At 68.0% G+C, this 53,612-nt stretch carries 60 protein-coding genes (1 of these 60 cut by a window edge); 29 read left to right on the plus strand and 31 right to left on the minus strand.

From position 1 onward, the window contains the following. Positions 1-482: 482 nt before the first annotated feature. Genes dnaQ through ASC70_RS23350 form a run of 5 tightly spaced genes read right to left on the minus strand, consistent with a single transcriptional unit; the run spans position 483 to position 4,188 of the window. Positions 483-1,196, minus strand: a complete 714-nt coding sequence (gene dnaQ, locus ASC70_RS23330; protein WP_047413890.1) for a DNA polymerase III subunit epsilon — start codon at positions 1,194-1,196, stop codon at positions 483-485. 30 nt (positions 1,197-1,226) lie between these two features. Next, positions 1,227-1,826, minus strand: coding sequence for a dephospho-CoA kinase (coaE, locus tag ASC70_RS23335; RefSeq protein ID WP_056055346.1), 600 nt, complete (start codon positions 1,824-1,826; stop codon positions 1,227-1,229). 3 nt (positions 1,827-1,829) lie between these two features. Further along, positions 1,830-2,687: a shikimate dehydrogenase gene (gene aroE / locus ASC70_RS23340; RefSeq protein WP_056055349.1), complete on the minus strand. Its 858-nt coding sequence runs from the start codon at positions 2,685-2,687 to the stop codon at positions 1,830-1,832. After that, positions 2,684-3,286 carry a Maf family protein gene (locus ASC70_RS23345; protein ID WP_056055352.1) on the minus strand — a complete coding sequence of 201 codons (603 nt, stop codon included), beginning with the start codon at positions 3,284-3,286 and terminating at the stop codon, positions 2,684-2,686. Before ASC70_RS23345 ends, aroE begins: the two co-directional genes overlap by 4 nt. Beyond that, on the minus strand, positions 3,283-4,188 hold the full coding sequence (locus ASC70_RS23350; RefSeq protein ID WP_047413858.1) for a pyruvate, water dikinase regulatory protein: 906 nt from the start codon (positions 4,186-4,188) through the stop codon (positions 3,283-3,285). The genes ASC70_RS23345 and ASC70_RS23350 overlap by 4 nt, the downstream gene beginning before the upstream one ends. Before the next feature lie 436 nt (positions 4,189-4,624). On the opposite strand from ASC70_RS23350, the gene hemE reads away from it, so the two are divergent. From hemE to rho, 4 genes are all read left to right on the plus strand, one after another. Continuing rightward, positions 4,625-5,671, plus strand: coding sequence for a uroporphyrinogen decarboxylase (gene hemE / locus ASC70_RS23355; RefSeq protein WP_056055355.1), 1,047 nt, complete (start codon positions 4,625-4,627; stop codon positions 5,669-5,671). Then, entirely contained in the window at positions 5,668-6,708 is a 1,041-nt protein-coding gene (gene hemH / locus ASC70_RS23360; RefSeq protein WP_056055358.1) for a ferrochelatase, read from the plus strand. The genes hemE and hemH overlap by 4 nt, the downstream gene beginning before the upstream one ends. After that, on the plus strand, positions 6,705-7,172 hold the full coding sequence (locus ASC70_RS23365) for a CopD family protein (RefSeq protein ID WP_056055361.1): 468 nt from the start codon (positions 6,705-6,707) through the stop codon (positions 7,170-7,172). Before hemH ends, ASC70_RS23365 begins: the two co-directional genes overlap by 4 nt. Positions 7,173-7,438: 266 nt before the next feature. Continuing rightward, on the plus strand, positions 7,439-8,872 hold the full coding sequence (gene rho / locus ASC70_RS23370; RefSeq protein WP_047413855.1) for a transcription termination factor Rho: 1,434 nt from the start codon (positions 7,439-7,441) through the stop codon (positions 8,870-8,872). A gap of 80 nt (positions 8,873-8,952) precedes the next feature. On the opposite strand, the gene ASC70_RS23375 is transcribed toward rho, so the two are convergent. After that, positions 8,953-9,918 (minus strand): quinone oxidoreductase, encoded by a 966-nt coding sequence (locus tag ASC70_RS23375; RefSeq protein WP_056055364.1) that lies wholly within the window; start codon positions 9,916-9,918, stop codon positions 8,953-8,955. After that, on the minus strand, positions 9,918-10,628 hold the full coding sequence (locus ASC70_RS23380; RefSeq protein ID WP_056055367.1) for a dienelactone hydrolase family protein: 711 nt from the start codon (positions 10,626-10,628) through the stop codon (positions 9,918-9,920). The genes ASC70_RS23375 and ASC70_RS23380 overlap by 1 nt, the downstream gene beginning before the upstream one ends. Positions 10,629-10,754: 126 nt before the next feature. Here ASC70_RS23380 and ASC70_RS23385 point away from each other — a divergent pair, with 126 nt between their 5' ends. The 6 genes from ASC70_RS23385 (at position 10,755) to ASC70_RS23410 (ending at position 16,779) form a co-directional block, all read left to right on the plus strand. Next, positions 10,755-11,000 (plus strand): DUF6489 family protein, encoded by a 246-nt coding sequence (locus ASC70_RS23385; protein ID WP_047413852.1) that lies wholly within the window; start codon positions 10,755-10,757, stop codon positions 10,998-11,000. 4 nt (positions 11,001-11,004) lie between these two features. Next, on the plus strand, positions 11,005-12,345 hold the full coding sequence (mnmE, locus tag ASC70_RS23390; protein WP_056055370.1) for a tRNA uridine-5-carboxymethylaminomethyl(34) synthesis GTPase MnmE: 1,341 nt from the start codon (positions 11,005-11,007) through the stop codon (positions 12,343-12,345). 171 nt (positions 12,346-12,516) lie between these two features. Then, positions 12,517-14,373: a tRNA uridine-5-carboxymethylaminomethyl(34) synthesis enzyme MnmG gene (gene mnmG, locus ASC70_RS23395; RefSeq protein ID WP_082539529.1), complete on the plus strand. Its 1,857-nt coding sequence runs from the start codon at positions 12,517-12,519 to the stop codon at positions 14,371-14,373. Further along, complete coding sequence (gene rsmG / locus ASC70_RS23400; RefSeq protein ID WP_056055373.1) at positions 14,363-15,028, plus strand: 16S rRNA (guanine(527)-N(7))-methyltransferase RsmG; 666 nt, start codon at positions 14,363-14,365, stop codon at positions 15,026-15,028. The genes mnmG and rsmG overlap by 11 nt, the downstream gene beginning before the upstream one ends. Beyond that, a complete protein-coding gene (locus ASC70_RS23405; protein ID WP_047413849.1) occupies positions 15,018-15,821 on the plus strand; it encodes a ParA family protein in 804 nt (267 codons plus the stop codon). Before rsmG ends, ASC70_RS23405 begins: the two co-directional genes overlap by 11 nt. Before the next feature lie 43 nt (positions 15,822-15,864). Then, entirely contained in the window at positions 15,865-16,779 is a 915-nt protein-coding gene (locus ASC70_RS23410) for a ParB/RepB/Spo0J family partition protein (RefSeq protein WP_047413848.1), read from the plus strand. A 226-nt stretch (positions 16,780-17,005) separates the two neighbouring features. On the opposite strand, the gene holA is transcribed toward ASC70_RS23410, so the two are convergent. From holA to ASC70_RS23430, 4 genes are all read right to left on the minus strand, one after another. After that, a complete protein-coding gene (holA, locus tag ASC70_RS23415) occupies positions 17,006-18,058 on the minus strand; it encodes a DNA polymerase III subunit delta (protein WP_056055376.1) in 1,053 nt (350 codons plus the stop codon). Between the two features lie 3 nt (positions 18,059-18,061). Continuing rightward, the gene (lptE, locus tag ASC70_RS23420) at positions 18,062-18,523 is read right to left on the minus strand and encodes an LPS assembly lipoprotein LptE (protein WP_156396304.1); all 462 of its coding nucleotides are present in this window, start codon (positions 18,521-18,523) and stop codon (positions 18,062-18,064) included. A 59-nt stretch (positions 18,524-18,582) separates the two neighbouring features. Continuing rightward, entirely contained in the window at positions 18,583-21,168 is a 2,586-nt protein-coding gene (leuS, locus tag ASC70_RS23425; protein WP_056055381.1) for a leucine--tRNA ligase, read from the minus strand. A gap of 136 nt (positions 21,169-21,304) precedes the next feature. Then, a complete protein-coding gene (locus ASC70_RS23430) occupies positions 21,305-21,832 on the minus strand; it encodes a DUF3576 domain-containing protein (RefSeq protein WP_082009465.1) in 528 nt (175 codons plus the stop codon). Positions 21,833-22,085: 253 nt separating this feature from the next. On the opposite strand from ASC70_RS23430, the gene ASC70_RS23435 reads away from it, so the two are divergent. Further along, the gene (locus ASC70_RS23435; protein WP_162247261.1) at positions 22,086-22,496 is read left to right on the plus strand and encodes an NtrZ family periplasmic regulatory protein; all 411 of its coding nucleotides are present in this window, start codon (positions 22,086-22,088) and stop codon (positions 22,494-22,496) included. A gap of 6 nt (positions 22,497-22,502) precedes the next feature. Here the strand turns inward: ASC70_RS23435 and ASC70_RS23440 are convergent, their stop codons facing one another. Next, a complete protein-coding gene (locus ASC70_RS23440) occupies positions 22,503-23,123 on the minus strand; it encodes a thiamine phosphate synthase (RefSeq protein WP_200939194.1) in 621 nt (206 codons plus the stop codon). A gap of 12 nt (positions 23,124-23,135) precedes the next feature. Between ASC70_RS23440 and ASC70_RS23445 the strand changes: the two genes are divergently transcribed. Further along, the gene (locus ASC70_RS23445; protein ID WP_056055387.1) at positions 23,136-23,801 is read left to right on the plus strand and encodes a YggS family pyridoxal phosphate-dependent enzyme; all 666 of its coding nucleotides are present in this window, start codon (positions 23,136-23,138) and stop codon (positions 23,799-23,801) included. On the opposite strand, the gene ASC70_RS23450 is transcribed toward ASC70_RS23445, so the two are convergent. After that, complete coding sequence (locus tag ASC70_RS23450) at positions 23,798-24,307, minus strand: L,D-transpeptidase (RefSeq protein ID WP_056055390.1); 510 nt, start codon at positions 24,305-24,307, stop codon at positions 23,798-23,800. The two genes, ASC70_RS23445 and ASC70_RS23450, sit on opposite strands and share 4 nt — an antisense overlap. 75 nt (positions 24,308-24,382) lie before the next feature. Here ASC70_RS23450 and ASC70_RS23455 point away from each other — a divergent pair, with 75 nt between their 5' ends. After that, positions 24,383-25,069: a response regulator transcription factor gene (locus ASC70_RS23455; protein ID WP_047413838.1), complete on the plus strand. Its 687-nt coding sequence runs from the start codon at positions 24,383-24,385 to the stop codon at positions 25,067-25,069. Between the two features lie 57 nt (positions 25,070-25,126). Here the strand turns inward: ASC70_RS23455 and secB are convergent, their stop codons facing one another. Further along, entirely contained in the window at positions 25,127-25,615 is a 489-nt protein-coding gene (gene secB, locus ASC70_RS23460) for a protein-export chaperone SecB (protein ID WP_047413837.1), read from the minus strand. Positions 25,616-25,761: 146 nt separating this feature from the next. Between secB and timA the strand changes: the two genes are divergently transcribed. From timA to ASC70_RS23480, 4 genes are read left to right on the plus strand one after another with little or no spacing between them, the layout of a single operon-like run. Then, complete coding sequence (gene timA, locus ASC70_RS23465; protein ID WP_082539530.1) at positions 25,762-26,370, plus strand: TIM44-related membrane protein TimA; 609 nt, start codon at positions 25,762-25,764, stop codon at positions 26,368-26,370. Then, positions 26,370-27,545, plus strand: coding sequence for a murein transglycosylase A (locus ASC70_RS23470; protein ID WP_056055397.1), 1,176 nt, complete (start codon positions 26,370-26,372; stop codon positions 27,543-27,545). Before timA ends, ASC70_RS23470 begins: the two co-directional genes overlap by 1 nt. Before the next feature lies 1 nt (position 27,546). Then, positions 27,547-28,125, plus strand: coding sequence for a Smr/MutS family protein (locus ASC70_RS23475; RefSeq protein WP_056055400.1), 579 nt, complete (start codon positions 27,547-27,549; stop codon positions 28,123-28,125). A 58-nt stretch (positions 28,126-28,183) separates the two neighbouring features. Then, entirely contained in the window at positions 28,184-28,756 is a 573-nt protein-coding gene (locus ASC70_RS23480) for a DUF4337 domain-containing protein (RefSeq protein ID WP_056055404.1), read from the plus strand. Here the strand turns inward: ASC70_RS23480 and ASC70_RS23485 are convergent. Genes ASC70_RS23485 through ASC70_RS23510 form a run of 6 tightly spaced genes read right to left on the minus strand, consistent with a single transcriptional unit; the run spans position 28,753 to position 32,853 of the window. Continuing rightward, positions 28,753-29,094, minus strand: a complete 342-nt coding sequence (locus ASC70_RS23485) for a phosphoribosyl-ATP diphosphatase (RefSeq protein WP_056055407.1) — start codon at positions 29,092-29,094, stop codon at positions 28,753-28,755. The two genes, ASC70_RS23480 and ASC70_RS23485, sit on opposite strands and share 4 nt — an antisense overlap. Continuing rightward, complete coding sequence (gene hisF, locus ASC70_RS23490; RefSeq protein WP_056055409.1) at positions 29,091-29,873, minus strand: imidazole glycerol phosphate synthase subunit HisF; 783 nt, start codon at positions 29,871-29,873, stop codon at positions 29,091-29,093. Before hisF ends, ASC70_RS23485 begins: the two co-directional genes overlap by 4 nt. Then, a complete protein-coding gene (gene hisA, locus ASC70_RS23495; protein WP_162247262.1) occupies positions 29,873-30,607 on the minus strand; it encodes a 1-(5-phosphoribosyl)-5-[(5-phosphoribosylamino)methylideneamino]imidazole-4-carboxamide isomerase in 735 nt (244 codons plus the stop codon). The genes hisF and hisA overlap by 1 nt, the downstream gene beginning before the upstream one ends. Continuing rightward, positions 30,595-31,236, minus strand: a complete 642-nt coding sequence (hisH, locus tag ASC70_RS23500; RefSeq protein WP_056055412.1) for an imidazole glycerol phosphate synthase subunit HisH — start codon at positions 31,234-31,236, stop codon at positions 30,595-30,597. The genes hisA and hisH overlap by 13 nt, the downstream gene beginning before the upstream one ends. 12 nt (positions 31,237-31,248) lie before the next feature. After that, complete coding sequence (hisB, locus tag ASC70_RS23505; protein ID WP_047413828.1) at positions 31,249-31,839, minus strand: imidazoleglycerol-phosphate dehydratase HisB; 591 nt, start codon at positions 31,837-31,839, stop codon at positions 31,249-31,251. A gap of 24 nt (positions 31,840-31,863) precedes the next feature. Continuing rightward, entirely contained in the window at positions 31,864-32,853 is a 990-nt protein-coding gene (locus ASC70_RS23510; protein WP_056055415.1) for an adenosine kinase, read from the minus strand. A 147-nt stretch (positions 32,854-33,000) separates the two neighbouring features. Here ASC70_RS23510 and ASC70_RS23515 point away from each other — a divergent pair, with 147 nt between their 5' ends. After that, positions 33,001-33,858: a RimK family alpha-L-glutamate ligase gene (locus ASC70_RS23515; RefSeq protein WP_056055418.1), complete on the plus strand. Its 858-nt coding sequence runs from the start codon at positions 33,001-33,003 to the stop codon at positions 33,856-33,858. On the opposite strand, the gene nth is transcribed toward ASC70_RS23515, so the two are convergent. Further along, on the minus strand, positions 33,855-34,562 hold the full coding sequence (gene nth / locus ASC70_RS23520) for an endonuclease III (protein ID WP_056055421.1): 708 nt from the start codon (positions 34,560-34,562) through the stop codon (positions 33,855-33,857). The genes ASC70_RS23515 and nth overlap by 4 nt on opposite strands. 70 nt (positions 34,563-34,632) lie before the next feature. Here nth and ASC70_RS23525 point away from each other — a divergent pair, with 70 nt between their 5' ends. Continuing rightward, a complete protein-coding gene (locus tag ASC70_RS23525) occupies positions 34,633-35,109 on the plus strand; it encodes a DUF2244 domain-containing protein (RefSeq protein WP_056055424.1) in 477 nt (158 codons plus the stop codon). Positions 35,110-35,152: 43 nt separating this feature from the next. Next, positions 35,153-36,067 (plus strand): methylated-DNA--[protein]-cysteine S-methyltransferase, encoded by a 915-nt coding sequence (locus ASC70_RS23530; RefSeq protein ID WP_056055428.1) that lies wholly within the window; start codon positions 35,153-35,155, stop codon positions 36,065-36,067. Positions 36,068-36,179: 112 nt separating this feature from the next. Here the strand turns inward: ASC70_RS23530 and hslU are convergent, their stop codons facing one another. The 3 genes from hslU to hslV form a co-directional block, all read right to left on the minus strand. Beyond that, on the minus strand, positions 36,180-37,472 hold the full coding sequence (gene hslU / locus ASC70_RS23535) for an ATP-dependent protease ATPase subunit HslU (RefSeq protein ID WP_056055431.1): 1,293 nt from the start codon (positions 37,470-37,472) through the stop codon (positions 36,180-36,182). Continuing rightward, on the minus strand, positions 37,469-38,323 hold the full coding sequence (locus tag ASC70_RS23540; protein WP_235519608.1) for a DUF4440 domain-containing protein: 855 nt from the start codon (positions 38,321-38,323) through the stop codon (positions 37,469-37,471). The genes hslU and ASC70_RS23540 overlap by 4 nt, the downstream gene beginning before the upstream one ends. A gap of 67 nt (positions 38,324-38,390) precedes the next feature. After that, positions 38,391-38,990, minus strand: a complete 600-nt coding sequence (gene hslV, locus ASC70_RS23545) for an ATP-dependent protease subunit HslV (RefSeq protein WP_162247263.1) — start codon at positions 38,988-38,990, stop codon at positions 38,391-38,393. A 19-nt stretch (positions 38,991-39,009) separates the two neighbouring features. On the opposite strand from hslV, the gene ASC70_RS23550 reads away from it, so the two are divergent. Together ASC70_RS23550 and ASC70_RS23555 are read left to right on the plus strand one after the other, a co-directional pair. Then, positions 39,010-39,747 carry a molybdopterin-synthase adenylyltransferase MoeB gene (locus ASC70_RS23550; RefSeq protein ID WP_056055434.1) on the plus strand — a complete coding sequence of 246 codons (738 nt, stop codon included), beginning with the start codon at positions 39,010-39,012 and terminating at the stop codon, positions 39,745-39,747. A 64-nt stretch (positions 39,748-39,811) separates the two neighbouring features. Beyond that, positions 39,812-40,774, plus strand: coding sequence for an alpha/beta fold hydrolase (locus tag ASC70_RS23555; protein WP_056055437.1), 963 nt, complete (start codon positions 39,812-39,814; stop codon positions 40,772-40,774). Here the strand turns inward: ASC70_RS23555 and ASC70_RS23560 are convergent. Further along, on the minus strand, positions 40,771-41,757 hold the full coding sequence (locus ASC70_RS23560; protein WP_047413816.1) for a D-glycerate dehydrogenase: 987 nt from the start codon (positions 41,755-41,757) through the stop codon (positions 40,771-40,773). The genes ASC70_RS23555 and ASC70_RS23560 overlap by 4 nt on opposite strands. Positions 41,758-41,829: 72 nt before the next feature. Between ASC70_RS23560 and ASC70_RS23565 the strand changes: the two genes are divergently transcribed. From ASC70_RS23565 to ASC70_RS23585, 5 genes are all read left to right on the plus strand, one after another. After that, positions 41,830-42,378, plus strand: a complete 549-nt coding sequence (locus ASC70_RS23565; RefSeq protein ID WP_056055440.1) for an SH3 domain-containing protein — start codon at positions 41,830-41,832, stop codon at positions 42,376-42,378. Between the two features lie 59 nt (positions 42,379-42,437). Further along, positions 42,438-42,953 carry a 3-hydroxyacyl-[acyl-carrier-protein] dehydratase FabA gene (gene fabA / locus ASC70_RS23570; RefSeq protein WP_047413814.1) on the plus strand — a complete coding sequence of 172 codons (516 nt, stop codon included), beginning with the start codon at positions 42,438-42,440 and terminating at the stop codon, positions 42,951-42,953. Between the two features lie 87 nt (positions 42,954-43,040). Further along, positions 43,041-44,255 carry a beta-ketoacyl-ACP synthase I gene (gene fabB, locus ASC70_RS23575; RefSeq protein ID WP_056055443.1) on the plus strand — a complete coding sequence of 405 codons (1,215 nt, stop codon included), beginning with the start codon at positions 43,041-43,043 and terminating at the stop codon, positions 44,253-44,255. Between the two features lie 7 nt (positions 44,256-44,262). After that, positions 44,263-46,167 carry a tetratricopeptide repeat protein gene (locus ASC70_RS23580; RefSeq protein WP_056055445.1) on the plus strand — a complete coding sequence of 635 codons (1,905 nt, stop codon included), beginning with the start codon at positions 44,263-44,265 and terminating at the stop codon, positions 46,165-46,167. A 76-nt stretch (positions 46,168-46,243) separates the two neighbouring features. Then, positions 46,244-47,059, plus strand: a complete 816-nt coding sequence (locus ASC70_RS23585) for an enoyl-ACP reductase (protein ID WP_047413811.1) — start codon at positions 46,244-46,246, stop codon at positions 47,057-47,059. A gap of 2 nt (positions 47,060-47,061) precedes the next feature. Here ASC70_RS23585 and ASC70_RS23590 read toward each other — a convergent pair whose 3' ends face one another. Genes ASC70_RS23590 through ASC70_RS23600 form a run of 3 tightly spaced genes read right to left on the minus strand, consistent with a single transcriptional unit; the run spans position 47,062 to position 50,402 of the window. Continuing rightward, complete coding sequence (locus ASC70_RS23590) at positions 47,062-47,670, minus strand: TetR/AcrR family transcriptional regulator (protein WP_056055450.1); 609 nt, start codon at positions 47,668-47,670, stop codon at positions 47,062-47,064. 1 nt (position 47,671) lies between these two features. Beyond that, a complete protein-coding gene (locus ASC70_RS23595) occupies positions 47,672-49,258 on the minus strand; it encodes a DHA2 family efflux MFS transporter permease subunit (RefSeq protein ID WP_056055453.1) in 1,587 nt (528 codons plus the stop codon). Between the two features lie 13 nt (positions 49,259-49,271). Continuing rightward, positions 49,272-50,402, minus strand: coding sequence for an HlyD family secretion protein (locus tag ASC70_RS23600; RefSeq protein WP_056055456.1), 1,131 nt, complete (start codon positions 50,400-50,402; stop codon positions 49,272-49,274). A 357-nt stretch (positions 50,403-50,759) separates the two neighbouring features. Here ASC70_RS23600 and ASC70_RS25145 point away from each other — a divergent pair, with 357 nt between their 5' ends. Continuing rightward, positions 50,760-50,897, plus strand: a complete 138-nt coding sequence (locus ASC70_RS25145) for a hypothetical protein (protein WP_156136896.1) — start codon at positions 50,760-50,762, stop codon at positions 50,895-50,897. Here ASC70_RS25145 and dut read toward each other — a convergent pair. Then, positions 50,894-51,361 carry a dUTP diphosphatase gene (dut, locus tag ASC70_RS23605; protein ID WP_056055459.1) on the minus strand — a complete coding sequence of 156 codons (468 nt, stop codon included), beginning with the start codon at positions 51,359-51,361 and terminating at the stop codon, positions 50,894-50,896. The two genes, ASC70_RS25145 and dut, sit on opposite strands and share 4 nt — an antisense overlap. Positions 51,362-51,428: 67 nt before the next feature. Continuing rightward, on the minus strand, positions 51,429-52,640 hold the full coding sequence (gene coaBC / locus ASC70_RS23610; protein WP_056055462.1) for a bifunctional phosphopantothenoylcysteine decarboxylase/phosphopantothenate--cysteine ligase CoaBC: 1,212 nt from the start codon (positions 52,638-52,640) through the stop codon (positions 51,429-51,431). Between the two features lie 190 nt (positions 52,641-52,830). Between coaBC and ASC70_RS23615 the strand changes: the two genes are divergently transcribed. Then, complete coding sequence (locus ASC70_RS23615; protein ID WP_082539531.1) at positions 52,831-53,364, plus strand: hypothetical protein; 534 nt, start codon at positions 52,831-52,833, stop codon at positions 53,362-53,364. Between the two features lie 2 nt (positions 53,365-53,366). On the opposite strand, the gene ubiB is transcribed toward ASC70_RS23615, so the two are convergent. Further along, positions 53,367-53,612: the 3' portion of a 2-polyprenylphenol 6-hydroxylase gene (gene ubiB / locus ASC70_RS23620; protein WP_056055468.1), read on the minus strand. 1,263 nt of this gene lie beyond the right edge of the window; the window shows 246 of its 1,509 coding nt (coding positions 1,264-1,509); the start codon falls outside the window, past its right edge; it ends in the stop codon at positions 53,367-53,369.

Consider the following 53,612-nt stretch of genomic DNA (forward strand, 5'->3'; position numbering starts at 1 on the left):
TCTGAATGATCCGCGTTCAAAACCCCYGCACAATCATCGCTGTCCCCGTCGCAAGGGGAGGGCGCTTGGATCCGGCCCGAAGCGGCGATGGGGATAGGCTGAGCGGGGGCGCCGTTGGGTCCCCGGCTGGCTCGTCAGGTCGCGTGGCTTACTCTTTAGGAGCGCACGTGGGTGGCGGACTTGTCGGGACAAGGCCGAGCGGCGAAACGACAGGGCGGTGATCGTACAAGCCGCCTATCGTGGATCGCCGAGCTGGAGACGTAGCCGATCCAGTTGGTCCACGCCCGTCCGGGGGTAGCGGAGGCCCGAGCAGACAACGCTCACGCCCGCCGTCCTCACGGCAGAGAACAGCCTGGCGGAGCGGTCGTCCGAGCCGAAACACACAAACCATCACGGTCTCCGGGTTCGCCCGGCCGCTCCGTCGCCTCCCCACCAACTTCAGCGGCGAGCCGCGTGAAGCCGAGCGCGCATGGCGAAAACCCTTAGCCCTCGGCCGCGACGACCCCGAACTCGAACCACAGCGCCTTGTCCTTGAAGTTCTTGCGGATCCAGGCGGCGTGAACCTCGCGCTCGCTGTCGGTCGAGCGGGGCGCGAGCGGTCGGGGGCGAGACCCATACGAGCCCTGCACCGCGGCCGAGATCGCCATGGCGGAAACGGCGTGGGTCAGTTCCAGGGCGCGTTCCTTGCCGCCCTGCAGTTCCAGATAGACCTCGGCCAGCAGGTGGGCGTCGATCAGGGCCCCGTGCTTGTCGCGGCTTTCCAGGCTGATCTTGAACCGCTTACACAGCGCGTCGAGCGAGTTGTACATGCCCGGAAAGCGCTTCTTGGCCATGGCCAGGGTGTCGATCCAGCGCTCTTCGGCGATCGGGGCGCGGCCGCATTTCTCCAGCTCGAAATTGACGAACGAACGGTCGAAGGCGGCGTTGTGGGCGACGACGACGCTGTCGCCGACGAAGTCGATGAACTTGTCGGCGATCTCGTGGAATTTCGGCTTGCCGGCCAGGAAGGCGCCGGACAGGCCGTGGACCTTCTCGGCCTCGGCCGGCATGTCGCGCAGCGGGTCGCAATATTCGTGGAACGAGCGGCCGGTCGGCATGAAGTCGACCACCTCGATGCAGCCGATCTCGACCAGGCGGTCGCCCGTCTTAGGATCGAAGCCGGTGGTTTCGGTGTCGAGGATGATTTCCCGGGCCATGCCCTTCAATGGCCCGCTTCGAGGGCCGCTTCAAGCGGAGCGGGAAGTTCTCAACAGAGTCAGAAGGTCGCGGACCTGGTCCCGCGCATGGTCCAGCCCTTGGCCCGTATCGATGACGAAGTCGGCGCGGGCGCGCTTTTCGGCATCGGGCGTCTGGCGGGCCAGGATGGCCTCGAACTTCGCCGGCGTCATGTCGGGCCGGGCCAGAACCCGCTGGCGCTGGACGTCGGCCGGGGCCGAGACCACCACCACCTTGTCGACCTTCTTCTCGCCGCCGGTCTCGTAAAGCAAGGGGATGTCGAGCACGACGATGTCACGGCCTTCGGCCTCGGCCTTTTCGAAAAAACCGATCCGGTGGGCGCCGACCAGCGGGTGGACGATCGCCTCCAGCTGGGCCAGGGCCTCGGAATTGCCGACCACCGCCGCGCTGAGCCTGGCCCGGTCGATCGCGCCGTCGACCACCACGCCGCGAAACGCCGCCTCGACCGGGGCCACGGCCGCGCCGCCGCTGGCGTAGAGCGCGTGGACGGCGGCGTCGGAATCGTAGACCGGCACGCCTTCGGCCTGGAACATCGCCGAGGTCGTCGACTTGCCCATGCCGATCGAGCCGGTCAGGCCGAGAACCAGCATGGTTCAGGCCTCGCCGAGAATGCGCAGCAACAGGCCCCGCGCGTCGACCTCGGCCGGCGGGGCCACGCCAAACATTCGTTGGAACGTGGGGACCGCCTGACGCAGCAGCATCTCCAGACCGTCCACCGTGCGGCGGCCGGCGGTTTCGGCCCGGCGCAGAAATTCGGTGCGCAGCGGCTTGTAGACCATGTCCATGACCACGGCCGTCTCCGGCGTCAGGGCCAGGTCGGCCGCCGGACCCTCGCCGCCGCCGAGGCCAAGCGAGGTGGCGTTGATCACCAGGCCGGCGTCGGCCAGCAGGCGGGGCAGATCCGCCTCGCCGGCCGCCACGACCTTGTCGCCGAACGCGTCGGCCAGTTCCTGAGCGCGGGCGACGGTGCGGTTGACGATCCTCACCTGGGGCGCGCCGGCCAGCAGCAGGGCGGCGGTGGCGCCCCGCGCCGCGCCGCCGGCCCCGAGGATAACGACCGGGGCGGCCGACACCGAAAAGCCCGGCGCCTGCTCGGCGATCGCGCCCAGCAGGCCGGGGCCGTCGGTGTTGTCGGCATGGATCGAGCCGTCGGCCTCGAAGATCAGCAGGTTGGCCGCGCCCGCCATCCTGGCCAGGTCGCTGGCGTGGTCGGCGGCCGCCAACGCTCTTTCCTTGAAGGGGATCGTGACGTTGAGGCCGCGAATGGCCGCGCCCCGGAAACCACCCACGAAGGTCTCGAAGTCCTCGAGACGCGGGGCGAACGGCACATAGGCGGCGTCGAGCCCGGCGACCTGGATCCAGGCGTTGTGGATCAGCGGGCTCATCGAGTGGCGGATCGGCGCGCCGCAGACACCGCCGACGATGGCGGCGCCCGAAATATTCGAACTCATGCCGCGAGGGCTCCGTGAAGACGCAGGAAATCCAGCAGGCCGATCAGCGGCAGGCCCAGGATGGTGAAATAGTCGCCGTCGACTTGGCTGAACAGCTGCACGCCTTCGCTCTCCAGCTCGTAGCAGCCGACCGACCACAGCAGGGCCTCGCCGCGACGCTCTATATAGGCGTCGAGCCAGGCGTCGCTGAATGGGCGCACCGTCAGCTTGGCGCTCTCGACGATCCGCCAGATCGGCTGGCCGTCGCGGGCCACGACCACGGCCGAGTGCAGCTTGTGGACCTGACTGCGCAGCTCCAGCAGGCGTTCGCGGGCTTCCGTCAGGCTTTCGGCCTTGTCGATCAGCCGGCCTTTAAGGTCCAGCGTCTGGTCGGCGCCGATCACCAGGCCGGGCCGCCGGGCCGAGACCTTGACCGCCTTCATCTCGGCCAGGGCGTCGGCGACGTCGCGCGGCGTCACGTCCTCGGCCAGCAACGACGCCTTGGCGGCGTCCTCGTCGACGCCAGGGCTAACCGCCTCGAAGGCGACGCCGGCGTTCTTCAGGATCATCTGACGGGCCGCGCTCTTCGACGCCAGGGTGACCGGAACCGATGAACTCATCCGAGGACCTCGACCTTGCCGCGGCCGCCCGACAGCAGGTTGATGATCGCCGCCGCCGTCTCCTCGACCGAGCGGCGGGTGATGTCGATGACCGGCCAGTTCATCCGCTCGAACAGCCGGCGGGCGGCGATGATCTCCTGGCGCACGGCGTCGCCGTCGACATAGTCGCTCTCGCGGTTCTCCTTCAGGGAGAGCAGGCGGTTGCGGCGGATCTGGATCAGCCGGTCGGGCGAAGTGATCAGGCCGACGATCAGGGTGTTCTTCAGCTCGAACAGCTCTGGCGGCGGCGGCCGGCCCGGGACCAGCGGCACATTGGCGGCGCGCACGCCCCGATGGGCCAGATAGATGCAGGTCGGGGTCTTGGACGTCCGCGACACGCCCACCAGGATCACGTCGGCCTGGGTCAGGTCCTGGCCGCCTTGGCCGTCGTCATGGGCGATGGCGTAGTCCAGGGCCTCGATCCGGTCGAAATAGTCGTTGGTCAGGGCGTGCTGGGCCCCGACCCGGGTCGAGATCCGCGCGCCCAGATAGCGCGACATGGCGCTGATCACCGGATCGAGGGCGGCGATGCAGGGCATTTCCAGCCGCCGGCAGCCTTCCTCGAGCGCGGCGCGCAGGCCCGGATCGACGATCGTATGCATGACCACGCCCGGCGCGCCGGAGATCTCTTCCAGCGCCCGGTCCAGCTGCCGGGTGGAACGGACCAGGGCGTAGATGTGTTCGATGGGTAGGATGTCGGTGAACCGGGCGCAGACCGCGCGCGCCATGGCGTTGAGCGTCTCGCCCGTGGAATCCGAAACCAGGTGGATATGGAAGTACGTGGCGAAGCGCGGCGGCAGCCGTTCGGCTTCCCCCTGCCCCAGACTCTCCTGTGGATCATCCGTTAACGGTTGCTTAACCACTTGCCCTGCCTCTGGGGACGCCCGGGCGCCAAAGGGCCTCGGCGGCGTCGTGACATGGCGCCGCTGTGATCAACGGTCGCATTGCTCGCGTATCATCCCCAGGCGCGCCCCGCATCCCCCGAAGTCTGAATCCCGGCTGTCCAAAGACCGGGGACGAGTCTCGCGACGACACTTTCGCGCGCCGTTTCGCATTAAGATTTCATTAAGGTCTTCAACGGCCTGCCAAGGCGTCCACATGATTAACAAAGCCTTAACCACATGTGGGAAAGGCTTGGGAGCAAAGGCGGATCGGGTGTGGGAGTCACTCGCCTGTCAGGGGTTTTCCCCACTATGCAGTTGCCCTCCAACAGCCTCCTTCAATCTTAATTTCTTATTAAGAAATGATAGGAGTCTTACGGACTTGAGCCGAAGCTCGGGCCGGGCTTTAACCCGAGCCATGACGTCTCCCGCCCAGACCCCAAAGTTTCTCTCCGCGCTTTCCGGCGAGCGGCACACGAACCCTCCGATCTGGTTCATGCGTCAGGCGGGACGGTATCTGCCCGAGTACCGGGCGGTGCGGGCCACGGCCCCGGATTTCATCAGCTTCTGCTTCGATCCGGAGAAGGCGGCCGAGGTCACCTTGCAGCCGATGCGGCGGTTTCCCTACGACGCCGCCATCGTCTTCGCCGACATCCTGCTGATCCCCGGAGCTCTGGGCCAGAAGGTCTGGTTCGAGGCCGGCGAAGGCCCGAAGCTGGGCGAAATGCCGTCGATCGAGTCCATGGCCGAAAAGGCCGGGGAGGCGGGTAAGGCCCTTTCGCTCGTCGGGGAGACGCTGACCCGGGTTCGTTCGGCGCTCGATCCTGAAAAGGCCCTGATCGGGTTCGCCGGCGCGCCCTGGACCGTGGCGACCTACATGATCGAGGGCGGCTCCAGCGATCGCAGCGGCGCGCGGACCTACGCCTACCAGAACGCCGCCAAGCTGGACGCTCTGATCCAGGTTCTGGTCGAGTCGACGATTGATTATCTGGCCATGCAGGTCGACGCCGGAGCCCAGGCCCTGAAGCTGTTCGAGAGCTGGGCCGAGGGACTGTCCGAGCCGCTGTTCGATCGCCTCGTGACCAAGCCGCATACGAAGATCGTCGAAGGGCTGCGGGCGCGCGGCGTCACCGTGCCGATCATCGGCTTCCCGCGCGGGGCCGGGACTCTGGTCGAGACCTACGCCGCGCAGACCCCGGTCCAGGGCGTCGCGCTCGACACCCAGGCCAGCGCCAAGCTCGGCCAATCGGTCCAGAAAACCAAGACCATCCAAGGCGCACTGGATCCGCTGCTGCTGAGGGCCGGCGGCGACGCCCTGCTGAAGCGCGTCGACGAGCTGCTGGAACAGTGGAACCAAGGTCCCTACATCTTCAACCTGGGCCACGGCATCCTGCCCGACACCCCGATCGCCCACGTCGAGGCGGTGCTGGAGCGGGTGACCGGTCAAAAGGTCGTTTCGCGGTGAGCAGGAAGCTCGCCGTCGTCCTGTTCAATCTCGGCGGGCCCGATGGTCCGCGCGCGGTGCGGCCGTTCTTGTTCAACCTGTTCCGCGATCCCGCCATCATCGGCCTGCCGGCGATCGCCCGCTACCCGGTCGCGGCCCTGATCGCCACCACGCGAGAGAAGACCGCCAAGGCCAACTACGCGATCATGGGCGGCGGCTCGCCGCTGCTGCCGGAGACGGAAAAACAGGCGAGGACGCTGGAAACGGAGCTGGCGCGGACCCTGCCTGGTGTCGAAGCCAAATGCTTCATCGCCATGCGCTACTGGAACCCGCTGACCGGTGAGACAGCCAAGGCGGTCAAAGCGTTTGGTCCGGACGAGGTCGTCCTGCTGCCGCTCTATCCGCAGTATTCGGCGACCACGACGGGCTCGTCCCTGAAAGCTTGGCGCGAGACCTATTCGGGCGGCGGCCGCCAGACGACGGTCTGCTGCTATCCAACGGAAGACGGTCTGATCGCGGCCCACGTCCGGCTGATCCGCGAGACCTGGGAGAAGGCCGGATCGCCGGCCAACGTCCGTCTGCTGTTCTCGGCCCACGGCCTGCCGGAGAAGGTCATTCTGGCCGGCGACCCTTACCAGAAGCAGATCGAGGCCACGGCCGCGGCGGTCGCCGCCCGGCTGCCGGCCGACTTGGATTGGACGGTCTGCTATCAGAGCCGGGTCGGGCCGATGAAGTGGATCGGACCCTCGACCGACGACGAGATCCGCCGGGCCGGCGCGGACGGGAAGGGCGTGATCGTCACGCCGATCGCCTTCGTCTCCGAGCACGTCGAGACCCTGGTCGAGCTGGATCACGAATACGCCGAGCTGGCTCGAGAGGTTGGGGTCGCGCCCTATCTCCGCGTGCCCGCCCTGGGCGCCGCGCCGGAATTCATCGGCGGCCTGGCCAAGTCCGTGGCCGAGGCGATCGCGAAGACAGGGTCTGTGGCGCCCGCCTGCGGCTGGCGTTGCGGGCCGGAATTGTCCAACTGCCCGTGCGGAGAAGGAGCTAGCGCGTGATCGATTTCCTGGTGGCGCACTTCAACCTGGTGCGCGGGCTGCACATCCTCTCGGTCATCGCCTTCATGGCCGGGATGCTCTATCTGCCGCGGCTGTTCGTCTATCACGTGCGCGCCACGCCCGGCTCGGAGATGGACGAGACCTTCAAGGTCATGGAGCGCAAGCTCCTGAAGCTGATCATCAACCCGGCCTCGATCGCGACCGCGCTGTTCGGCCTGTTGCTGATCCTGGCCGACAGCGCCATCCGCGGTTGGAGCTTCCTGGCTCAGCCCTGGATGATCACCAAGCTGGTCGCCCTGGTCGGCCTCTATGGCTGGCACGGCTTCTTGTCGGCCTCGCGCCGCAAGTTCGAAAATGGCCAGAACACCCGCTCGGAAAAGTTCTGGCGGGCGACCAACGAGATCCCGTTCGTGCTGGCGATCATCATCGTCATCTCGGTGACGACGAAGTTCCTTAATCACTAGGTGTGGCTGGCGGCGCTTGACCCGCCGGTCCCCGCGTGGTTTGCATCCAAGAGGTTCGGAAATTCCGTACCTCTCTTCACGGACCGGCGCCCGTCCTGGCGCGCCCCGCGAGCGGTTCCGCTCCAAGGTCCGTCCCCCGAACGATCCGCGTCATCGTCAACCGACGCGCTCGCCTGGTCCGCTCCGATGGGGTGGCCGGGCGTGATCCTTGAAATTCTACCGGCCGGACTCCGTCGTGGGGTCCGCGCCCTGACTTGAGTCTTGTCATGACCGAAGAAACCGAAAACGACATCCCGGCCGCCGAAGAAGCGACCATCGAAGAGAGCGCGGAGGACGTCGTCGATACGACCGCCGACGCGAGTTCCGATAACACGACTGAAGCCGAAGGCGACGACGAGGGCTCCGACATCGCCGCGGCCGTCGCGGCCCTGGGCCTGAAGTCCATGTCCCTGCAGGAGCTGAAGGAGAAATCCCCGGCCGACCTGCTGGCGTTCGCCGAGACCTTCGAGGTCGAGAACGCCAACTCCATGCGCAAGCAGGACATGATGTTCGCGATCCTGAAGACCCTCGCTGAGGAAGGCGTGGAGATCTCGGGGTCGGGCACCATGGAAGTGCTGCAGGACGGCTTCGGCTTCCTGCGCTCGCCGGAAGCCAACTACCTGCCGGGCCCGGACGACATCTACGTCTCGCCGTCGCAGATCCGGAAGTATGGCCTGCGCACCGGCGACAGCGTCGACGGCGCCATCCGTTCGCCGCGCGAAGGTGAGCGCTACTTCGCCCTGACCAGCGTGGCCAAGATCAATTTCGAAGCGCCTGACAACGTCAAGCACAAGATCCACTTCGACAACCTGACCCCGCTCTATCCCGAAGAGCGTTTGAACATGGAGCTGCCCGATCCGACCATCAAGGATCGCTCGGGCCGCGTCATCGACATCGTCGCCCCGCTCGGCAAGGGCCAGCGCTGCCTGATCGTCGCCCCGCCGCGGGTGGGTAAGACGGTCATGCTGCAGAACATCGCCAAGTCGATCGAGACCAACCACCCCGAGTGCTACCTGATCGTCCTGCTGATCGACGAGCGCCCGGAAGAAGTCACCGACATGCAGCGCACGGTGAAGGGCGAGGTCATCGCCTCGACCTTCGACGAGCCGGCGACGCGCCACGTGCAAGTCGCCGAGATGGTCATCGAAAAGGCCAAGCGCCTGGTCGAGCACAAGCGCGACGTCGTCATCCTGCTGGACTCGGTCACCCGTCTGGGCCGCGCCTACAACACCACCGTCCCGTCGTCGGGCAAGGTGCTGACCGGCGGCGTCGACGCCAACGCCCTGCAGCGCCCGAAGCGCTTCTTCGGCGCGGCGCGGAACGTGGAAGAGGGCGGTTCGCTGTCGATCATCGCCACGGCCCTGATCGATACCGGCAGCCGCATGGACGAAGTGATCTTCGAAGAGTTCAAGGGCACCGGTAACTCGGAAATCGTCCTTGATCGTAAGGTGGCTGACAAGCGCATCTTCCCGGCCATCGACGTGCTGAAGTCGGGCACCCGCAAGGAAGAGCTCATTACGCCGCGCGACCAGCTGCAGAAGACCTACGTCTTGCGCCGCATCCTCAACCCGATGGGCGCCTCGGACGCGATCGAGTTCCTGCTGGACAAGCTGCGCCAGTCGAAGACGAACGGCGACTTCTTCCAGTCGATGAACACCTGAGTCCAGACGGACTCAACCGGATACGAGAAAGGCGCCGGTGCTACCCGGCGCCTTTTTTTGTTGGCCGTACCGCGTTGGCCCTACGGGATCAGCAGGGTCGCGCCAGTCGTACGCCGACCCTCCAGCGCCTCATGGGCGGCGCGGGTTTCGGCGAGCGGGAAGGTCTGGCCGATGTCGATCTTTACCGCGCCCGAGCCGATCATCGCGAACAGGGCCTCGGCGCTCTCATCCAATTCCTGCGTCGTGGCGATGTAGTCGAACAGGCGAGGGCGGGTGACGTAGGCCGACTTGGCCCCCAGCTCCAGAGGCGCGAACGGCGGGACGGGTCCCGAAGCGTTGCCGAAGGTGACCAGCGTGGCGCGTTTGGCCAGGCTCTTCATGCTGGCGTCCCAGGTGTCCTTGCCGACGCCGTCATAGACCACGGCCACGCCCTGGCCGCCGGTGATTTCGGCGATCCGGGACGGCACATCCTCCTGGCTGTAGTCGATGACATGGTCGGCCCCGAGGTCGCGGGCGATCGCCGCCTTGGCGTCGGATCCCACGGTGGCGATGACGGTCGCGCCCAAGGCCTTGCACCACTGGACCAGGATCTGGCCGACCCCGCCGGCGGCGGCGTGGATCAGAACGGTATGGCCATGTTTCACGTGGAAACACCGACGGACCAGGAACTCGGCGGTCATGCCCTTGAGTAGGGCCGCCGCCGCGATCTCCAGCGGGACGTCTGCAGGAACCTTCACAGCCCGGTCCGCGGGAACGACGGCGGCCTCGGCATAAGCGCCCATGGTTCCGTTATAGGCGACGCGGTCGCCGACTTGGAATCGATTGACCCCGTCGCCGACCGCCTCGACGGTTCCCGCTGCTTCCAGACCGATGACGGCTGGCATCTTCAGCGGGTAGAGGCCCGACCGGTGATAGGTGTCGATGTAGTTCAACCCGACGGCCTGATGCCGAACCAGGATCTGGCCGGCGGCGGGCGAGGGAAGCGGCAGGTCGACAGCCTCGAGCACTTCGGGGCCGCCGGCGCGAACGGCTTGGATCGCCAGCATCAGGCTTGCTCTCCTTGGCCGAGCACCTTTCGGAAGAAGGTCAGGCTGCGGCCGTTGGCCTTGGCCGCATCAGTCGCGTCGTAGTGCGCGCCGCCCTCCCGTGCGAACGCGTGGTCGCGGCCGGCATAGGTATGGATCTCGATCTGCGGATGATCCTTCAGCGCGTTGAGGATGACCTGCTGAGCCTCCGGCGGAACGAACTGGTCCTTCTCCGCGATGTGCATCAGCAGCGGCTTGTTCAGCTTCTCGGCCTCGCCGACCCGCTTCTCGAGGCCGACGCCGTAATAGGAGACGCTGGCGTCGACGTCGGTGCGGGTCGCGGTCAGGAAGGCCAGCAGGCCGCCGAGGCAGTAGCCGACCGCGCCGACCTTGCCGTCGACGCCGTCAAGCTTGCGGGCCGCGGTGATCGTCGCGGCGATGTCGCTGATCCCGGCGTCCACGTCGAACGCATTGAACAGCTCGAAAGCGCGCTTCCATTCCGCGTCGCTCTGGTCGGTGATGTCGATACCGGGCTCGATGCGCCAGAAGAGGTCGGGACAGATGGCGACGAAGCCCTGGGAAGCCAGGCCGTCGCAGATGTCGCGCATCACCTTGTTGACGCCGAAGATCTCCTGGATCACCACGATGGCCGGAGCCTTGTCTGCTTGCGGCCGCGCCACATAGGCCGCGAACGCGCCGTCGGGCGTTGTGATCGTGAGGGTCTCGCTCATCGGGGCTCTCCGTCTGTCCAGGCCCCCAGATGCGGGACCAATGTGACTTTCGACCAAAGCGCTCTAACCTGCGCCGACGGGCCACGCCCATAACAATATCGTGCCCTGACCGAAGGGAACTTCCTGATGAAGATGACGATCGAGATCGACTGCACGCCCGTCGAAGCGCGGAGCTTTTTAGGCCTGCCGGATGTCAGCGCTTTGAACGAGCACCTGGTCAAGGAGATGCAGGCGCGGATGGACGCCAACATGGCCATGCTGGCGCCGGAAGAGCTGATGAAGAACTGGATGGCGTTCGGCACGGGCGCTCAGGAGCAGTTCCGCAAGCTGATGACGGCGGCGGCCGGCGCGGCGGTCGGCAAGCGCGACTGACACGATGACGGATACGATCTTCGCCCTGGCCACGGCGGCCGGGCGAGCGGCGGTGGCCGTGGTGCGCGTCTCGGGTCCGGCGACCCTGTCGGTCGTCGAGGCTCTGGTAGGCAGGGCGCCCGCGCCGAGGATGGCGGCGCTGCGCAGACTCCGCCACCAGGGGGTCGAGCTGGATGAGGCCCTGATCCTGCGCTTCGAGGGCCCCGCCAGCTATACCGGCGAGGATAGCGCCGAGTTTCACGTGCACGGCGGTCGGGCCGTGGTCGAGGCGCTGCTATCAGCGCTGTCGGCCTTAGGGGCGCGCCTAGCCGAGCCGGGGGAGTTCACGCGCCGAGCCTTCGAGAACGGCAAGCTGGATCTGGCCCAGGCCGAGGGAGTCGCCGACTTGATCGACGCCGAGACCGAGGCGCAGCGCAGCCAGGCGCTGGGCCAGGTGGGCGGCGCGCTGAGCCAGCGATACGCGCGCTGGCGCGATCTGCTGGTCCAGTCCCTAGCCATGCTGGAAGCGGCGGTCGATTTCCCCGACGAGGATCTGCCGGAAGAAGTGGCCGAGCGCGCCCGGCCCGGCCTGCGGATCCTCGGGGCCGAACTCGACGCGGCGCTCGATGACGTCGCGCGCGGCCGCCGCGTGCGGGACGGCTATCGGATCGCGCTGGTCGGCGCGCCGAACGCGGGGAAGAGCACCTTACTGAACGGCCTGGTCGAGCGCGACGCGGCCATCGTCACCGACACGCCGGGTACGACCCGGGATGTCATCGAGGTTCCGCTGGTGCTCGGCGGCTACAAGGTGCTGGTCGCGGACACGGCGGGGCTCCGCGAAACCGCGGACGTGATCGAGGCGGAGGGCGTTCGTCGGGCTCGGGCCTGGGCTGAGGATGCTGACCTAAGGCTTTGGGTGATCGATGGGTTTCACGTGAAACATACAGTGAAGCTTGAAGAGGCTATTCGGCCGGGCGACTGGCTGATCCTGAACAAGGCCGACATCGCTGAGCCCGCCGAACTGGAAACCTCCGAGGTTTTCTGGCGCGGAAAGGGGCTCTCTGTAACCCGTCTTTCAGCGCGCTCCGAAGATGGCGTCGGCCTTCTTCGCACCGCCCTGGCCGCTCATATCGCGGACGCCTTGTCCGGGGCGGAGTTTCCGGCCGCTACCCGCCTTAGACACGCTGAACGACTAAGCGAGGCTCGGGGCTATCTCGCCCGCGCGCTGTCCGATGTCGGCTTGGAGGTGGAACTGGCCGCCGAGGACGTTCGCTTGGCCGCCCGCGCCCTGGAAAAGATTACCGGGCGGGTCGACCCGGAGGATGTGTTGGGCCGGGTTTTCTCGACCTTCTGCATCGGCAAGTGATGTCCCACGTAAAATGGTCCCCATGTTGTCCACAGAGCGCTCACAGCTGTGGCGGGGGTGTTTCACGTGAAACGCCGAGGAGTCGCATCGACCCGCTCGCGTGATTGGCGTATAGATCGAGTCCAGCGCCCCCGCTCCAAATCCGGGGGCGTTCGCATTGAGGCGAGTTCGTTGTCCAACACCTGGGATGTCATTGTCATCGGCGGCGGTCACGCCGGCTGCGAGGCGGCGGCCGCCTCGGCGCGTGCCGGCGCCCGCACCCTGCTGCTGACCCACAAGCTGGAAACCATCGGCGAAATGTCCTGCAACCCGGCCATTGGCGGCCTGGGCAAGGGCCACTTGGTCCGCGAGATCGACGCTCTAGACGGCCTCATGGGCCGTATGGCCGACAAGGCCGGCATCCAGTTCAGGATGCTGAACCGCTCGAAGGGCCCGGCCGTTCGCGGGCCACGCGCTCAGATCGATCGCAAGCTCTATCGCGAAGCGATGCAGGCCGAGCTGGCCGCCACGGAAAACCTCGACATCATCGCCGCCGCCGCCGAGGACCTCATTGTCGAAGATGGCAAGGTCGCCGGCGCGATCGACGGGGAAGGGCGGTCGTACCGCGCTTCACGTGTAATCCTGACGACCGGCACCTTCCTGAAGGGCCTGATCCATCTGGGCGAGACCCGCACCCCCGCCGGCCGTGTCGGTGACCAGCCGTCGATCGGCCTGTCGGACCGTCTTTATGGCCTGGATTTCCACATGGGCCGGCTGAAGACCGGTACGCCCGCGCGTCTCGACGGCGCGACCATCGCCTGGGACCGGCTGGAGATGCAGCCGGGTGACGACCAGCCCGTGCCGTTCTCGTTCCTGAACGACCGTATCGAGACGCCGCAGATCGCCTGCGGCATCACCTTCACGACCGCCGAGACCCACCAGATCATCGCCGATCGTCTGGGCGAGTCCGCTGTCTATGGCGGCCGCGCCACGGGCATCGGGCCACGCTATTGCCCGTCGATTGAGGACAAGGTTGTCCGCTTCGCCGACAAGGCCAGCCATCAGGTGTTCCTGGAGCCCGAGGGCCTGGACGACACCACAGTCTATCCGAACGGGATCTCGACCTCCGTCTCGGAAGAGACCCAGCTGCTGTTCCTGCGCACCATCCCCGGCCTCGAGGCCGTGGAGGTCAAGCGCTATGGCTATGCGATCGAATATGACTATGTCGATCCGCGCGAGCTCTACGCCACGCTGGAAACCAAGCGCCTGCCGGGCCTGTACCTGGCCGGCCAAATCAACGGCACGACGGGCTACGAAGAAGCAGGGGCCCAAGGCCTGGTCGCTGGTCTGAACGCGGCCCTGGCCGTGCAGGGCAGGGAGCCGGCTGTGTTCGCGCGGGATGAAGCCTATATCGGCGTGATGATCGACGACCTGGTCACCCGGGGCGTCACGGAACCCTATCGGATGTTTACCAGTCGGGCAGAGTTCCGCCTGACCCTGCGCGCCGACAACGCCGATCAGCGCCTGACCGACCGCGGGATCGAACTCGGTGTCGTGGGCGAGGTTCGCGCCAAGGCCTGGGCCGAGAAGCGGGCGCGCCTGGAAGCGGCGCGCACCTTCGCGCGGTCCGTCAGCCTGACGCCGAACGAGGCAGTGAAGGCGGGGTTCAAGGTCAACAGCGATGGCGTCCGCCGTGACCTGTTCGCCATGCTGGCCTATCCGGACGTCTCGCTGGACGACCTCGGCCGTGTCTGGCCCGAAGTTTTCACGTGGAACACCGATGTCCGCGAGCAGATCGAGATCGAGGCGGCCTATGCCGGCTACCTCGACCGTCAGCGCGCTGACGCCGAGTCGCTCCGCAAGGACGAGGATCTGCGCCTGCCGGCCGACCTCGACTATGCCAATGTCGGCAGCCTGTCGAACGAGGTCCGCGAGAAGCTGAAGCGCGTGCGGCCGCTGACCCTGGGCCAGGCGGCTCGTATCGAGGGCGTGACACCTGGCGCGCTGACCGCGCTGCTGGCCCACGTGCGACGCAGCCGTGCAGCCTGACGTCTCCGAGGGTGAAGTCGGACTCGCCCCCGAACCTGTCCTGGACGCGGTGGGCTATCAGGCCCTGACCGGGGTCAGCGACGCCCAGCTCGCCGATCTGGCCCGCTACCAGGAGCTGCTGGCCGAATGGAACGCGGTCATGAACCTGGTCGGGCCGCTGACCATCGCCACCTACTGGACTCGCCACGCCCTGGACAGCTCCCAGCTTCTCGACCTGGCGCCGGAGGCCCTGACCTGGGCCGACCTCGGCGCGGGTGCGGGTCTGCCCGGAGTCGTGCTGGCCATACTGCTGAAGGGCAGGGAGGGCGCCAAGGTTCATCTGGTGGAGAGCATGGCCAAGCGCTGCCGCTTCCTCGAGGTGGCCGCCACCGCGCTGGATCTGCCGGTCGAGATCCACAATGTCCGCGCCGAGTCGCTGAAGCTGAAGGTCGATGTCGTCACCGCGCGGGCCTGCGCGCCGATGACCAAGCTTCTCGGCTTCGCCGAACCCTATCTGTACCGTGGCGCGATCGGCCTGTTCCTGAAGGGACAGGATGTCGCGGCCGAGCTTTCCGAAGCCTCTCGCGCTTGGAAGTTCGCCAGTGAGCTACGACCTAGCCAAAGCGACCCTCGCGGCCGCATCGTTCAAGTGAAGAGGCTTTCCCGTGTCCGCTAATCCTCTCCGCGTGCTCGCCATCGCCAACCAGAAGGGTGGGGTGGGCAAGACCACGACCGCGATCAATCTGGGCACCGCCCTCGCGGCTTGCGGGGAACGTGTGCTGCTGATCGACGCCGACCCGCAAGGCAACTGTTCGACGGGCCTCGGCATCGGCCGCACGGCGCGCCGCACCACCCTTTATGACGTGCTGATGGGCGAGTCCCCCGTGGTCGACGCCGCCGTCAAGACCGAGCTCCCGGGCCTGGAGGTCATACCGGCCGACGCCGACCTGTCGGGCATCGAGATCGAACTGGGTCAGACCGCACGCCGGTCCTACCGCTTGCGCGACGCCCTGGAGCCTCTGCGCGCCAACGGGCCCTACACCTATGTGCTGATCGACTGCCCGCCGTCGCTGAACGTGCTGACCGTCAACGCCATGACCGCCGCCGACGCGGTGTTCGTGCCCCTGCAGTGCGAGTTCTTTGCCCTGGAGGGCCTGACCCAGCTGATGCGGACCATCGAGCGGGTGCGCGGCAGCCTCAATCCGCACCTGGAGATCCAGGGCGTGGTGCTGACCATGTACGACCGCCGCAACAGCCTGTCGGAACAGGTGGCCAAGGACGTGCGGACCCACTTCGGCGACAAGGTCTATGACGCGGTCATTCCGCGTAACGTCCGCGTCTCGGAGGCCCCGTCCTTCGGCAAGCCGGTGCTACTGTACGACCTGAAGTGCGCCGGCAGCCAAGCCTATCTGAAGCTGGCTCGCGAGGTGATCAGCCGCGAGCGCGACCGTCAGGCCAAGGCGGCCTGACCTGAAGTTCTGAGTACCGAACCTAAGCTTGACTGAGAATATGATGGAGTCCGTCGTGGTGGGAGAGCCGGGTATGGCCGAAGGGCGTCGTGGTCTGGGACGCGGGCTGTCCGCCCTGCTGGGCGAGGTCGACGCCGCGCCGGCCCAGGCGCCGGGCGATCACGCCGGCGGGTCGAGGGACGCGCCGATCGAACTGCTGAAGCGCAATCCGGATCAGCCGCGCCGCACATTCAAAGAAGACGATCTCGAGGATTTGGCCAATTCGATCCGCGAAAAGGGCGTGCTGCAGCCAATCCTGGTGCGGCCGGCCCCCGACGCGCCGGGCGAATACCAGATCGTCGCCGGCGAACGTCGCTGGCGTGCGGCCCAGCGCGCCGGCCTGCGCGCCGTGCCGATCATGATCCGCGAGCTGGATGACCTGGCGGTGCTGGAAATCGGCATCATCGAGAACGTCCAGCGCGCCGACCTGAACATTCTGGAAGAGGCGCTCTCCTACAAGGTGCTGATGGAGAAGTTCGACCGCACCCAGGAGAACATCGCCCAGACCATCGGCAAGAGTCGCAGCCACGTGGCCAACACCATGCGTCTGCTGGCCCTACCGGACGAGGTGCAGTCCTACCTGGTCAGCGGCGAGCTGTCGGCCGGTCATGCCCGCGCCATCGCCGCCTCGGCCGATCCGGCGGGCCTCGCCAAGCAGATCATCGACGGCGGCCTGTCGGTTCGCGAGACCGAGGCCCTGGCCCGCAAGGCGCCGGATCCGCGTCCGGCCAAGAACAAGGGCGGCCGTCCGCCGCGGGTCAAGGACACCGACACCCAGGCCCTGGAGGCCGACCTGTCGTCGGTCCTGGGTCTCGACGTGTCGATCGACCATCGTGGCTCGACCGGAACCCTGACCATCACCTATGCGACGCTCGAGCAGCTCGACGACCTCTGCAACCGCCTGACCCGAGGGGTCTGATCGGACGCACCTAAAAGCGTGCAAGGGAGCGGATTTCGGGGCTCAAAATGCTCCGGCAAAATCGCCTCTGTGGCGCACAGAACGGCGCCTTTCCGTAGCCCGGGAGGCGTCGTTTTCGTGAGGCGAGGGCGGTTCACAGTGTTTTTTGACGCAAGCACTTGTCGCGTAAGGGTTTCTTGAAAGCTGTCCACAGGCGCGCAAAGGGCCTGTTTTGGGCCTTTTCGGGCTACAGCCCCAGTCGCCGCGCGCGACCGGCGATCATTAACGCCAGACGCTCGGCGATCAGCTGATCGGGCGAGCCGGAAGTCTTGCAGGCGCGGTCGGCGGTCAGGACCTCGCCCTGGATGTCGAGGATGGCTTCCAGGTTCCAGGCCCGGGCCTGGCGCAGGAACTCGCGCTCCTGTTTCCAGAAGACGCCGGCGGCCTTGGCGGCGGCCTGCAGGTCGACGCCGTTCTTGTGCAAGGTCAGCACGCGGCGCAGGCGGCCCAGATAGTAGCCCATGGCCCGAACGGCGGCTGGACCGCCTTCGCCCTCGGCCGCGGCGCGGCGCAGGGCGGTCTGGGCCGCGCCCGCCTTGCCGCCGAACGCGTCGGCGGCCGCGTCGCTGAGCGAGGCTTCGGGCTCGACGCCCAGGAAGTCGGTGAGGTCGGCGGCGGTGGCGTTGACGCCGCTGTTCGGACCCAGATAGAGCGCCAGGCGCTCGATCTCGGCGCGGGCGACGCCGCGCTCCTTGGGCAGGCGTGAAACGAACAGGTCCAGCGCCTCGCCGTTCAGGCTGACCTTGTCGTTGGCCAGTGTGTCGCGCGTCAGCCGGGCCAGATCGCCGGCCTCGTCTTCGTAGCAGGGGATGACCGCGCAGCCGTTGGCCTTCTCGGCGACCTTGCGCAGCTGGGACTCGCGGCCCAGGGCCCCGGCCTCGACCAGGAAGAAGGCGTCGGGATTGAGCTGACCCTCGACGTGGCGGGTCAGGGCCTCGGCGGCCTGCCTGTCCGGACCGGCCTTCTCGCCGGACAGGCGCAGGCGCACCAGGCGGCGGCCGCCCATCATCGACTGGGCCGACAGCTCGTCTTCCAGCTTGGCCGGATCGCTGTCGAGGTCGCCGTCGGTCAGCTGGGCGGTGTCGAAGGGATCGTCGGGGCGCTCGACCACGCGCTTGGCCAAGGCATTGGCGCGATCGCGCACCACGCCCCGGTCCTTGCCGTACAGCACCACGGCCCGGATGTCCGGGGTCGGCTCCTTGAGGAAGCGTTCGACATCCGGACGCTTGGAGAGAATCATAGCCTAGGCCGGCTTCTTGCCCGCCAGCCAGGTGGCGAGGTCCAGCTGGATCTTGCGCGCGGCCTCGGTCGCGGCCCGCTCCTGGCCATCTTGCTGGGCCGCGATGGCGGCGTAGGGCTGGTCGGCGGAGTCGTAGGTCACCGAGACCTCGGTCAGACCCTTGTGCGCTTCGGCGCCGGTGCGGGCGTCGAGCAGGCGCCAGGTGACCGACATCCGCAGTTCATAACGATTGGCGACATTATCCAAGCGCACGCCGCGGGCGAAGCGCTGCTCGTTGACGCCGAACGCCAGCTTGTAGGCGACAGGGTCGCCCTGGCGGTGAGCCAGGGCGTCATCTAGCTGTTCGCGCAGCAGATAGCCGCCTCGGCCCTCGGCCGCGATGGTCTCGATGCTGGCAAGGCCGCCCTCGACGCCGGGACGGCCATACAGGGGCGTGAAGCCGGCGCAGGCCGACAGGACCGTCATCGACAGCGCCGCGATCGCGAAGGTTCGGGCGACAATCAGCAGGTTGCGTTTCATCGGTCTCAATTGGCCACGATGTTGACGATACGGTCCTTGACCACGATCACCTTGCGGACCGTGACACCCTCAAGGTGGGCCAGGACGTTCGGATCCGCCAGAGCGATTTTCTGAACCTCGTCGTCCGAGGCGCCGGCCTTGACCTTGATCTCGCCCCGACGCTTCCCGTTGATCTGGATCGGCAGGACGCGCTCGTCGTCGGTGGCCAGAGCCGGATCGGCCTTGGGCCAGGGCGCGTTGACGACCATGCCTTCGCCGCCGATCTTGGCCCAGGCTTCCTCGGCTAGGTGCGGCGTGAACGGTGCGACCAGGCGGGCCAGGATGTTCAGGGCCTCGGCGCGAGCGGCCAGGACGCCGTTCGATGCGCCTTCAGCGGGCGCGGCCTTCAGCGCGTTCAGGAATTCGTACAGGCGCGCCACGCCGCTGTTGAAGCGGAAGCCCTCGATGCTGTCGGTGACGAAGCCGATCAGCTTGTGGGCCGCCTTGCGCAGGGCCAGGGCCGCTTCGTCGGTCTCGTCCTGGGCGAAATCGCCGGCCGGTTGGCTGTCGAACTCGTTCCACAGGCGGTGGGTGAAGCGCCAGGAGCCCTCGACGCCCGAGTTCGTCCATTGGACGTCGCGCTCGGGCGGACTGTCGCTCATCACGAACAGACGCGCGGAGTCGACGCCATAGGCCTCGAAGATGTCTTCCGGCGCGACGACGTTCTTCTTGGACTTCGACATCTTCTCGATGTCGCCGATGACGATCGGCGCGCCGGTCTTGGCGTGCTTGGCGGTGCGGCTGGCGCCCTCGGCGGTGATCACCACCTCCGACGGCTCAACCCAGTCGCCGGCCTCGTTCTTGTAGGCCTCGTGGGTGACCATGCCCTGGGTGAACAGGCCCGCGAACGGTTCCTCGACCGACAGCAGGTCCTCGTCCTTCAGGGCGCGGGTAATGAAGCGGGCGTACAGCAGGTGCAGGATCGCGTGCTCGACGCCGCCGATATACTGGTCGACCGCCAGCCAATAATCGGCCGCGGCCTTGCCGACTGGCTCGGCCGCATGGGTGTCGGCGAAGCGGGCGAAGTACCAGCTGGAGTCGATGAAGGTGTCCAGAGTGTCGGTCTCACGCTCGGCCTTGCCGCCGCACGAGGGACAGGTGGTGTGCCGCCAGGTCGGGTGGCGCAGCAAAGGGTTGCCCGGCTTGTCGAAGGTGACGTCCTCGGGCAGGGCGACCGGCAGCTGGTCTTCCGGCACGGGCACGACGCCGCAGGCCTCGCAGTGGATGACCGGGATCGGGCAGCCCCAATAGCGCTGGCGCGAAATGCCCCAGTCGCGCAGGCGGTAGACGGTCGCGCCCTGGCCCTGGCCGGCCTTCTCGATGCGGGCGACAGCCTCGGCCTTGGCGGCCTCGACGTCCATGCCGTCCAGGAATTCCGAATTGAAGATCTTGCCGGGGCCGACATAGGCCTCCTTGCCGACCTGGAAGGTCGCGGGGTCCTCGCCGGTCGGCAGCACCACCGGCAGCACCGGCAGGTCGTACTTGCGGGCGAAATCCAGGTCGCGCTGGTCGTGGGCCGGGCAGGCGAAGATCGCGCCGGTCCCGTAGTCCATCAGGATGAAGTTGGCGATCCAGACGGGCAGGGTGATCGACGGATCCAGCGGGTGCTTGACCCGCAGGCCGGTGTCATATCCCAGCTTCTCGGCGCTCTCGATCTCGGCCTCCGAGGTGCCGCCCTTGCGGCAGTCGGCGACGAACTGCTGGATCTCGGGGTTCTCGATCGCCAGGCGTTCGGCCAGCGGATGCTCGGGGGCAATGCCGACGAAGCTGGCGCCGAACAGGGTGTCGGGACGGGTGGTGTAGACCTCCAGCCCTTCGGCCATGCCGTCGGGCGCTTCGCCCTCAAACTGGAACTTGAAGCGCAGGCCCTTGGAGCGGCCGATCCAGTTCTCCTGCATCAGGCGAACCTTGTCGGGCCAGCGGTCCAGGGTCTTCAGGCCGTCGATCAGGGCGTCGGCATAGTCCGTAATCCGCAGGAACCACTGGGTCAGCTTGCGCTTCTCGACCGTCGCGCCCGAGCGCCAGCCCTTGCCGTCGATGACCTGTTCGTTGGCCAGGACGGTCATGTCGACCGGGTCCCAGTTGACCGAGGCTTCCTTGCGATAGACCAGGCCGCGCTTCAACAGGCGCAGGAACCAGGCCTGCTGTTTGCCGTAATATTCCGGGTCGCAGGTGGCGAACTCGCGCGACCAATCGACCGAAATGCCCAGCGATTTCAGCTGCTCGCGCATGGCGGCGATGTTGTCGTAGGTCCAGCCCTTGGGATGGACGCCGCGCTCCATGGCGGCGTTCTCGGCCGGCATGCCGAACGCGTCCCAGCCCATCGGGTGCAGGACGTTGAAGCCTTGGGCGCGCTTGTAGCGGGCCACCACGTCGCCCATGGCGTAGTTGCGGACGTGGCCCATGTGGATGCGGCCCGACGGATACGGGAACATCTCGAGCACGTAGTATTTCGGACGGCCGTCGTTGATTTCGCCGGTCTTGAAGACGTCGGCCTTGGCCCAGGCGTCACGCCATTTGGGCTCGGTGTCTTTGGGATTGTAGCGGGCCATCGGAAACCAGGATCTTGATACGGAGAAGCGCGCTCAAGAAGCGCGTCCGCGACAAGTTATGCGGTTTCGCGGCTGGAGCGCGCTGAGAAAATAGGGCGTCAGGGTCCTCTTCGCCTGGAAGAGGACCCCTGGGGCCTTAGCCCTTGATGTTCGAAAGACGAAGCTGACGCGCGCGGGTCAGGATCGCGTTTTCGATGTCGGTGGCGGTCTGGTCGGCGACCGGAGCATCGACCCAGGCGCCGTTGATATCCTTCGACTGCTTGAACACCGTAACGTTCAGGCCGTCGGCGCGCAGGCGGGTGTCGAGAATGTAAACCGTGGCCTTGAAGCGCTCGGCGGGGGTCTCGGGGTTCACGTACCAGTCGGTGACGATCACGCCGCCGTACGGGTCGGCCGAGGCCAGGGGCATGAAGGCCAGGGTGTCCAGGCTGGCGCGCCACAGATACCCATTGACGCCGATCGAACCCTCGGAGGCCGGAGCCTTGTTGCCGCCGCCGAAGCGCTTGAACGGGTTCAGGCCCGGTTCGTCGCTTTGCGTCGAGAACGTCTTCGGGGGCTTGTTGCTGCTGCAGGCCGACACGCCCAGCAGGGACAGAGCCAGGACGCCCGCGGCGACGCCGCGCATCACAGACCCACGCTCAAACGCCATAGTACCTCGCTCCAATGTCTCGCCGACGCGGCTTCGCGCATCCTGGCGCGCCCCCGCGGCCGGGAGCCGGTCTATAGCATGGCTACGCCGCCTCAAAACAGGAATCGCGTGACCTCGTCGCCACAGGAGTCGATTGAATCGCCCAATTCAGCCCGAAGTGCGACCAATGGCCGGTTGACCGCGTTCCGGCCAAGCCTTTAATCGCAATGTAAGGGCTCGTTCCTATATGGGATGGGTGGGGACAACAGAGTATGGGCGGCGAGTAGCGATGGTCGCGACGCGTTTCTTCTTGGCCGGGGCTGCCGCGCTGATCCTGACGGGATCGGCGGCGAGCGCGTTCGCCCAGGCCAAACCGCACGCTGTTGCGCCCGATTTCAGTGTGAAGAACGACTTCACCAGCGCCGCCGCCGGCGTCCAATACCCGCAGGATGACAAGCGCACCCTGCGTTGGGACGCCAAGAAGGGCCGCTGGGGCCTGAAGCTCGACCTCGACCAGCCGACCAGCCGCGAAATGGAACTGCAGGACGTGCAGGCCGGCGCCTATTTCAAGGTGACCCCGTCGATCCGCGTCGGCGGCGCCGTCAGCCTGGGCGAGAACAACCCGGCCCTGGCCGCCCGCAAGGCCCAGCAGCCCGACCCCGCGCCGCGTGTCCGCCTGGAAACCGCCTTCAAGTTCTAGGTTCGGCTAGCCCGCCAGGGCTTCCACCGCCGCGATCCCGACAAGTCCGCCGCCGATCAGCTGCGTGACCGTACGCGCTCGCACGCCGCCCAGGGCGTAGACGGGCAGGGTGGTAATCGAAACCAGATCCTTTACGGCCTCGACACCCAGCGGGTCTCCCGCTGACGGGCTGTTGCTGGGAAAGACCGGCGAAACGACGACCGCATCCGCTCCGGCCCGTTCCGCCGCCCGCACGGCGCGCTCGTCATGCGCGGCGACCGTGATCAGGTAGCGGGCGTGCTCGGCCCGCAGGCGGGGAATGTCGGCCGCCAGGCGCTCGGGCATGTGGAGGCCGTCGGCGCCGATGCCTTCGGCCAGGTTGGCGTGAGCCCCGACCAGCAGCAGCAGGCCGCGTTCGGTGGCGATCGTCCGCAGGCGGCGGCCCTGCTCGACCGCGTCCGGCGCGCCGAAGGCCCGGAACACGATCCCGGCCCCGCGCGGCAGGCGCTCGGCCACGGTCGTGGGGTCCGGAACCCGGGCTGGATCGGTGAAGAACAGCAGGTTCGGCAAGGTCACGCCGCGCGCGGTCCTTGGCGGGAAGGTCGCGGCCGCACTAGACAGGACTTCCAGTTCGCTCACGTCGTGCAAGGCCGTTCCCCCATGTCGCTCGCCCAGTCGCAAGCCCTCGCCGAGATCCGCGACCGCATCGCCGCCGCCGAGACCCGCGCCGGCCGGCCGGCGGGATCGACGACGCTGGTGGCCGTTTCCAAGACCCAGCCCTGGGAGCATATCGCGCCCGTACTGGCGGCGGGACAGAAAGTGTTCGGCGAGAACCGCGTCCAGGAAGCGATGGAACGCTGGGGGGACCGCCGCGAAGGGCTTGAGCTGCGCCTGATCGGCCCGCTGCAGACCAACAAGGTTCGCGAGGCCGTCGGCCTTTTCGATGTGATCGAGACGCTCGACCGCGAGAAACTGGCCAGGGCCCTGGCCGACGAGATCGAAAGGGTCGGCAAGGCGCCGCGCCTCTATGTCCAGGTCAATACCGGCGAGGAGCCGCAGAAGGCCGGGGTCACGCCCGCTGACGCCGACGCCTTCATCGCCGCTTTCCGGACGACCTATGGTCTGGCGATCGAAGGCTTGATGTGCATCCCGCCCGTCGACGCCGACCCCGCGCCACATTTCGCACTGTTGCGGACCATCGCCGCGCGCAATGGGATCGAGAAGTTGTCGATGGGCATGAGCGACGACTTCGAGACGGCGATCGCCCAGGGCGCGACCTCGGTGCGGGTGGGCTCGGCGATCTTTGGACGCCGCGATTACGCCTAGTCGGCGACGATCTCGACCGCGTCTCCAGGCTTCGCCGCCGCCAACACCGCTTCCAAGTCCGCCCGCGCCAACGCCACGCACCCTTCCGTCCCTGGATAGCCCTCCCGCGCCAGGTGCATGAAGATCGCCGAGCCCATGTCCGGGATCGGCGGGTCGTCGTTGTGGCCGAGGATCACCACCAGGTCGTAGACGGGGTCGTCGCGCCACATCCGCTCGGCGCTGGCGGCATAGGGCAGGGTGACGGGCCGGTTGTAGTTCGGATCGTCGGGAGCGTCGCACCAGCCGTCCTCGGGCCGGGTGGCGCGAAGGGGCAGGGCGGTGGTCGGGCCGTTCGGATAGACGTCTGGCCGATACCACACCTCGCGCATGGGCCAGGTTCCGAGCGGGCTCTTGCTGTCGCCCTCGCGCTTGTCGGCCGCCGCGATCGCGCCCGTCTTGCCGATCGCGCAGCGCAAGATGCGTCCATCCAGTTCGAAGTGGCCATCGACATGGGCGCGGAACAGCATCGAAGGACGACTCCTCGGACTTAAGGCCTCGCTCGGGGTTGTCCCCGGGGGCCGCAGCGGTGCATGTTTCGCCTTATGGCGCAACGCAAGACCCTTCTGCTGATCGACGACGACGACGACCTGCGCGGCGCCTTGGCCGAGCAGCTGGCCCTGCACGAGGAATTCGCGGTCGCCGAGGCTGCGAGCGCCGGCGAGGGCGTGCGAATGTCGCGCGAGATCAAGCCCGATCTGATCCTGCTGGACGTCGACCTGCCCGACATGGACGGCCGTGAGGCCTGCCGGCTGATGCGCAAGAACGGGGTAACCGCCCCGGTGATCATGCTGACGGCGGCGGCCAGCGACAGCGACACGATCCTGGGCCTGGAGTCCGGCGCTAACGACTATGTCACCAAGCCCTTCCGCTTCGGCGTGCTGCTGGCCCGCATCCGCGCCCAGCTGCGCAGCTACGAAGCTTCGGAAGACGCGCTGTTCCGCATCGGTCCGTACGAGTTCCGCCCGTCCGCCAAGCTGCTGGTCGACGAGAAGCAGAAGAAGGTGCGGTTGACCGAGAAGGAAACCAATATCCTGAAGTACCTCTATCGCGCCGGCTCCAAGCCGGTATCGCGCGAGGAGCTGCTGACCGAGGTCTGGGGCTACAACGCCGGGGTAACGACCCACACCCTGGAAACCCACGTCTACCGCCTGCGCCAGAAGATCGAGCCGGATCCCGCTGTGGCGCGGATTCTGATCACCGAGATGGGCGGCTATCGGCTGCAGCCGTAAAGAAAAGAGGCCCGGTCATCACTGACCGGGCCTCTTCATTTCTGCGGCGCGCCTGGATTAGGCGTTGCCGACCACTTGGCCTTCGGCTTGAGCCTTGCGCGCCGCGTAGACGCCGGCGAAATCGATCGGGTCGATCAGGAACGGCGGGAAACCGCCCTCGGCCGTCACGTCCGAGATCAGGCGACGGGCGTACGGGAACAGGAAGCGCGGGCACTCGATCAGCAGCACCGGCTCGAGATCGGCCTCGCTGACGCCTTCGATGTGGAACAGGCCGCCATAGACGACTTCGACGTGGAACACCGCTTGCTCGTCGCGCAGGGCGCGGGCGGAGAGCTTCAGGTCGACTTCGAACAGACCGTCAGGACGACCGCGGGCGTTCATCTCGACGCCCATGTCGATGGCGGGCTGGGCCGCGCCGGCGCGCAGGCTGTCGGGGGCCAGCGGATTCTCGAACGAGAAGTCACGAACGAACTGGGCCAGGATGCGGATGCCCGATTGCCCCGCGGTCTCTTCCGAAGTCGCCTCGGGGGCGGTGGTGTCGGTCATTAGGATAAAATCCGTAATCGGCGGCTAGAACGCCTGAAGAAAGGTGGGCGCTGCTACCATGAGGGCCTGTCTGGCGCAATGTCAGGCGCCTGACGAGAGAGCGCGTCTCGCCTATATAGACATGATATCCTGGGCCCCAAAGCCCGCTGACGGACCTCGAAGTGCTCCAGATCCTGTTTCTCGCCGCGGTCGCCGCGGTCGTTCTGTATCAGCTCTACGCCACGCTCGGCCGCCGCGTCGGTCGCCAGCCCGAGGACGCGCCCGCGACGGCGCAGCCGGGCGGCGGGAGCGCGCCGGTCGACGCCCACCCGGCCCTGCGGACGGAAGGCGTGGCGGTGCTGAAGTCCAAGCAGCCGGACTTCGACCCGACCAAGTTCCTGGCCGGAGCCCGCTCGGCGTACGAGCAGATCGTCAAGGCCTATGCCGAAGGCGACCGTGAGACGCTGAAGCCGCTGCTGGCGCCCGAGGTGATGAGCAATTTCGAGCAGGCCATGGCGGCGCGTGAAGCCGCCGGTCGCAGCGAGAAGGTCGAGTTCCTGACCGCGCCGCGCCTGGATCTCGAGAAGATCGACGTGGTCGGCGACATCGCCAAGGCGGTCGTGCGGATCCTGGCCGAGGTGCGGACCCGCACCAAGGACGAGCGCGGTGAAGGCGTCGACGACCGTCGCACGGCCGAGCTCTGGACCTTCGAACGCGAGGTCAAGAGCGCCAATCCGAACTGGTTCCTCTCGTTCGTGGCCGCCGCCGAGGCGTGATGGTCCGCGTTTCGACCTCGTCCGTCTTCGCGCCGCTGGCTCTCGCCGCGGCGCTGCTGGTCAGCGCCTGCGCCAGCTCGGTGACGCCGCGTCCGCCGGTGGCGACCGGACCCGGGCCGTCGTTCCCGACGACCGTTCCGCCGCCGGTTTCGACCATACCGCCGACGGCGCTGTCGTTCTCCAGCCTGGCAGGCTGGGGCGAAGAGGACCATCTGGCCGCCCTGAACGCCTTTCGCGCCGGCTGCGGCGTAGCCAAGGAACCGGCCATGGCCCGGACCTGCGGCTTGGCGCGGGGCAGCGGGATCCAGGACGAACAGGGCGCGCGCCTGTTCCTCGAGGCCAATTTCCGGCCCGAACCGGTGGGTGACGAAGGCCTGCTGACCGCCTATTTCGCCCCGCAATACGACGCGCGGATGTCGCGCAACGACGAGTTCAGCGTACCGGTGCGGGGCCTGCCGGCCGACCTGGTGGTGCTGGACCTCGGCGCGTTCGAGCCCGCCTTCGTCGGCAAGAAGATCACCGGCCACGTCGAGGGCCCGACCTTCGTGCCCTATCCCGACCGCGCCGCCATCGAGGCGGTTCCGACCGACAAGCCGCTGGCCTGGATGCGGCCCGAGGAGCTGTTCTTCCTGCAGATTCAGGGCTCGGGCGTGCTGGTCCTGCCCGATGGCCGCCGGGTGCGGGCCGCTTTCGCCGGTTCGAACGGCAAGCCATTCGTTGGCATCGCCAACGCCATGCGCGACCGAGGTTTGCTGCCCGACAACAACACCTCGGGCGACGCGATCCGCGCTTGGCTAGCGGCCCATCGAGGTCCCGATGCCGATGCGATCATGCAGCTGAATCCGCGCTATGTGTTCTTCAAGATGGCCGCCGATGACGGCAAGGAGCCCGTGGGCGCCGCCGGCGTGCCGCTGCCGGCCGGCCGGGCCATCGCCGTCGATCCGAGCCGCCACGCGATGGGCGGCCTCTACTGGCTGGACGCCGCCGCCCCGAAGCTCTCGGGCGCCTTCCCCACCTATCGCCGCCTGGCCGTGGCGCTGGACACCGGCGGGGCGATCAAGGGTGACGTCCGGGCCGACCTCTACATGGGCACCGGCTCGGCCGCCGGCGCCGAGGCCGGCCGGGTGCGCCACGCCCTGCGCCTCTACCGGCTCGTGCCGAACCCGCAATCGTAGCGTGGCCAGGAAGCCGCCGCCCGGACCCGAGCCCGGACCCGAGGATGACCGCCGCCTCTGGAAGCTGGTCGCCTCGACCGTGACGCCGCGCGTCGCCGAGAAGCCCGAGAAGATGCGCAGCAAGGCCCGGATCCGGCCGGTGAAGACCGCCACGGCCATCCCGCTGGACCCGCCGACCCACCTGGCGTCGATCGCGCCGCTGCGGGTGAGTCCGGAAGAGCTGAAGCCGGCCGCGCCGAAGATCCCCAAGGGCCCGGCGGAGGGTATCGAGCCCAACCGCAAGCGCCGCATCGTCAAGGCGCATGACCCGATCGGCGCGCGGCTCGACATGCACGGCCTCGACCAGGACCAGGCCCGCGCCACGCTCGAGGCCTTCATCCGTCGGGCCTATGACGACGGCCACCGCGCCGTTCTGGTCATCACCGGCAAGGGCAAGATCGGGCACGGGGTGCTGAAGCAGCGGACCCCCGAATGGCTGGCCGGACCCGGCGTTCGGGAAATGATCGCCGGGGTGTCGACGGCCGACCAGCGGCACGGCGGCGAGGGCGCGCTGTACGTGGCGCTGAAACGAAAGCTCTAGACCGCCCCGTCCTCGCCATGATCGTGGCCAAGCTGCGGATTGGAGACCTGGAGCGCGCATGGACATCGAAATCGGGGCCGAGGCCAAGGACAAGCGGCTGAACCAGCGGGTGGCGATCACCGTCGTCGGTCTGTCGATCTTCATGGGACTGGCGGGCGTCAAAGACGGCAACATCGTTCAGGCCATGCAGCAGGCGCAATCCAGCAATGTCGACGCCTGGAACGAATACCAGGCCACCAAGTCCAAGCTGCATGTCGATGAGACGGCCCTGGCCCAGGTGCGGCTGTTGGCGTTGGCGGGCGACGCTCGCGCGGCGGCGGCTGTCGGAGCCGAGACGGCGCGGCTGGAGACGGAGATCGCCAAGTACAAGGCCGAGGCTCCCACCCTGAAGACCAAGGCCGAGGGCTTCCAGACGCAGTATGACGCGCTCAATGTTCATGACGACCAGTTCGACGCGTCGGACGCCCTGATCTCCATCGCCGTCTCGATCGCGGCGGTGGCAGCCCTGACCGAGACGCCCGCGGCGCTTTGGGCGGCCTGGGTTTTCGGCGCGATAGGGGTCGTGATGGGCCTGGCGGGGTTCCTGGGCTGGAGCCTGCATTCGACCTTGCTGAGCAAGCTGCTGAGCTAGGTCCCGCGCGACGCCTTTTCGGCGATCCCGGAAGTCCCTTCGCGGGCCTCCAGCTTCTCGGCCACCGCGTCCAGCGACACGCCCGAAGCCGCCATCAGGGCCAGCCAGTGGTACAGCAGGTCGGCGCTTTCGGCCGCCAGGGCGTCGGGGCCCCCTTCTTGCGACTTGAGCGCCACGGCGGCGATCACCGTCTCCACCGCTTCCTCGCCCAGCTTCTTGGCGGCCAGGGCCGGATCGTTCAGCAGCTTGGCGGTGTAGGACGCGGTCGGGTCGCCGCCCTTGCGGCTTTCGATGGTCGCGGCCAGGCGCTCCAGGACAGCGGTCAGGCGGGCGCTCATGCGGCCCCCTTCAGCGCATCCAGGCGCACGGGAATGCCCGCGTCGGCCATGGCCTGCTTGGCCTCGCCGATGCTGATCTCACCGAAGTGGAAGATCGAGGCGGCCAGCACGGCGGCGGCGTGACCGTCGCGGGCGGCTTCCACCAGGTGTTCGGTCTTGCCCGCGCCGCCCGAGGCGATCACCGGGACGGTCACCGCGCCGGTCACCGCCTTCAGCAGCGGAATATCGTAGCCGATCTTGGCCCCGTCGCGGTCCATCGAGGTCAGCAGGATCTCGCCCGCGCCGCGCTCGACCACCTTGGCGGCCCATTCGACCACGTCGATCCCGGTGTCTCTGCGGCCGCCATAGGTCCAGACGTTCCAACCCGAGCCGTCTTCGCGCGCCTTGGCGTCGATGGCGACGACCACGCACTGGGCCCCGAAGGCGTCGGCGCCGCCGGCGATCAGGTCGGGGTTCTCGACCGCGGCGGTGTTGACCGAGACCTTGTCGGCGCCGGCCAGCAGCAGGCGGCGCATGTCCGACACTTGCCGCACGCCGCCGCCCACCGAGACCGGCATGAAACAGACCTCGGCCGTGCGCGAGATGACATCCAGGATCAGGCCGCGGCCTTCACTGGACGCGGTGATATCCAGGAACATCAGTTCGTCGGCGCCGGCGGCGTCATAGGCGCGGGCCTGCTCCACCGGGTCGCCGGCGTCGCGCAGGGAGACGAAGTTGACGCCCTTGACCACCCGCCCGTCCTTCACGTCGAGGCAGGGAATGATCCGGGTCTTCAGCATCAGGCGACCGCCGCGATCAGGGCTTCGGATGGCTTGATGGTGCCGGCGTAGAGCGAACGGCCCAGGATGGCGCCAGCGATCTCGACGCCCTTGCGGGCCTTCAGCCGCTCGATGTCGGCCACCGAGGCGACACCGCCCGAGGCGATAACCGGGATCGAGACGGCGTCGGCCAGCTCGCCCACGCCCTCGACATTGACGCCGGTCAGGGCCCCGTCGCGGCTGATGTCGGTGATGATCAGGGCTGCGACCCCGGCGTCCTCGAAGCGGCGCGACAGGTCGATCGCCGACAGGTCCGAAAGGCCGGTCCAGCCGTCGACGGCGACCTTGCCGTCACGGACGTCGACCGCCACGGCGATCTGCTCGGGCCACAGGCGGGCGGCCTTCTTGACCAGCTCGGGATCGTGCACGGCCACGGTGCCGAGGATGACCCGCGACACGCCGGCCTCGATCCAGCTTTCGACGCCTTCAAGCGTGCGAATGCCGCCGCCCAGCTGCACCGGGATGGAGATCGACTCCAGGATGGATTCCACGGCCGTGGTGTTGACCGACTTGCCCTGGATGGCGCCGTTCAGGTCGACGACGTGCAGCCACGAGAAGCCGTCCTTGACGAAGCGTTGGGCCTGGTCGGCGGGCGAGGTGTTGAAGACCGTGGCCTTTTCCATGTCGCCGTGCAGCAGGCGTACGCACTGGCCGTCCTTCAGGTCGATGGCGGGATAGAGGATCATGGGCGCCATTCCAGGAAGTTGGCGAGCAGGGCGAGCCCTGAAGCTTGTGATTTTTCGGGGTGGAACTGTACGCCGGCGACATTGCCCTTGGCCACAGCCGCCGTGAACGAACCGCCATGATCGGTGATCGCGACCAGGTCGGCCGGGTCGGCGACCGTCAGGGCGAACGAGTTGGCGAAGTACATGTGGGCGCCGCTTTCGACGCCGGCGAACAGGGGATGGTCGCGGACCAGGGTCACGGCGTTCCAGCCCATGTGCGGGATGGTCAGGGCCGGGTCGGCGGGCTCCAGCTTCTTCACCTGGCCGGCGATCCAGTCGAGGCCGGGGGTGACGCCGAACTCCAGGCCTTCGCTGGCCAGCAGCTGGTGGCCGACGCAGATGCCCAGGAACGGAACGCCCCGGCCGTGCACGGCGGTGTTCATCGCGTCGTAGACGCCGGACGCGTCGAGGCCCGCGCGGCATGAGGCGAAGGCCCCGACGCCGGGCAGGAAGACGCGATCGGCCTTGGCGACAAGGTCGGGATCGGCGGTGACAACGATGTCGGCGTCGATCGCGGAGCGGCGGGCCGCCTCGCGCAGGGCCTTTTCGGCCGAACGCAGGTTGCCCGACCCGTAATCGATCAGGGCGACGGTCTGCATGAAATCAGGTTCCTACAGCACGCCCTTGGTGGACGGAGCCTGGCCGCCAGTCTTGGGGTCGATCTCGACCGCCTGACGCAGCGCCCGGGCCAGGGCCTTGAAGCCGCTCTCGGCGACGTGGTGGGTGTTGTCGCCGTACAGGGTCTCCAGATGGACGCACGCCCCGACGTTCATCGCGAACGCGTGGTGGAACTCCTTGAAGAGTTCGGTGTCCATCTCGCCGACCTTGGGCCGCTTGAAGTCGACCTTCCAGATCAGGTACGGCCGATTGGACAGGTCGATGGCGCAGCGCGTCAGGGTCTCGTCCATCGGGATATAGGCGTGGCCGAAGCGGCGGATGCCCTTGAAGCCGTCCAGCGCCTTGTTGATCGCCTGGCCCAGCACGATGCCCGTGTCCTCGACCGTGTGGTGCATGTCGATGTGCAGATCGCCCTTGGTCTCGACCTTCAGGTCGAAGCCGCCGTGACGCGCGAAGCTCTCCAGCATGTGGTCGTAGAAACCGATGCCGGTGGAGATCGTCGAGGCGCCGGTCCCGTCGAGATCGATCCAGACCCGGATCTGGGTCTCCTTCGTCTCGCGGACCACTTCAGCGGTGCGGGCCATTGAATCCTACAGTCCGTTCTTGCCTTAGAGGCCGTTTTGGGCGGCCAACTCGCGCAGGCTGACCTGCGGACGCGGACCGTAGTGGTTGATCACCTCGGCGGCGGCCAGGCTGCCCAGCTGGCCGCAGACCGGCAGCGGGCGACCCTGCGAGAGGCCGTAGAGGAAACCGGCCGCGTATTGGTCCCCCGCGCCGGTCGTGTCCACGACTTTTTCGACGGGGTAGGCCGAGATTTCATGCAGCTGCCCGCCGGCGGCCACCACCGAGCCCTTTTCGCCCCGGGTGACGGCGGCGATCTCGCTGCGCGCGGCCAGGGCCTTCACGGCGGCGTCGAAGTCGGTGGTCTTGAACAACGAGCAGACCTCGTCCTCATTGGCGAAGACGATGTCGCACTGGGTTTCGATGAAGCCCAGCAGGGCGCCGCGGTGGCGGTCGACCATGAAGCTGTCGGACAGGGTCATCGAGATCTTGCGGCCCGCGCCGTGGCTCAGCGCGGCGGCCTTGGCGAAGGCGCGGCGGGCTTCGGGCGGATCGAACAGATAGCCTTCCAGATAAGAATACTGGGCGGCTTCGATGATCGCCGGGTCGACGTCGGCCGGGGTCAGCTCGACGCAGGCGCCCAGATAGGTCGACATGGTGCGCTGGGCGTCGGGGGTGACGTTGATCAGGCTTTGCGCCGTGGCGGGGCCCTCGGCCAGGGAGGGCGTGGTGAAGACGCAGCCGATGGCCTTCATGTCGTGGCGGAAGACCGAGCCCAGCTGGTCGTCGGCGACCTTGCCGATAAACGCGCCGCGGCCGCCGAAGCTGGCGACGCCGGCCACGGTGTTGGCGGCGCTGCCGCCCGAGGCTTCGATCGCCGCGGCCATGACGTCGTACAGGCTGGCCGCCCGGGCCGGGTCGATCAGGGCCATCGAGCCCTTCACCAGACCCTCACGCGCGAGGAAGGCGTCGTCGCATTGGGCGATGACATCGACAATGGCGTTGCCGATGGCGGCGACGTCGTAGAGCGCGGTCATGGGGCGAAGCAAACCTTTGAAAGAACATGGCCAAGCGGCCGAAAACACTTGGCGATTAAAGGAAGTGGGACCGCAAGGCAACGCGAGCCTTGTTCCGGGCGTCCCGACATCCTAGCTGCGACCTTCCTACCAAGCCTGGGTAAACCGATGGTCGACGTCCTGCTCCTGGTCCCCGCTCGCGACGAGCACCGCTATGGCGACGCCTGGGCGAAGCTGTTCGAGCGTCTGGCCGCGCCGCTGCGCGCCCACGGCCTGGCCGTCGCCGCCCAGCCCTGGACCGACGCGATCGAGAAGGACCAAGCGCGGCTGGTCATGCCGTCGCTGGCCTGGGGCTATCACGGCCGCCAGCCCGAATGGTTCGCCAAGCTCGACGCGCTGGAGGCGGCCGGGGTTCGCGTCGCCAATCCGCCAGCGGTGCTGCGCTGGAACTCGACCAAGACCTATCTGGTCGAGCTGGCTGGCAAGGGCGCGCCGGTCGTGCCGACGCACGCCCACGATCAGCTGACTCCCGAGGCCGTCCAGGCCGCCTTCGACGCGTTCGGGGTCGACGAGGTGGTGGTCAAGCCGCAGGTCTCGGCCGGTTCGCACGAGACCATCCGGGTCAAGCGTCACGGTTCGCTGGAGGGCGGCCCGACCGGTCCGGCCCTGATCCAGCCGTTCCTGCCGGCGGTCGGCGAGGAAGGCGAGCTGTCGCTGTTCTATTTTGACGGCGTTTTCAGCCACGCGGTGACCAAGGTGGCGGTCGGCGGTGATTTCCGCGTTCAGCCGCAGTTCGGCGGCCGGGTCAGCGAGATCGCGCCGGAGCCCGAAGCCCTGCGCGCGGCCGAGATGGTGCTGGCGGCGGCCGGCGCGCCGCTGACCTATGCCCGCGTCGACCTGATCCGGGGCCTCGACCATACGCCGCAGCTGATGGAGCTGGAGGCCATCGAGCCCGACCTGTTCCTGGAGCACGCGCACGACAAGGGCGCGGCCTTCGCGGCGGCGGTGACGCGGGCGCTGGGCTAAGCCCCCAGGAACAGCTCCCGCGATGGGCACAGATCGCTGATCTTGCAGATCTCGCACTTGGGCCGACGCGCCACGCAGACATAGCGGCCGTGCAGGATCAGCCAGTGGTGCGCGCGGGTCTGGTAGGGCGGCGGTACGATCCGCATCAGGTCCTGTTCGACCGCGTCCGGCGTCTTGCCGGTCGACAGCTTCAGCCGGTGCGAGACGCGGAAGACGTGGGTGTCGACGGCGATCGCCGGCTCGATGTCCAGCTCGTTCAACACCACGCTGGCGGTCTTGCGGCCGACGCCGGGCAGGCTTTCCAGCGCCTCCCGGGTCAACGGAACCTGGCCGCCGTACTGGTTCACCAGGATGTTGGCCGTGGCGATGACGTTCTTGGCCTTGGTGCGGTAGAGGCCGATCGAGGCGATGTAGGGGATCAGGCCCGCCTCGCCGAGCTCCAGCATCTGCTCCGGCGTGTTGGCCACCTTGAACAGCTTGTCGGTGGCCTTGTTGACGCTGACGTCGGTGGCTTGGGCCGACAAGGCGACGGCGGTGACCAGCTCATAGGGATTGGCGTAGTTCAGCTCGGTCTTGGGCCGCAGCTCCAGGCTCTCGAAGCGCTGGAACAGCACTTCGACTCGTTCGCGCTCGGCGGGGCTGATCCGCTTCTGCGCGGGCTTCTTCTTCTTTGGAGCGGGGGCTTTGGCCATCGAGCGGACCATGCCGTGATGCGCGCCGCTCGCCAAGCGCGTGGGAGGCTCCTAAATTCGAGGCATGGCCCCAAGTCCCTTCATGGCTTCGCCGATCTACATGGACCGCGTGATCGCGCCGCATCGCTCGCTGAGCCCACAGGGCGCGGCCGTGCTGCTGGGCGTGGTGATGGCGTTCAACGTGCTGGTGGCGATCTTCCTGCTGGTGCTGGGCGCGCCGCCGGTTCTGCCGTTCCTGGGCCTGGACGTTCTGGCGCTGTGGCTGGCGCTGCGCGCCAGCGATCGCGCCGCCCGCAGGGTGGAGCGGGTCCAGGTCACCGCCGAGGCGGTCACGGTCAGCCGCGAGGATGAAAAGGGCGCGCGCACGGTCTGGACCTCGCCGACCGCCTTCACCCGCGTCGACGTCGACCAGCCGGGCGAACACGAGACTCGGGTGCGACTGATGATTTACCGCAAGCGCCTGACCCTGGCGCGGTCGCTGAGCCCGGAAGAGCGAATGAGCTTCGCCAACGCTTTGCGGGAGGCGATCCGCGCCGCGCGCCTCGAGCGCTGGTCATGACCGCAAGAACCGGGCGGACGCCGTTATCCGAGGGTCGTATCTTATGAGCATGGCATACGACGCTTCCTCCTCAGAAAACCCGCTGTCGGCGGCGATTTCCGAGACGGCCAGCCAGGAGCTGGTCCGTCTGGCGGAACGCTCGGTCGACTACCATCGCATGGCCAAGGCGCTCGATTGGCTGGCCGAGCGGTGGTCCGATCACCCTTCGCTGGACGAGGCGGCCCAGGCCGTGGGCCTGTCGCCGTTCCACTTCCAGCGCATCTTCACCCGCTGGGCCGGGGTCAGCCCCAAGAGCTTCGTCTCGGCCATCGCCCACGCCGAGGCCCGACGCTCGCTGGAGGCCGGTGGCACGGTGCTGGACGCTGCGTTCGACGCCGGCTTGTCCGGGCCCTCGCGGCTGCACGACCTGTTCATCGCCCAGGAGGCGGCGACGCCGGGCGAGGTCCGTCGGCGCGGCGCGGGCATGCGGCTGCGCTGGGGCTGGGCCCCGACGCCGTTCGGCAAGGGCCTGTTCGTGATGGCCGATCGCGGCCTGGCCGGCTTGGCCTTTTCGGACGGCGAAGACGAGAGGGTGTTCGCCGACATGCACCGCCGTTTCCCGGCCGCCGACTGGACCCGCGACGATGAGGCCGCCCTGGCCACGGCCGTCCACGCCTTCACGGGCGGGGAGGGGCCGCTGCCGATCGTGCTGATCGGCTCGCCCTACCATGTCCAGGTCTGGAAGGCCTTGCTGCAGATCCCGGCCGGCGAAACGGCCACTTACGGCCAGGTCGCCTGCTGGGCCGGTAAGCCCAAGGCATTCCAGGCCACGGGCGGGGCCATCGGGGCCAATCCGATCTCGCTGCTGATCCCTTGCCACCGCGCCATCGCCAAGAGCGGCCGGCTGACCGGCTACCACTGGGGCCTGGCGCGCAAGGCGGCGATGCTGGGGATGGAGGCGGTGGCCAAGGCGGGCTGATACTGGCCCCCTCCGCGCTTCGCGTTCCTCCCCGGAGGGGGAAGAAGGATCCCACCTTCCGCCCCCGCTGGGGGCGGACGATCGCGAAGCGATCAGGTGGGGGCCTGCGGCGTCACAGGATAAAGCGACTGAGATCCGCGTTCGCCGCCAGCGCGCCGATACGCTCCTGCACATAGGCCGCGTCGATGGCGACCGTTTCGCCGCTGCGATCCGCCGCCGAGAAGCTGATCTCCTCGACCACCTTTTCCATGATCGTCTGCAATCGCCGCGCGCCGATGTTCTCGACCGAACCGTTCACAGCCACCGCCGCGTCGGCCACGGCGTCGATCGCCTCGTCGGTGAAGGTCAGGGTCACGCCCTCGGTCAGCATCAGGGCCTGGTGCTGGCGGATCAGGTTGGCTTCCGGCTCGGTCAGGATCCGGCGCATGTCGTCACGCGACAGGCCCTTCAGCTCGACGCGGATCGGCAGGCGGCCTTGCAACTCGGGCAGCAGGTCGCTGGGCTTGGCCACGTGGAAGGCGCCCGAGGCGATGAACAGGATGTGGTCGGTCTTGACCGGCCCGTACTTGGTCGAGACCGTCGTGCCCTCGATCAGCGGCAGCAGGTCGCGCTGCACGCCCTCGCGGGAGACGTCCGCGCCCGAGCGCTGTGACGAGCTGGCGACCTTGTCGATCTCGTCCAGGAAGACGATGCCGTGGTTCTCGGCCAGCTCCAGGGCCTCCTGGGTCAGGGCTTCCTGGTCCAGCAGCTTGTCGCTTTCCTCGGCGATCAGAGGAGCCCAGGCGGCGGAGACGGTGGTCTTGTGGGTCTTGGTGCGGCCGCCGCCGAACGACTTCATCATTTCCGACAGGTTCAGCACCGCCGCGCCCGGCTGGCCGGGGATCTCGAAGCTTTGGCCGCCGGTGTCGGCCAGCTGCAGCTCGACCTCCTTGTCGTCCAGCTCGCCGGCCCGCAGCTTCCGGCGGAAGCTGTCGCGGGCGGCGGTCGAGCCGGGGCCGGTCATGGCGTCCAGGATCCGCTCCTCGGCGGCCGCCTCGGCCTTGGCCTTGACGGCGGCGCGGCGCTTGTCGCGGACCATGCCGAGCGCGCTCTCCACCAGATCGCGGACGATCTGGTCGACGTCGCGACCGACATAGCCGACCTCGGTGAACTTGGTGGCCTCGACCTTCAGGAACGGGGCCTGGGCCAGCTTGGCCAGGCGGCGGGCGATCTCGGTCTTGCCCACGCCTGTAGGGCCGATCAGCAGGATGTTCTTGGGCGTCACCTCGTCACGGAGGTCGGCGGGAACCCGGCGGCGGCGCCAGCGATTGCGCAGGGCCACGGCGACGGCCTTCTTGGCCTCGTTGTGGCCGACGATATAGCGGTCCAGTTCGGAAACGATCTCGCGGGGGGAAAACTCAGTCATCGGTCGTTGATCAGGGCCTCGAAGATCAGGCGCCACCCATCGGGGCGCTTCTGCCAGACATGCATATAGTGGCCCGCGACGGAATTTTGACCCGCTTCACGCCATTGCGCTTCGCCGTGCGTCCAGACGAAGTCACCGGCCTTGGACGCGCCGCCGCCGCGCAGGGTCAGGGCCATGGTGGCCGGGCGCAGGGCCAGCCGCGCCTCGACGGCGTTCGGGGCGAGGGCCCGCGTGCCGCGTGGGCCCAGGATATGGCCGTCCTGGGCCAGCACGGCCTTGTAGGCCTCGGCGACGTCTTGGCCGGCGGCTTCGGCAAGAGCGGCTTCGCGCGCCCGCACGGCGTCGAAGGCCTTAGCGGGCGAAGCCTCGCCGGACTGGGCGACAGGGCCGACCATGGCGGGTGTCTCGGGCCCCTGGGCCGAGATCGCGTCGGCCGGTCCGCCGCCGTCGTAGATCCAGCGCCACCGGCCGTCGGCGTCCTTGCGCCAGATGCTGGCGTACCAGCCGCCGCGCTTGCCGTTGATCGCCGAAGGCCCGATGGACAGGCCCAGGTCCCCCGACCGGGCCGCCACCACCCAGGCCGGCCACCATTCCAGCTTCGGCTCGCCTTCTCCGGAGCGCCCGCCATAGAGCGCCTTGGCGCTGACGGGGGCGGGGCCGAAGACAATCGCGTCGTCGGCCATGTGCTTCAGGAACGAGCTCCGGATGCCCAAGGCCAAGCCGTCGGCGGCGAAGGCGCGTTCGGCGGCTTCGACCTGTCGGGCAGGCGATTTGGGAGCGGCTTGAGCGGCATGGGCCAAGGTCAGCGCGACGCCGGCGGCCAGAACGGGCTTGAGCATGGTCTTGAGCATGAAGGATCTCCCCTGACCCGACCCTGGGCCGGGGAAATCCGTCGCGCATGCCGTTTGCGACGAAAGCCTACAGGGCTTCGACGGTCAGGTTGCCGTTGGTGTAGACGCAGATCTCAGCGGCGATGGCCATCGCCTTGCGGGCGATCTCTTCGGCCGAAAGGTCCTGGTCGATCAAAGCCTTGCCGGCTGCCAGGGCGTAGTTGCCGCCCGAACCGATCGCCGCCACCGCCGCGCCGCCGGGGCTTTCACCGGGCTCCAGCACGTCGCCGACGCCGGTGACGGTGTAGATGGCGGTGTTGTCGGCCACCAGCAGCATGGCCTCCAGCCGGCGCAGATAGCGGTCGGTGCGCCAGTCCTTGGCCAGGTCGACACAGGCGCGGGCCAGCTGGTCGGGATACTGCTCCAGCTTGGCCTCGAGGCGCTCGATCAGGGTGAAGGCGTCGGCGGTGGCGCCGGCGAAGCCCGCCACCACCTTGCCGCCGGCCAGTCGCCGCACCTTGCGGGCGTTGCCCTTGACGACGGTCTGGCCCATGGAGACCTGTCCGTCACCGGCGATCACGGTCTGTCCGTTCTTGCGCACCGCCAGAATGGTCGTGCCGTGCCAGTCTGGGAAGGAAGTCGAGCTTTGCATGGCTTCGCATGTGGCGAGGCCGGGCCGGAGGGTCAAGCGCCATGAGTTTTTCCCGATGAGCTTCTCGGACGTCGAGGTCGAGCGCTACGCCCGCCATCTGGTGCTGCGCGAAGTCGGCGGTCCCGGCCAGCAGAAGCTCAAGGCCGCCCGGGTGCTGGTGATCGGGGCCGGGGGGCTGGGCGCGCCGGCGGCGCTGTACCTGGCCGCCGCCGGGGTCGGGACGATCGGCCTGGTCGATCCGGACGCGGTGTCGCTGTCGAACCTGCAGCGCCAGGTGCTGTACGCCACCGCCGACGTCGGCCGGCCCAAGGTCGAGGCCGCGGTCGAGCGCCTGTCAGCCTTGAACCCGCATACAACGGTCGAGACCCATCCGGTATGGCTGGACGCGACCAACGCCGGCGACCTGGTGGCGCGGTATGACCTCGTGCTCGACGGCACCGACGACTTCGCCACCCGCTTCGCGGTCAGCGACGCCTGCCTCGCCCACGGCAAGCCTTTGGTCAGCGGGGCCCTGGGCCGTTGGACCGGCCAGGTCGGGGTGTTCCACGGCCGGCCCTGCTACCGTTGCCTGGTGCCGGAGGTTCCGCCGGACGCCGAGACCTGCGCCCTGGTCGGTGTGGTCGGGGCCCTGGCCGGGGTGATCGGCTCGATGATGGCGCTGGAGGCGGTCAAGCTGATCGCCGGCGCGGGCGAGCCCCTGTCCGGCAAGCTGCTGATCTATGACGCCCTGGCGGCCGAGACCCGCACGGTGCGGATCGGGGCTGATCCCCATTGCACAGCCTGTGGCGCTTGACGAATTTGACAGAACATCGTTCGCTCAGATCCGACAAGGGCGTCCATATCGCGGGGAGGGCGGCATGAAGACCCTGGTGCGCGGTCTCGCGACCGCCCTGGCGCTGATTGTCGTGCTGGCGGCGATCGGCTGGCTGCTGCTGCAACGGCCCGACATACCCTACGCCGCGCTGGAGGCGCGGTATGGCTATGCGGACTCGCAGTATGTGGACCTGCCCGGCGGTGTGCGAGCCCACTATCGCGACGTCGGCCCACGCGAAGCGCCGGCGATCGTGCTGATTCATGGCTTCGCCGCCTCGACCCACGCTTGGGATGAGTGGGTCAAGGCGCTGTCGACGGACTATCGGGTGGTGGTTCTAGACCTGCCGGGCCATGGCCTGACACGGACCGGCGCGGCCTATGTCGCGCGTCCGGATGGCTACGAGGCGGTGGTCGACGATCTTACCCGGCGGCTCGGCCTTTCAAGGTTCACGCTCGGCGGTAATTCCATGGGCGGCGAGGTCGCCTGGACCTATGCCCTGGACCATTCCGACCGGGTGGAGCGCCTGATCCTCGTCGACGCCGCCGGCTGGCCGACGCCCGGCCGAGGCGGCGGCATGATCTTCAAGTTCCTCGGCAATCCGGTCGGCCGCCGGGTGCTGAAGGACATCGAGATCCGCCCCCTGATGGCCCAGGCCCTGCGCTCGGCCTATGTGGATCCGAAACTGGTCACGCCGGCCCTGGTCGAGCGCTATGTCGACCTGGCGCGCGGGCCAGGTCATCGCGACATCCTGCTGGGTCAGCGGCCGCGCCGCGCGGCCACGGCCGCGGATCTGGCGCGCATCCACGTCGCGACCTTGATCATGTTCGGTCAGGACGACCGGCTGATCCCGGCCGCCGACGGCGAGCAGTTCCACAAGGCCATACCGGCCGCGACCCTGATCCTCTATCCGGGCGTCGGCCACCTGCCGATGGAGCAGATCCCGCAGCGATCGGCGGACGATCTGAAGGCCTGGCTGGCGGCGCATCCGGCGCCGGCCGAGCCTTAAAGCATCGACGGAATGACCCGGTCCGGCGGCCGGTGGCCGTCCATGAAGGTCTTTACGTTGACGATGACCTTCTCGCCCATGTCTATCCGGCCCTCGACGGTGGCCGAGCCCATGTGCGGCAGCAGCACGACATTGGGCAGCTTCAGCAGCTTGGGATTGATCGCGGGCTCGTGCTCGTAGACGTCCAGGCCGGCGCCGGCGATCTCGCCGCGCGCCAGCATGTTGGCCAGGGCCCCCTCGTCGATCACCTCGCCGCGGGCGGTGTTGACGACGATGGCGTGCGGCCGCAGCAGTTTCAGTCGGCGGGCCGACAGCAGGTGATAGGTGGCCGGGGTGTGCGGGCAGTTGACCGAAACGAAGTCCATCCGGGCCAGCATCTGGTCCAGGCTTTCCCAGTAGGTGCAGCCCAGCTCCTCGGCGATGCGCGGGCTGACCGGCTTGCGGTTGTGGTAGTGCACCTGCATGCCGAAGGCCTTGGCGCGACGGGCCACGGCCTGGCCGATCCGGCCCATGCCGATGACGCCCAGGCGCTTGCCCCACAGGCGGCGGCCCAGCATCCAGGTCGGCGACCAGCCGTGGAAGCCGCCCGCCTTGACCACTTCCGCGCCTTCGACGATCCGGCGCGAGGCGGCCATGATCAGGGTCATGGTCAGGTCGGCGGTGTCTTCGGTGAGAACGCCGGGCGTATTGGTGACGATGATGCCGCGGGCGTTGGCGGTGGCGACGTCGATATTGTCGACGCCGGCCCCGAAATTCGCGATCAGCTTGAGCCGATCGCCGGATCGCGACAGAAGGCGGGAGTCGATACGATCGGTGATCGTCGGCACCAGCACGTCGGCCCGGCTCATGGCGTCGACCAGTTCATCCGCCGTCAAGGGTTTGTCGGAGACGTTCAGTTCGGTGTCGAACAGTTCGCACATCCGCGTCTCCACCGGATCGGGGAGTTTGCGGGTGACGATGACTTTGAGCTTGCGGGCGGCCATGGGCGGTTTGAAAAGCTCTCACTGACGGGCGTTTGAAAGCTGTAGCAAAGGGGCCCGAAGGGGCCAAGCAACATGCCGTCGAAAACAGAACAACGTTCGTCTCGCACGCCACTTGGAGCCGGTTTCGCCCTGGCCGTGGTCGGAATTGTGTCCGCCCTGGCGGGGCCGGCGGCCGCGGAGGGTCCGAAGATCACCCCGTCGGGCCTGGACGTGCCGCGCTACGTCTCGCTGAAATATGCCGAGGTCAATGCGCGCAACGGCCCGGACGAGGCCCATCAGCTGCTGTGGATCTATCATGCCAAGGGCCTGCCCGTGCAGGTGATCGCCGAAACGCGCGAGTGGCGGCGGATCTGCGATCCGGAGGGCGGCGTGGCCTGGGTGCACAAGCGCACCACCGACGGCCGGCGCTCGGCCATGCGCGTGCAGCCCACGAACGCGCCTTTGCTTAGCGCCCCCAAGGCGGGGGCCAAGATCAGCGCCTATCTTAAGGGCCGATCCATCGCCAGCCTCGACAAATGCGAGAAGGGCTGGTGCCGGCTGCGCGCTGACGGCTCGTCCGGCTGGGCGCGGGAAAGCGACATCTGGGGCGCGGATCCGGCGGTCCAGTGCCGCAAGGGCTAGGAACGCCCTTCGACAGGGAAACGTTGAGGCCTGACCCGCCGCCGTGCTAGGGCGTCCCCATGCAGAAGAACGCCTATACCTTCGAAGAACTTCTGGCCTGCGGCCGCGGCGAGCTGTTCGGCCCCGGAAACGCCCAGCTGCCGGCCCCGCCGATGCTGATGTTCGACCGGATCGTGCGGATCGAGTCCGACGGCGGCAAGTACGGCAAGGGCTATGTCGAGGCCGAGTTCGACATCAATCCGGACCTCTGGTTCTTCGGCTGCCATTTCATCGGCGACCCGGTCATGCCGGGCTGTCTGGGCCTCGACGCCATGTGGCAGCTGGTCGGCTTCTTCCTGGGCTGGTCGGGCGCGCCCGGCCGTGGCCGCGCCCTGGGCGTCGGCGAGGTCAAGTTCACCGGCCAAGTGACGCCGGACGTCAAGAAAGTCGTCTACAAGATCGACCTCAAGCGGGTGATCATGCGTAAGCTGGTCATGGGAATCGGCGAAGGCGTTCTGGAAGCCGATGGTAAGGTGATCTACGAGACCAAGGACCTGAAGGTCGGCCTGTTCACGGCCGAGCAGATGGCGTCTTGATCGGTTAGAAGACAAAGATCCATTGGACGAGACCGGCCGTTCGAGAGCCGGCCCCCTGATGGTTGGGGGGAGAAGAGGATTAGAGACATGCGTCGCGTCGTCGTCACCGGACTGGGAATCGTCTCGTCCATCGGCAACAACGCCAATGAAGTCCTGGCGTCGCTGCGCGAGGCCAAGTCGGGGGTGGTCGCCGCCCCCGAATACGCCGAGCTGGGCTTCCGCTGCCAGGTTCACGCCGCGCCCCAGATCGAATGGGAGCCGCTGGTGGATCGCCGCGCGGCCCGTTTCCTGTCGCCCGGCCTGGCCTACGCCCACATCGCCATGGAACAGGCGATCGCCGACTCTGGTCTTGGCGAGACCGAGGTCTCGAACGAGCGCACCGGCCTGATCGTCGGTTCGGGCGGCCCCTCGACCAGCATCATTGTCCAGGCCGCCGCCACCACGAAGGAAAAGGGTCCCAAGCGGATCGGTCCGTTCGCCGTGCCCAAGGCCATGAGCTCGGGCCCGTCGGCGGTGCTGTCGACCTGGTTCAAGATCCGCGGCATCAACTATTCGATCAGCTCGGCCTGCGCGACCAGCGCTCACTGTATCGGCGCGGGCGCCGAGCAGATCCAGCTGGGCAAGCAGGACATCGTCTTCGCCGGCGGCTGCGAGGAGCTGGACTGGACCCTGTCGAACCTGTTCGACGCCATGGGCGCCATGAGCAGCAACTTCAACGACCGCCCGGCCGTGGCCAGCCGCGCCTATGACAAGGCCCGCGACGGCTTCGTGATCGCCGGCGGCGCCGGCGTCGTGGTGCTGGAAGAATACGAGCACGCTAAGGCGCGCGGGGCCAAGATCTACGGCGAACTGGTCGGCTACGCGGCCAATTCCGACGGCTACGACATGGTCGCCCCGTCGGGCGAGGGCGCGGCGCGCTGCATGAAGCTGGCCATGGCCGAGGCTGGCGGCCGGACCATCGACTATCTGAACCCGCACGGCACCTCGACGCCGGTCGGCGATAGCAAGGAGATGGGCGCGGTGCGCGAGGTGTTCGGCGACAAGCCGCCGATGATCTCCTCGACCAAGTCCCTGACCGGCCACAGTCTGGGCGCGGCCGGCGCGCAGGAGGCCATCTACTCGATCCTGATGCTCAACAACGGCTTCGCGGCCGAGAGCGCCCATATCGAGGAACTGGATCCCGAATTCGCCGACCTGCCGATCCTGCGCAAGCGGGCCGACAAGGCGCTGGAAACGGTGATGTCCAACAGCTTCGGCTTCGGCGGCACCAATGGCACGCTGATCTTCAGCCGCGTCGACTAGGACGCCGTTGGCGACCGCCCGCGAGGCCTTCGCCCTCTACCAAGCCGGCCGGATGGCCGAGGCCGCCGCTCTGTGCGAGCGGCTGGTGGTCGAGACGCCCAGCGTCGAGGCCTGGCATCTGCTGGGCGTCGCGCGGCTTGGGTTGAACCAGGCCCAGGCGGCGCTGACCGCGCTGGACGCCGGCTTGGCGCTGGATACTAAGCGACCTGGCTTACTATCCGCGCGGACCTTGGCCCTGACCGCCTTGACGCGGGACGAGGAGGCGGTGGTCGCGGCGCGAGCGGCTCTGGTCGTCGATCCCGAAAATTCCCCGGTTCTCAACGCCTTGGGCGTCTCCCTCCGACGCCTCGGGCGACCCGGCGAGGCTCTCGTCGCTTATGATGCGGCCCTGGCCATCGAGCCCGACTTCGTCGACGTCCTCTGCAATCGTGGGATCGCGCTCACCGACCTGGGCCGGTTCGAGGACGCCCTGGCGGCCCACGACCTGGCCGTCCGCGCCGCGCCGCGTGAAGCGAGGGCCCTGGCTAACCGCGCGGCCCTGCTGTCGCTGCTGAACCGCCCGGCCGAGGCCGCGCGCGACCTGGAAGGCGTGCTGGAGCTCGACCCCCTCTATCCCCGCGTCGCGGGCGACCTGATGTGGGCGCGCCGCCAGATCTGCGACTGGAGCGAGGACGCGGCGCTGGACATGCTGGTCAAGGCGGACCTGAAGCTCGGCCGGCCTTCCATCGCGCCGTTCGCGGCCCTGGCGATCTTCGACATCCCGGTCCTGCATCGCCGTTGCGCCCAGCTGAGCGCGCCGCCGGCGGTTACGCCGCCGGTATGGCCGGTCCGACCGGCGGGCCAGCGGATCCGCATCGCCTATCTGTCCTCGGACCTGCATGAGCACGCTACCGCCCGCCTCCTGGCCGGAGTGCTCGAGGCGCATGACCGATCGCGGTTCGAAATCTTCGCTGTCTCGTACGGCCCGGAGACCGGCGGCCCGATGCAGGCCAGATTGAAGGCGGCCTGCGAACACTGGATCGAGGCGCGCGGCCTGAGCGACGCGGCGACCGCCGCCTTGTGCCGTGACGCTGGCGTTGACATCGCCGTCGACCTGAAGGGCTACACTCAGGACGGTCGCCCGGGGATCCTGGCCCATCGCGCCGCGCCGGTTCAGGTCAGCTGGCTGGGCTATCCGGGCACGCTGGGCGCCCATGCCGACGTCGTGATCGCCGATGCCGTGACCCTCCCGCCAGGCGCCGAGTCCGATTGGTCCGAGGCGGTGGTCCGCCTGCCGCTCTACCAACCCAACGACGCTTTGGGCGCGGTTCTACCGCCGCCGAGTAGAACTCGGGCGGGCCTACCGAACGACGCCTTCGTCTTCTGCTGCTTCAACAACCCTTCCAAGATTACGCCGGAAACCTTCGACGCCTGGATGGCGATCCTGAAGGCGGCGCCGGAGAGCGTGCTGTGGCTCTATGCCGGCGCGCCGGGGGCGGCCGACAACCTGCGGGCCCATGCGGCCGCGGCGGGGATCGCGCCGGATCGCCTGATCTTCGCCGAGCCCGTCTCCCATGCCGAGCATCTGGCCCGCCACGCCCTGGCGGACCTGGTGCTGGACACCTGGCCCTACGGGGCCCACACCACCGCCAGCGACGCGTTGCGGATGGGCGTCCCGCTCCTGACCTTGCCGGGCGCGAGCTTCGCCAGCCGGGTCGGCGCCAGCCTGCTAACCGCGCTCGACGTACCGGAGCTAATTGCCGTGGACAGGGCCGCCTACGTCGCCAAGGCCGTCGGATTGGCGGCCGATCGAACGGCGCTTGCGGTGTTCAAAGCGCGTTTGGGCAAGGCCTTGGAGACTTCCGGCGTCTTCGATCCGACCGTCTTCACCCGGTCGCTGGAAGCCGCCTTCGCCGGTATGGCCACGCGCTGAGCCGACCGGAAAGGGTTCCGCCCGGCGCGAGCCCCTGCTAACCACGGTCAACGATTTGCGAAAGAGGGCCCGACACATGGCCGACGATTACGCGTTCCCCAAGGGCGAGCTGATGCGGGGCAAGAAGGGCCTCGTCATGGGCGTGGCCAACCACAACTCGATCGCCTGGGGCATCGCCAGCCAGCTGGCCGCCCAAGGCGCCGAGATGGCCTTCACCTACCAGGGCGAGGAACTGGAGCGCCGCGTGCGGCCGCTGGCCGAAAGCATCGGCGTCAAGACGATGATCCCCTGTGACGTCACCGACGACGCCTCGATGGACGCGGCCTTCGCCGAAATCGAGAAGGCGTTCGGCACGCTGGACTTCGTCGTCCACTCGGTGGCGTTCGCCAACAAGAACGAGCTGAAGGGCTCGTTCGTGGAGAACACCAGCCGCGAGGGCTTCCTGCTGGCCATGAACATCTCGGCCTTCAGCTTCGTGGACGTGGCCAAGCGCGCCTCGAAGATCATGCCCAACGGCGGTTCGCTGATCACCATGACCTATCTGGGGTCGGAGCGGACGATCCCGAACTACAACACCATGGGCGTGGCCAAGGCGGCGCTGGAAGCCTCCACCCGCTACATCGCTCGCGACCTGGGGCCCAAGGGCATCCGCGCCAACGCCATCTCGGCCGGGGCCATGCGCACCCTGGCCCTGGCCGGCATCGCCGGCGGCCGCGGCATGATCGCCCAGGGCCGGGCGTTCAGCGCCATGAAGGAAGACACCTCGATGGAGGGCGTCGCCGGCTGCGCGCTGTGGCTGGCGTCGGATCTGGGCAAGTCGACCACGGGCGAAGTCGTCCACGTCGACGCCGGCTTCCACATGATGGGCATGCCGGACGCCGAAGAGGCCTGATTTTACGGCGCGTAGGCCCGCATGAAACGTACGGCCGCCTCCCGCGCGAGGCGGCCGTACTCTTCCGGGGTCTTGTCGGCCGGCAGGCGCAGCAGCGACCGCAGCTGGCTCTGGCCCATGACCATGCCGGAGAAGAACTCCGCCGCCTGTTCGAAGTCCTCGACCTTCATGCGGCCGAGCTCGGTTTCCGTCTTCAGGAAGGCCGCCAGTTGCCGGCGCGCGGCGAGGGGGCCGGCCTCGAAGATCTCGCGGGCGACGTCGGGCAGGTCGCCCGAGCCCAGGATGATCACCCGCAGCATCGAATACTTCTTGCCGGTGATCACCGTCTCCAGCACCGAGCGGGCATAGGCCTCCAGGGCGGCGGTCGGATTGTCCACCGCGCCTGGCTCGCGCAGCGAGGCGGTGATGGCCTCGACCCGGCGCTGCATCAGCGCCCGCATCAGCTCGGCCTTGGAGCCGTAGTGGTTGTAGACCGTCTGTTTGGAGACCCCCGCCCGACGGGCGATCGCCTCCATCGGCGCGGCGAGGCCGCGCTCGCCGATCACCTCGACGGCGGCGTCGAGGATGGCCTCGGTCTTGGCGACGTCGATCTGTCCGGGAACGCGCGGCATATCAGTGGGCGTCCGAAGGGGGCGGCGGGGCGTTGGCCGCGGGGCGGGCCAACAGCGAGACGCCGGCGGCGACGAAACAGCCGAAGGCCAGCAGGGTGAAGCTGTCGCCGAACGCCATCACCGTGGCCTGCTGCTGCAGGAAGCCCGAAAAGGCCTTTCGCGCCGCGCCGTCGGGGTCGGAAACGCCCAGCTGGGCCATCCGCTGGGCCAGGCCCGCCATCATCGCGGCGGCTCCGGCGCTGCCGGTGGTCAGCTTCGACGACATGTCGTCGTAGTACAGCGCGGTCTGCTGGGTGATCGAGGTGGCCAGCAGGGCGAGGCCGATCGCCCCGCCGGTGTTGCGCGACAGGTTCACCAGGCCCGAGGCGTTCTTGACCATGTGCGGCGGCAGGGTGCTCATCGTGATCTGCTGGGTGGCGATCATGGCGATCATGACTCCAACGCCGCGGCAAGCCTGGACGCCGGCGAACTCCCAGAAACCCCAGTCCTTGGTCACCGCGTGGGCCATGTACATGCCCCAGCCGGCCAGAAGGAAGCCGATGAACATCGGCACGCGCGGATCGGTCTTGCGCACCAGGCGGCCGGCGATCGGGCCGGTGAGGAACATCGACAGGCCCGAGACGACCATCGTCGTGCCGACCTCCGACGCAGAATAGTGGCGCACGCGGCCCAGGAACTGCGGCAGTAGGAAGGTGCCGCCGAACAGGCTGGCGCCCGAGACGGCGGTCATCAGCACGCCGACCGTGAAGTTGCGGTTGGCGAAGGCGCGCAGCTCGACGATCGGGTTGCGGTAGGTCAGCTGTCGCCAGATGAACAGCGCGCCGCCGATCGCGGCCACGACGGTCAGCCACAGGATGGCGGTGTCGTCGAACCAGTCGTCCTTGGCGCCTTCCTCCAGCACGTACTGCATGCTCATCAGGAAAATCGCCATCACCGCCAGGCCGAACCAGTCGAAACCCTTGGCCAGGCTGGGATCGCCCTTGTCGAAATCGGCCCAGCGATAGACGCCGAACAGCACGATCAGGCCGGTCGGCACGTTGATGAAGAACAGCCAGCGCCAGGACAGCGCCTCGGTCAGATGGCCGCCCAGGGTCGGGCCGACGGTCGGGGCCAAGGTGACGATCAGGCCCATGATCACGCTGGCGGTGATGCGCCGCTCGGGCGGGAAGGCGGTGAAGGCCACGGCGAACACCGTCGGGATCATCGCCCCGCCGATGAAGCCCTGCAGGGCGCGGGTCAGGATCATCATGTCGATCGACGAGCTGAGGCCCGTCAGCACGCTCATGATGATGAAGCCGGTGCACGAGATCAGATAGAGGCGCTGGGTGCCCCACAGCCGCGACAGATATCCCGACAGCGGGATCATCACGACTTCCGGGATCAGATAGGCGGTCTGGATCCAGCTGATCTGGTCGGTGCTGGCCCCGACGCCGGCCTGGATCTGTGGCAGCGAGGCCGCCACGATCTGGATGTCGAGGATGGCCATGAACTGGCCGATGACCATGGCCCCGAAGCCAAGGAACAGCTTGGTCCAGTTGATCTGGGGCGTGGCGGGCGCCGAAGACGCGGGGACGACGGCGTCGGTCATGACGCGTCCGCCTCTAGCGGTCCACGCCCTGGCGGGCGACCTGCGGCATGGCCTGGCCAGCCTCGGCGAACGAGAGGCCCGAGCGGTCGCGGACATCGACCTTGATCTCGACCGACAGGCCGGGACGCAGGGCCGCGCCCAGCTGGCTGCGGTCAACCACGATCTTCACCGGCAGGCGCTGGGTGATCTTGGTGAAGTTGCCGACCGCGTTCTCCACCGGGATCAGGGCGAACTCCTGGCCGGTGGCGGGCGCGAAGCTGTCGACCTTGCCGACGATCTTCTGCTTGCCGAAAGCGTCGGCCTTGATCTCGACCGGCTGGCCCACGCGGATGCGCGAGACCTGGGTCTCCTTGAAGTTGGCGACGATATAGGCTTGGCCCAGCGGCACCACCGACATCAGGGCGATACCCGGCTGGACCAGCTGGCCCGGACGGACCGAGCGGGCGCCGACCACGCCGCCGACCGGTGCGCGGATCACGGTGCGCTCCAGGTCGAGCTTGGCCTGCTGCACGGCCGCGTGGGCGGCGGCGGCTTGGGCGATGGTCTGGGCCTTGGCCGAGCCCAACGACTGGGCGGCGCGGCGTTCGGCTTCCAGAGCGGCCTGGGCGCTGGCGACGCCGGCGGCGGTCTGGGTGGCGCCGGCGCGCTCGGTCTGGACCTTCTGTTGCGAGACCCAGCCTTGCTTGGCCAGGGCGTCGTAGCGGTCGAGGTCGGCCTTGGCGCGGCCGGCGTCGGCCTGGGCGCTGGTCACGCCGGCGGCCTTCTGGGCGATCATCGCCTGCTCGAGGCTCGACTTGTCGTCGATGGCGCGGATGGCCGCGTCGGCGGCGCCGGCGTTGGCGATCGCCTGATCGAGACGAGCCTGGAAGGTCGAGGGGTCGATCTTGGCCAGCACCTGGCCGGCCTCGACGCGCTGGTTGTCGGCCACCAGCACCTCGGCGACATAGCCGGAGACCTGCGGGCTGACCTGCACGGTGTCGGCCTGGACGAATGCGTTGTCGGTGGCCTCGTAGCGCTGCTTGTCGAGGAACCACAGGGTCCCGCCGACGATCACGCCGATCAGGACGACCCCGCCCACGACCATCGGAACCAGCTTCTTGCGACCCGCGGATTTTACGCCAGCGGTATTATCAGGCGACGCCATGACCCAGACCCTTGTCGAACGGCTTCAAGCGCGCCGGATAGTCCCCTCCGGCGCGCGCTTCAAGGGATAAATGGACGCAGTCGTCCAAAATTCAACGGCGACTGGAGAAGTTTTCGGCGAAGGTTTGGTGACGGGGCCGTTCCTCTAGACACGGCGCGACTTCCGGCGACCCTGCGCGAGGCGACGAGGGGCCTGGCTTGGAGTGCTGAAGGTCCTGGAATCGCCAATCACGATTTCCGCTTGCGCCGGAATCACGGCACAGTAAAAGCCGCTCCCCCAACGCAACCATGCGGCCCGGAGCGCGTATCTCCTCCGGCGCGTTTCCGCCGGCCCCGCTCACGGTCGCAGGAGGTTCCGATGAAGTCCCACCCCCCGATCGGCCAGTCGCCGCTCGACATGATCCGTCCGGTGCTCTGGATGGCGGCGGCCGCCTTCGCGGCCGGCTTCGGCGGCTATCTGGTGTTGGGCCTACGGGCCGTGCACGCCGGGGGCTAGACTCCGGTCGAACCGAAGCCGCCGGCGCCGCGGTCGGTCGCGTCCAGATTCTCGACCTCGACCAGCGGCCATTGCGGAGCCGCGGCGATGACGCCTTGAGCGATGCGGTCGCCCCGGCGGATCGTGAAGTCTTCTTCGCCCAGATTGATCAGCAACACGCAGACCTGGCCGCGATAGTCGCTGTCGACGGTGCCGGGCGCGTTGACCACGGTGACGCCGTTCTTGAAGGCCAGGCCCGAGCGCGGGCGCACCTGCATCTCAAAGCCATCGGGGACCGCCACCGAGAAGCCGGTCGGAGCCATGCAGCGCGACCCAGGCTTCAGTACGATCGGCTCGTGCTCGGGAACGGAAGCCCGCAGGTCGAAGCCCGCCGCCCCGGCGGTGGCGTAGGTCGGAACCGGCAGGTCGGCATTGCCTTCCCAGCGCTTGAAGCGGATGGCGAGGCCGGCGGGAATGGCGGACATGCGGGTGGTTCCTGGAGCTGGAAGACCGCCCGGCCATAGCTGATTTGCCGGGCCTCAGGCCAGGGGGCTAAGCCAGCGCCTCGGCGATCCTCTGCGCGATCTGGGCGGCGACCACGTCCTTGGCGGCGCGGTCCCAGCGCTCGGTCTTGTCCTTGGTGACTAGCAGCACGGCGTTCTCGCCGCCGCCCATCACGCCAGGTTCGGTGACGTCATTGGCGATGATCCAGTCGCAGCCCTTGCGGGCCAGCTTGGCGCGGGCGTGGTCCTCGACATGGTCGGTCTCGGCCGCGAAGCCGACGACCAGCTTGGGCCGTCGCGGTCCGGTGGCCGACAGCGTGGCCAGGATATCGGGGTTCTCGACGAAGGTCAGGGCCGGCGGGCCGCCCTTTTCCTTCTTCAGCTTGGTCCCGAACGCCTCGTCCACCCGCCAGTCGGCGACGGCGGCCACGAAGACGCCGACGTCGGCGGGCAGGGCGGCCTGGCTGGCGGCCAGCATCTGGCGAGCGGTCTCGACGTCGATGCGCTTGACGCCGACCGGGGTCGGCAGGGCGACGGGGCCGGCGATCAGGGTGACCTCTGCGCCCAGCTTGGCGAGGGCCTCGGCGATGGCGAAGCCCTGCTTGCCGCTGGAGCGGTTGGTGATCCCGCGCACCGGATCGATCGGCTCAAACGTCGGGCCGGCGGTGACCAGGGCGCGCTTGCCGACCAGCGGTCGGCCAGCGGGACCTTTAAGCATGGCGACGATCGCCGCGAAGATCTCTTCCGGCTCCGCCAGGCGGCCGGGTCCGAACTCACCGCAGGCCATGGCCCCCTCGTCAGGCCCCACGAAGCTGACGCCATCCGCCTTCAGGGTGGCGATATTGCGCTGGGTGGCCGGGTGCAGCCACATCCGCACGTTCATGGCCGGCGCCATCAACACCGGCTTGTCAGTGGCCAAGAGGGTGGTGGAGGCCAGGTCGCCGGCCAGGCCGTTCGCGGCCTTGGCGATCAGATCAGCCGTCGCCGGGGCGACCACGATCAGGTCGGCCGAGCGCGACAGCTCGATATGGCCCATCTCGGCCTCGTCGGTCAGCGAGAACAGGTCGTCATAGACCTTGTCCTCTGCCAGGGCGGCCAGGGACAGCGGCGTGACGAACTCCGCCCCGGCCTTGGTCAGGATCGGCCGCACGCCGACGCCCGCCTTGCGCAGCAGCCGGGTCAGCAGCAGCGCCTTGTAGGCCGCCACGCCGCCGCCGACGATCAGAAGAACCCGCTTCTCGCCCCAGGTCTTGTCGTCCACGTCGCGCTCCGCTTCTGGCGTGTCGTTCGCCCCAGCACATGCCCATCCGCGGAACAAAGCGCCAGCCCGAAGATAGGGACTCGACTCGTGTTCCGCTTTCGTTCAATAAACGTAAAGGTAGAGCAATGGGGCGAACACGATCATGAAGATTGCGCGACATCTCTTACGGCGGCCTCTTTTCGGGGCCGCCATGACGGTCCTGCTGGCGGCCGGACTATCGGCTTGCGACAGCGGCGCCTCGGCCGTGAAGGCGCCCAAGGCGGGCGAACGCGCCAGCGTCGAGGGGAGTCCGCCGGCGACGGACACGGGCGGTGGCGACAGCGGCCGGCGGAGCGATCCGCGCGACGCCCCGGTCAAGCTGGTGGCGGGCAAGCCCTACTGGGCGGCCAACCGGACCCGCTCGGCCGAGGAGAACGCCCAGCGCTCATTCGAGCGAAACGGCGCGACGTTCGAGGCCAAGTCGGCCGACGACTATGTGGCCAAGGTCCACGCCTTCATCAGCGATCCGCCCAAGGGCGCCGAGACGCTGAAACGATCCAACGGCGATCTGTTGATCTACGATCCCAAGGCCAATGTCTTCGCGGTGGTGTCGCGCGAAGGCGCGCCGCGCACGATGTTCAAGCCGGACGAGGGCGCGGCCTATTGGGACGAACAGAAGACCCGCGAGGCGCGCCGGGCCTCGGCGTCCAAGAAGCGCGACCGCGAGCTGGCCGAGAACGGCTAAGCTTATCTGGCCAGCAGCAGGCCAGTGACGAAGGCCGCGCCCGCCGTGGCCGCGCCGACCAGGAACCACAGCAGCGGCCATGTGTGGTCGCGCTCGAACACCACCGGGGGCGACGCCGGCGGGGCGTCGGCGAGACGGGCCAAGGCCCGGATCGCGCGTAGGGCCTCGTCGGCGAAGTCCTTGGCCTTGGCGGCGGGCGACAGTTCGCGGCCGATCCAGCGGCGCACCACCGGGTCGGCGGCGGCCCA

The organism is Caulobacter sp. Root343, assembly GCF_001425745.1.
Lineage (GTDB): Bacteria > Pseudomonadota > Alphaproteobacteria > Caulobacterales > Caulobacteraceae > Caulobacter.

Bases quoted from the DNA above. Each gene is read 5' to 3' on its own strand.
- hisF (WP_056055409.1), bottom strand. From the start codon at position 29,873: ATGCTGAAGACCCGGATCATTCCCTGCCTCGACGTGAAGGACGGGCGG.
- ASC70_RS23445 (WP_056055387.1), top strand. From the start codon at position 23,136: ATGTCGCTCGCCCAGTCGCAAGCCCTCGCCGAGATCCGCGACCGCATC.
- ASC70_RS23515 (WP_056055418.1), top strand. From the start codon at position 33,001: ATGGTCGACGTCCTGCTCCTGGTCCCCGCTCGCGACGAGCACCGCTAT.
- ASC70_RS23590 (WP_056055450.1), bottom strand. From the start codon at position 47,670: ATGCCGCGCGTTCCCGGACAGATCGACGTCGCCAAGACCGAGGCCATC.
- lptE (WP_156396304.1), bottom strand. From the start codon at position 18,523: ATGACGGTCCTGTCGGCCTGCGCCGGCTTCACGCCCCTGTATGGCCGT.
- fabA (WP_047413814.1), top strand. From the start codon at position 42,438: ATGCAGAAGAACGCCTATACCTTCGAAGAACTTCTGGCCTGCGGCCGC.
- ASC70_RS23525 (WP_056055424.1), top strand. From the start codon at position 34,633: ATGGCTTCGCCGATCTACATGGACCGCGTGATCGCGCCGCATCGCTCG.
- ASC70_RS23555 (WP_056055437.1), top strand. From the start codon at position 39,812: ATGAAGACCCTGGTGCGCGGTCTCGCGACCGCCCTGGCGCTGATTGTC.
- ASC70_RS23585 (WP_047413811.1), top strand. From the start codon at position 46,244: ATGGCCGACGATTACGCGTTCCCCAAGGGCGAGCTGATGCGGGGCAAG.
- ASC70_RS25145 (WP_156136896.1), top strand. From the start codon at position 50,760: ATGAAGTCCCACCCCCCGATCGGCCAGTCGCCGCTCGACATGATCCGT.
- ASC70_RS23560 (WP_047413816.1), bottom strand. From the start codon at position 41,757: ATGGCCGCCCGCAAGCTCAAAGTCATCGTCACCCGCAAACTCCCCGAT.
- ASC70_RS23385 (WP_047413852.1), top strand. From the start codon at position 10,755: ATGAAGATGACGATCGAGATCGACTGCACGCCCGTCGAAGCGCGGAGC.
- ASC70_RS23410 (WP_047413848.1), top strand. From the start codon at position 15,865: ATGGAGTCCGTCGTGGTGGGAGAGCCGGGTATGGCCGAAGGGCGTCGT.
- nth (WP_056055421.1), bottom strand. From the start codon at position 34,562: ATGGTCCGCTCGATGGCCAAAGCCCCCGCTCCAAAGAAGAAGAAGCCC.
- ASC70_RS23600 (WP_056055456.1), bottom strand. From the start codon at position 50,402: ATGGCGTCGCCTGATAATACCGCTGGCGTAAAATCCGCGGGTCGCAAG.
- ASC70_RS23550 (WP_056055434.1), top strand. From the start codon at position 39,010: ATGAGCTTCTCGGACGTCGAGGTCGAGCGCTACGCCCGCCATCTGGTG.
- hisB (WP_047413828.1), bottom strand. From the start codon at position 31,839: ATGGCCCGCACCGCTGAAGTGGTCCGCGAGACGAAGGAGACCCAGATC.
- hemE (WP_056055355.1), top strand. From the start codon at position 4,625: ATGACGTCTCCCGCCCAGACCCCAAAGTTTCTCTCCGCGCTTTCCGGC.
- ASC70_RS23455 (WP_047413838.1), top strand. From the start codon at position 24,383: ATGGCGCAACGCAAGACCCTTCTGCTGATCGACGACGACGACGACCTG.
- hisH (WP_056055412.1), bottom strand. From the start codon at position 31,236: ATGCAGACCGTCGCCCTGATCGATTACGGGTCGGGCAACCTGCGTTCG.
- ASC70_RS23615 (WP_082539531.1), top strand. From the start codon at position 52,831: ATGACGGTCCTGCTGGCGGCCGGACTATCGGCTTGCGACAGCGGCGCC.
- ASC70_RS23480 (WP_056055404.1), top strand. From the start codon at position 28,184: ATGGACATCGAAATCGGGGCCGAGGCCAAGGACAAGCGGCTGAACCAG.
- ASC70_RS23450 (WP_056055390.1), bottom strand. From the start codon at position 24,307: ATGCTGTTCCGCGCCCATGTCGATGGCCACTTCGAACTGGATGGACGC.
- ASC70_RS23470 (WP_056055397.1), top strand. From the start codon at position 26,370: ATGGTCCGCGTTTCGACCTCGTCCGTCTTCGCGCCGCTGGCTCTCGCC.
- ASC70_RS23530 (WP_056055428.1), top strand. From the start codon at position 35,153: ATGAGCATGGCATACGACGCTTCCTCCTCAGAAAACCCGCTGTCGGCG.
- ASC70_RS23510 (WP_056055415.1), bottom strand. From the start codon at position 32,853: ATGACCGCGCTCTACGACGTCGCCGCCATCGGCAACGCCATTGTCGAT.
- dnaQ (WP_047413890.1), bottom strand. From the start codon at position 1,196: ATGGCCCGGGAAATCATCCTCGACACCGAAACCACCGGCTTCGATCCT.
- ASC70_RS23540 (WP_235519608.1), bottom strand. From the start codon at position 38,323: ATGCTCAAGACCATGCTCAAGCCCGTTCTGGCCGCCGGCGTCGCGCTG.
- ASC70_RS23485 (WP_056055407.1), bottom strand. From the start codon at position 29,094: ATGAGCGCCCGCCTGACCGCTGTCCTGGAGCGCCTGGCCGCGACCATC.
- aroE (WP_056055349.1), bottom strand. From the start codon at position 2,687: ATGAGTTCGAATATTTCGGGCGCCGCCATCGTCGGCGGTGTCTGCGGC.
- mnmE (WP_056055370.1), top strand. From the start codon at position 11,005: ATGACGGATACGATCTTCGCCCTGGCCACGGCGGCCGGGCGAGCGGCG.
- ASC70_RS23380 (WP_056055367.1), bottom strand. From the start codon at position 10,628: ATGAGCGAGACCCTCACGATCACAACGCCCGACGGCGCGTTCGCGGCC.
- ASC70_RS23595 (WP_056055453.1), bottom strand. From the start codon at position 49,258: ATGACCGACGCCGTCGTCCCCGCGTCTTCGGCGCCCGCCACGCCCCAG.
- leuS (WP_056055381.1), bottom strand. From the start codon at position 21,168: ATGGCCCGCTACAATCCCAAAGACACCGAGCCCAAATGGCGTGACGCC.
- hslU (WP_056055431.1), bottom strand. From the start codon at position 37,472: ATGACTGAGTTTTCCCCCCGCGAGATCGTTTCCGAACTGGACCGCTAT.
- ASC70_RS23565 (WP_056055440.1), top strand. From the start codon at position 41,830: ATGCCGTCGAAAACAGAACAACGTTCGTCTCGCACGCCACTTGGAGCC.
- ASC70_RS23435 (WP_162247261.1), top strand. From the start codon at position 22,086: ATGGTCGCGACGCGTTTCTTCTTGGCCGGGGCTGCCGCGCTGATCCTG.
- coaE (WP_056055346.1), bottom strand. From the start codon at position 1,826: ATGCTGGTTCTCGGCCTGACCGGCTCGATCGGCATGGGCAAGTCGACG.
- fabB (WP_056055443.1), top strand. From the start codon at position 43,041: ATGCGTCGCGTCGTCGTCACCGGACTGGGAATCGTCTCGTCCATCGGC.
- ASC70_RS23345 (WP_056055352.1), bottom strand. From the start codon at position 3,286: ATGAGTTCATCGGTTCCGGTCACCCTGGCGTCGAAGAGCGCGGCCCGT.
- holA (WP_056055376.1), bottom strand. From the start codon at position 18,058: ATGATTCTCTCCAAGCGTCCGGATGTCGAACGCTTCCTCAAGGAGCCG.
- secB (WP_047413837.1), bottom strand. From the start codon at position 25,615: ATGACCGACACCACCGCCCCCGAGGCGACTTCGGAAGAGACCGCGGGG.
- ASC70_RS23375 (WP_056055364.1), bottom strand. From the start codon at position 9,918: ATGCTGGCGATCCAAGCCGTTCGCGCCGGCGGCCCCGAAGTGCTCGAG.
- hisA (WP_162247262.1), bottom strand. From the start codon at position 30,607: ATGGCGCCCATGATCCTCTATCCCGCCATCGACCTGAAGGACGGCCAG.
- dut (WP_056055459.1), bottom strand. From the start codon at position 51,361: ATGTCCGCCATTCCCGCCGGCCTCGCCATCCGCTTCAAGCGCTGGGAA.
- rho (WP_047413855.1), top strand. From the start codon at position 7,439: ATGACCGAAGAAACCGAAAACGACATCCCGGCCGCCGAAGAAGCGACC.